This is a genomic window from Streptococcus parasanguinis, assembly GCF_001073155.1.
Classification (GTDB): domain Bacteria; phylum Bacillota; class Bacilli; order Lactobacillales; family Streptococcaceae; genus Streptococcus; species Streptococcus parasanguinis_D.
Genome location: NZ_JVEE01000035.1, coordinates 85,683 through 143,353, shown reverse-complemented (window position 1 = coordinate 143,353; position 57,671 = coordinate 85,683). Strand labels below are relative to the sequence as shown.

Here is a 57,671-nt window from a genome sequence, read left to right as displayed (position 1 = left end):
CATAAGTCGATACAGAAAGCATTTCTTCCAAGGCCCCCTTGGTCACCATGCTAACCACACCATCTTCGTCTTTGACAATGACACTCATGCGACGACGTTCAAAATCAAAGGGCAATTCATCTATCTTATGGAAGGTTTGATCTAGATCGCGAACAATCTCATGTTTCTTGGCTTCTTTATGGGTTCGGTTGATAATCGCCCGGTCCATCAAATTTTTTAGCCCGGTTTGGAAATAGGAATTCAAGTAAGCTCGGCGAAGGACTGATAGATCCAATTCGCCATGGATATCAAGCGGATACTCCAAAACGATTTCATCTTGGGTCAAGGTACCTGTCTTATCAGTACACAAAATATCAATAGCCCCAAGGTCTTGGATGGCATTGAGTTTTTTGATAACAACTTTTTCTTTTGCCATAATGATGGAACCCTTAGCAAGACTCGCTGTAATAATCATCGGCAGCATTTCCGGAGTCAAACCAACCCCAACGCTGAGGGCAAAGACACCCGCTTCTAACCAGTCACCATCTGTGAGGCCATTGATCACAAAGACAACGGGCACCATCACTAACATGAGCCGAATCAAGAGCCAAGAGATGGTATTCATTTCTCTCTCAAATGAGGTTGGTTCGTCATAGGTGTTGATGGTTTGCTCAATAGCGCCCATCATGGTTTCATCCCCCACGACCAAGACCAAGGCTGTCGCCCGTCCGGAGATGACATTGGTCCCCATGAAGGCCAAGCTTTCACTCTCCAAGAGACTATCTAGATTTTGACTGTCAGCTTTTCTAAGACAAACCTTTTCAACAGCATCACTTTCCCCTGTGAGGCCAGATTGTTGGACAAAGAAGTCACGGGAATCAATCAAGACCACATCAGCTGGAATCATATCGCCGGCACTTAGTTTGATCACATCTCCTACGACGATTTCATCGATCGGAATTTCTTGTTCCGATCCATCACGCAGAACGGTCGCTGTATTGACAATCATACGTGATAAGTTGCTAGCTGCTTTGTCGCTCCGCAATTCTTGAATGAAGCGGATACCACCAGAGATCAAGACCAAGGTCACAATAATGATGGAGGTCGTTGGATCCTGTTCACCTGGTTTTGCTAGCCAGACATTGGTGATGAAGGAAACCAGCGCAATGACCAACAGAATCACTGTAAAAGGATTGATGATCGATTCATAGATCTTTTTGATCATAGAATCTTCTTGACCTTTTGTGATGACATTTTCGCCATAAATATCGCGGTTTTCTTCTACTTGATCGTCAACTAAACCAAGGGCACTGGTTTTGTAGTTGGCAAAGGTGCTTTCAAGTGGTTCTTGAAGAGCAGCAATGAGTCTTTCTTTATTTGTTTGCATTGGTATCTCCTTTTTCAATCAGGAGCCAATCACTTTTGGAGTCCCTACGACACAAATCAGCGATTGGCTGGTTCGGTGCGGTTCGGGATGATCGTCAATTTGTATCATAGCTCTCTCCTTTCTCTTTTCTTGGTAAGGCATAAAAAAGAGTCCTACCCTCGATCGGTAGGACTCATGAAACTCGTCATTAATTTTTCAATCAAAACTCTCAAAAAACTGACCGTCCAAGCTTTAGCTCCGCAAGGCAATGAAATGAGCTTAGTCTTGACCTTTGCGATCAGGACTGTTAACCAACGAGTAGTGTCTCCACTGCTTTGCGGTAGTCATCCGTATCCTTGTGGTAGCCTCACCTACCGTATTTCGAGTTTATTGTACTCCTTCACTTACAGAAAGTCAACACTTATTTGTGAAAAGTTTCCACCAAACGTTTGGTAATTTCTTCAATGAGGGTGAAGGGAGCTGCTACATTGAGGCGGGCATGTAAGGTTCCTTCTTTTCCGAAATCTGTTCCACGGTTCAAAATCAATTTGGCTTGGTCATGGATTTTAGCATGCAGCTCATCATCGCTATAAGGATAGGCGGAAAAGTCCAACCAAAGAAGATAGGTTCCTTGGGGTTTCATGACACGGATTTTGGTCTTTTCATGCAATTCATCTACCACATAGTCGATGTGTTTTTCAAAGACTTGCTTGAGTTCCGTCAACCAAGGTTTACCATGGCGATAAGCCGCTTCTGTTGCAATATAGCCCAATCCTGAGATTTCATGTTGGTTATTGGCCAATTGCCGTTGTTTAAAAGCCGTACGAAGCTTTGGATTTTCAATGACCACATAGGAATTTTTTGTTCCTGCAATATTGAAAGTCTTGGTTGCACTAGTTAAGATCAGGCTGAAATCTTTAAAACTTGGATCAACCGTATTAAAGCTGGTATGACGGTGGCCAAACAAGGCCAAATCTTGGTGGATCTCATCTGAAACGAGAAGGACACCATGTTTTTGACAGAGGTGGCCGATTTTTTCCAAGACTTCACGATCCCATACACGGCCTCCAGGATTGTGCGGATTACACAAAACATAGAGTTTCACCTCTTGCTCCACAATGTCTTTTTCCAGCTGATCAAAATCAATTTGGAAAAGACCATCCTTTTCAACTAATGAATTTTCGATCAATTTTCGACGATTGAGCTTGACACTTCTGGCAAATGGAGGATAGACCGGCGTATTGATTAAGACAGCATCCCCTTCCTTAGTAAAGGCTTGAATGGCTGTTGAAATGGCTGGAACAACACCTTCGATAAAGACGACAGCTTCCTTTTCAAAGGAATAGCCATGCTCTTCTTTTTCCCAATCAAGGATAGACTGGTAAAGGCTATCTGATGCATAGGTATAGCCATAGACCATTTGGTCTGCATAGCCGATAACAGCTTCTCGTACTTCTGGAATGACATTAAAATCCATGTCCGCGATCCAAGCTGGAATGATTTCTGGATCTGTCTCAGTTTCTTTCCACTTGTAGGTATGGTGGGTCAAGCGATTCGGTAAAGTCGTGAAATCATATTTGGTCATCTTAAGCCTCCAATGCTTGTTTCAAATCTTCAATCAAATCATCCGCATCTTCGATTCCGATGGACAACCGAAGAAGATCATCTGTCAAACCATATGAATGGCGAACTTCTGCAGGAATGTCCGCATGAGTTTGAGTGGTAGGATAAGTGATCAAACTTTCAACTCCACCAAGACTTTCTGCAAAGGTAAAGACTTGAAGGGAATTCAACAAGTTAGGAATTTTTTTCTCATCTTGAATTTTAAAGGAGACCATTCCACCTTTTCCAGTGTAGAGGACTTCTTTGACCTGAGGGGAGGTTTTCAAAAACTCGACCACCTTGCGAGCATTCTCTGTAGAGCGCTCCATCCGGATAGAGAGCGTCTTGAGACCACGGATCAGCAGATAGCTGTCAAATGGGGAAAGAACAGCACCTGTCGTGTTCAAGTTGTAAAAGAGTTTGTCATACAAGTCCGCATCATTTGTCACGACAACACCAGCCAAGACATCGTTGTGACCAGCTAGGTACTTGGTTGCTGAATGTAGGACAATATCAGCTCCCTCTTCAATTGGGCGTTGATAGATCGGGCTATAGAAGGTATTGTCCACCACGACTTTGGCACCTTTTGCATGGGCCAATTTAGCTAAATGAGCAATATCAAATTCCAACATCAATGGATTTGTTGGTGTTTCAATATAGAGGACATCCACCGGATCATTATCTAGATGGTGGATCAGTTCTTCTTCTGTATTGGCATAGGTGAAAGAGAAACGACCCTCTTGCTCTTGTTGGTTAAACCAACGGAAAGAACCTCCATAAAGGTCACGAACGGCCAAGACTTTTGAACCAACTGGGAAAATGCTAAAAGCAAGCACGATGGCTGACATTCCAGAGCTTGTCGCCAAAGCATAGTCTGCACTTTCGATAGCTGCCAAAGTCTTCTCAGCTGTTGCGCGTGTTGGATTTTTCGTGCGGGTATAGTCAAAACCTGTAGACTGACCAAATTCTGGGTGCTGGTAAGTCGTAGAGAAATGCAAAGGAGTCGTCAAAGCTCCCGTTGCTTGATCCGACTTGATTCCTGCCTGTGCCAAGATAGTATTGATATTGCGTTTTTTACTCATATTGCCCTCCGATAAACATTCAATCTAACTGCTTACTATTTTATCACTATTATGAGGAGAGCGGTTTTCCCATTTTCAAGACCTAGCTATAGTTTCAAACTATAAGAAAAGGCTGGTCTCTAATGTCCAGCCTGAGAGTATAGACAAACAGTTCTTCTTTACAAATCGAATAAATTCTATAAAAAATTATTCGTTAGAATTATTCAATCATCTACTGAAACTTTCCGCTGTGAGAAAAGTGCCTGAAACTGTATTGTTTCAGGCACTCGGGAGTTTTGAGACCTCAGGCTCAAAACTAAGTCATGGAACTTCTTCGAAGTTCGCTGACGTCCGTACTCACTTAAGGAAAGTTTTCAAGATAACTTTGTCCTCAATCAGAGACTGGACATAAATGTCCAACCTCTGATTTATTTGATGCGGAATTTTTGTCTGAAACGTGCAGCTTGACCTCCGATAAAGCGGTCAAAATACCGTAGCCATAATCCTAAGGCTCCATAGATAACAACTCCTAATCCGCCAATGACGATGATATAAATCATGCTCGATACACGGCCATTTGGTGGGAAAATCCAGCCCAAAATCAAGCCTGCGATCAAGACTCCAAGTAGCATCACCACAGTCAGGATAGAACCAAGTAAGGTCCGCTTGAAGATGATGGTTCGATTAAACTGAGTAATGGTTTGGATCTCCCGATACATGAGAACGATTGGGACCATTAACGCAATAGTCGTTGACAAAAGCGGCCCATAAGAACGAAAGACCAAAATAAATGGAATTTGTAGGACCAATTTCACCACTACACCATAAAGGAAGTAGCGAATGGCCTTGCGATTTTGAAAGAGGGCTTGAATCATTGGCGATAAGACCGTGTAAAGACCGAGAATTACGGTCTGCAACATCGCTACGATGAAGAGTCCTAAGGCCAAGCCATCCGGTTGCCCATAGAAAACCGTATAAAGTGGTTTTGCGACTGCTACTGCACCAAAGGTGGCTGGAAGCAAGAAAGCTAGCAACATGGTCAAGTTATCCTGTACGAGCTTCCCAGCTGCTTTTAGGTCCCCCTTCACATAATTCTCTGTCAACAGAGGAATCCCAACTCCCCCAATCGAAGTCGCTACCGCAATCAAGATCATGGTGATTTTGTTTGGATTAGCAGAGAAATAACTAAACATGACCAAGAGCTGCTTTTGACTATAATCTGTGAACCAAGACATGACATTGATAAAGGTCATCTGGTCAACAATTTGGAAGAGCTGAATCGCAGAACCAGTAATGATAAAAGGAATAGCCTCCCGAATCGTATCGATCAAGAGAGCCCGAGTGTCAATTCCTTCACTTCCCTCTTGCTTTCTAAAAATAGAAGAGAGTAAGCCTGTCTTTGCAAGGTAATAAAAGAGCACCAGAAGGCTCGCTCCCATACCAATAAAGGCAGCAAAGGTCGACTGCGTCACAGCCTGCACATAGTCTCCTGAGCCAATCTTCATGATGAAGAAGGTCGTGAGCAACATCCAGATGACCCGGATCACTTGTTCTGCAATCTGGCTAATGGCGTAAGGCTTCATGTTGTTAAAACCTTGGAAAAATCCTCGAATGACACTCATGGAAGGAAAGATCAAGACAGCCCAAGAAAGGCTCTGCATGATCGGAATCAACTCTTTTCCCCCACCTGAAAGACTCGCAAAAACAGGAGACAAAAGATACATGAGAATGGCAAATCCAAGGCCTAGAATTCCCATAAATTTCAAGAAGCCTCGAATCAAAGCAAAACTATGATCGGCTTGGTCCCGGGTATTGTATTTGGCTACTTGCTTGGCAACAGCTACGGGTACTCCGGCTGTCGAAATCAAGAGAAACCAAGCATAGATATTGTAACCCATTGTAAAAAGACCGTTGGCTTGTGGCCCATATTTTCCCATCCAAATATACCAAGGAATAATATAAGCAGCTCCTAGCAAACGGCTGATAAAGTTGCTGGCTGTCATCCAGGCAGTCCCGCGTAGCATCTGGGCTTGCTGGTCATTTTGTTCGTGACTCATTGGTGTCCTCTTTCGTTTCTTCTTCTCTTCATTATAAACTTTTCCATGACACTTGTAAAATAGGGACTTTAGGTTTACAATAGTTTTATGATTACAATTGAACAAACCCTCAACATTTTAAAACATGACCAAAATTTCCGAGAAGTTCTAGTAAATGGTGAATACTACTACCATCTAGAAGGAACAAGTTTTGATGCCATTAGCTATGATAGCCGTAAGGTTTCTGCTAGTACCCTCTTTTTTGTTAAAGGGGCGAGTTTCAAAAAAGAATACCTGGAACAGGCTATTTCTAATGGACTCGGCTTTTATGTCTCTGAAAAAGATTATGAAGTTGGTATTCCTGCCATCCTCGTCAATAATATCAAACAGGCCATGAGCTTAATTGCCATGGAGTTTTATGGGCACCCTGAGAAACAATTAAAACTATTGGCCTTCACAGGGACTAAGGGAAAGACAACCGCGGCCTATTTTGCTTACCATATTTTGGAACAAAGTCACCGACCAGCTATGCTGTCGACTATGAATACGACGCTGGATGGTAAAAACTTCTTTAAATCGACCCTGACAACTCCAGAGAGCTTGGATCTTTTTGCCATGATGGCTGAGGCAGTAGCCAATGATCGGACCCACCTCATTATGGAAGTTTCCAGTCAAGCTTATCTGGTAAAACGAGTTTACGGTCTGACCTTTGACGTTGGTGTTTTTCTCAACATCAGTCCTGACCATATTGGACCGATTGAACACCCAACTTTTGAGGATTATTTCTACCACAAACGTCTCCTCATGAAGAACAGCCAAGCCGTTGTCATCAATAGTGATATGGATCATTTCCAAGTTTTAGCGGACCAAGTCGCGAACCAAGACCACGATTTTTATGGAAGCCAGTCTGAGAATCAAATTGAAAACTCTAAGGCCTTCAGCTTCTCAGCCACTGGTAAATTAGCTGGAAACTATGAAATCCAACTGATTGGACATTTCAACCAAGAAAATGCTGTGGCTGCAGGTCTTGCCTGCCTTCGTCTAGGTGCGAGTCTTGAAGACATCAAAGAGGGAATTGCTAAGACGCGTGTTCCTGGCCGAATGGAAGTCTTGACTCAGAAAAATGGCGCTAAGGTCTTCATCGACTACGCCCATAATGGAGATAGCTTGAAAAAACTGCTCTCAGTTGTCGAAACCCATCAAACAGGGACCATTTCACTGGTACTTGGATCAACTGGTAATAAGGGAGAGAGCCGCCGCAAGGACTTTGGCTTACTCTTAGAAGAGCATCCTGAGATCCAAGTCTTCCTCACAGCTGATGATCCCAACTATGAAGATCCTTTGGCTATCGCTGAAGAGATTAGCAGCTTCATCACGCGCCCTGTTGAGAAAATCGCAGATCGAGAGCAAGCCATTCAACTGGCTATGGCAACAACCAGCAAGCCTGAAGATGCCGTCATTATCGCCGGAAAAGGAGCGGACTGCTACCAAATTGTCAACGGCGTAAAAGAAGAGTATCCAGGTGACGCCGCCATCGCTGAACGTTATCTATAATCAAAAAAACAAGGCTAGGAAGTTTTCCTAGCCTCTTTCTATTGTTTGATAAACATCAGTCTTTCCTTATCCAAGTCCACTGCTAATTCATATTTGCCTTCATCATTTTTGCGGATATAACCTAAGACTTCTAAACTATCGACAAAGATGTCCTTGCGCTTTTGCTGGACTTCTTCTTTCTTGAGGAACTTGAGCAAAAAGCTAGTCATATACTTGAGAGCATACTCGGGATTGACATCGCCTAAAATGACATAGAGCTTCTCTTGCTCCTCTGTCAATGGATATTGGTGTTTCACCTTGTAGAAGTAATTGGAAAGGGTCTGTGCATTTCGCGCAAAGTCCGTCTCCTCTATGAGAATCGCTTCATTGGTAGTATTGCGGAGTTCCGTTTGGAAGACCTTGGCTTTTAATTCTTGATAAACTGCACTGTCCTCTCGGACAAAGACCTCTTGATCCAAGTCAATAAGATCAGCTGACTCTAAGAAAGGCAGGTTGAGGGTGTAGCGTTTATTTTCTCGAAGGATCAAGCCCGCTTTGATATACTCCTCCATCAGCTTATCCACTGGTTGATCTGGAAATTGGGCCTTGATTTGCCGCAGGATCACATCGTCGTGCTGATCCAAATAGTTGATCAAGTCCTTGAAAAATGGCTGACGTGTCAAACGTATGGGATTAATGATTGTAATCATGAATAGGTCTCGTTTACTGTTTTATCGGTTCGTTCTTATTGTAACATAAAAATTAGTTTAAGCGAAATCAATACCAAAGGACAAAATCTTCAATTTATAGATAGGCAGGCAAGAGGGGAAAATAAGGCAATAAAAGAACTTAGTTTTTTCAATCCAAGTTTACTGTAGAAGCCCCATAAGTTATTCCAACTCATTTCATTTCTATTATTTTAAAAGAAATAAAATCAGTCAGTAGTTGCTTAATGCGTTCTGGACATTCTTCATTGTCCCTACTGTAGATACTCACTAGGCCATGTAAAAAAATAAAGATTCCACTACGAATATTTAGCACTTCTGCATCAGATAAGTCTTTCGGTAAAAAGACATCAATAGCTTCTTCCAATAAACGATAACTTTTCATTCTCAATTGCATCAACGGTTGCGAACAATCGCCTGGATCTTCATGCTCTCCACGGTAAAAAATCAATAATTCATAAAAACTTCGTTCTCTAAACCCAAAATCCACATATGTTTGACAGATTTGGAGCAGACGTTCTTTATCAGTCTGCTTGGAATGGCTGATTTCTAAGCAAGTATGATAGAGATGAGTTAACGGTTTTTCCGCTACTGCATATAAAATATCCTCTTTCTTTTTAAAATACTGATAAATAGCTGTATGTGAACATCCTGCAGCTTGAGCAATCTGCCTAATTCCCACCTTCTGGTAAGGTTCTTTTCGGAAAATTTCCTCTGCTACTCTGATAATTCTGGACCTTGTATCCTTTGCCATTACAAACTCCCTTTAAACCCATTCAATGCCTCAAAATCTCGTACTGCATCTTTTACCTCACTACCATGACAAACACTAACAAGTGCCTGCGGATAACTATTGAGAATTCTTTCACCACTAGCTAAAGCTTGTCTCATATCTGCTGTATATCCTTTCATTGGTGGACGCAACTTTCCACCTCTCGTAGCTGTGAAAAGATCTCCAGCGATTAAAACTTGATCCTCTTCATGGTAATAAACAACATGACCAGGGGAATGCCCAGGAGAAAATAGGGGTTTTAGTCCTGCACTACTTATCAAGTCTTGACCTTCTTGACTTTCAACAGTTATAAAAGTAGCCGGATCAAAAATCACTTTTTCCGTCTCTTTTCTATTAGGAAAAGGTTCTTTGCCTGAAATATAGGGGAATTCCTTCTCACTGATTAAAGTCGGGATGTTCCCAAAGTGCTGTCTAAGATAGAGCAAACCTTTGATATGATCTGGATGTCCATGGGTCAGAAAAATTGCTTCAATTTTTTGTGGGAGTAAAAACTGGGCAGCGTACTTCTCCATTCCTCGCATTCCCGTATCAATCACATAAAAGCGACCAGATGATTCAACTAGCCATATGCTGACAACAAAAATGCCCAATTCGAACTCAAACTTATTTATATGTGGACTGATTTGTTTTGTACGTGTTAATAAACGATACAAGAAAGACATATTTACTTCCTCCTTTAATTTCCAGAAAAACTAACCAGTGGTTAGTTTTTGCTGCAGTATATCATATTTTATCTGTCTATACAAGAAACATCCAGAGGATATTAAAATAAAAAATACAACTTTTACAAGTTGTATTCTAAGGTAGAACATATTTTTAAAATCAGGAAATAATATATCGAGACTTTCCGCTGTGAGGAAAGGATTAAAAAATTATTTTTCTTTAGTTTGATGTAACTCTTATAAACTGTATCAAAGTTTCAGATTGTTATTTCATGAATCCAAATCATCCAAATACCTTTCTTTAAAATGTAGCAGTGGAGATTGGGCTAACTGACTCGGGTTGGTCCCGGGCTGATCTAGAGGAACGGCTAGACCGAGCTCCTTGTAGTAATCCAGCCAGAACGGACTAATCTCCTCTTCCTCATCTCCAAACTTCATGGGAATGGTTTCAAAAATAGGAAGTAGTTCAGCAATGAACTGGGAACAGTAATAACCATCTCCATCCTGATAAAAGGACGCATTGTAGGGAGCCCCTAAAAGACTCTCTGCTCGCTTTTTGACCTCTGGACAATCAATCTCCGCACAGCGATAAAGGTCATATACTTTCTCAGCTTCAAAGAAATCTTCAGGGGACTGGGAAAGGACGCCACCTTCTACCGTGGCATGATAAATGAATCCGTCCAAAAAGATGGCCACATGGCTATAGTTGCCAGTTGATGCCTGGATGGCCTGCCCTATATCCGAATCATCTTTCACAAAGATTAAATCACCATTTTCTAGCATATTTCTCTCCTAGAAAAAAAGGAGCCGAAACTCCTTTTTAATAATGGGTTTCCCCATTTATCATTATGCATTAAAGCTTTCAGTCAATTGAGGAACCACTTGTTTCTTACGTGAAACGGCACCTGGAAGGAAAGCATGATTGTTTTCAAGTTTGAAGTTGAAGGCTGCTTCTACCTTGTCCATGTTGGCACCAAGAGCCAAGATTTCTGAGTTTGAGTTGACGATGTCTGTAATCATCAAAACAAAGTCAGAGTAGCCGTTAGTTGCATTGGCAGCTTGGATAGCTGCTTCGATTTCAGCTTGGCGTTCCAAAACTTCCGCAATATCAACTGTGTTCACTTGAGCCACACGAACGTTATTTCCGTTCAATTCAAAAGTCTTAGCATCGATGTCGATCAATTCTTCTGCTGATTTGCTTGCCAAGTTAGTACCAGCCTTGAGCATTGCAAGACCATATTCTTCCAAGTTGACACCAGCCAATTCAGCCAATTCTGGCGCAATCACTTTATCAGATGGGTGTGTTGTTGGAGATTTCAAAAGAAGGGTATCTGAAATCAAACCTGAAAGCATCAAACCTGCCAATTCTTTTGGCACTGCTACACCGTGTTCTTTGAACATGCGGTATACAATAGAAGATGCTGATCCAACTGGTTCCAAACGCATGTAAAGTGGGCTAGCAGTTTCGAAGTTAGCCACACGGTGGTGATCCACTACACCATAAACTTCTACTTCAGCAATATCTGAAACAGATTGTTGGAATTCATTGTGGTCCGTCAAGATGACTTGCTCTGCACCTTCTGCTTTAGCTGATGTGACGACGCGTGGTGCTTCCACACCAAAATAGTCCAATACGAAAGCTGTTTCTTCATTTGGAGTTCCAAGAGCCACTGCTTCTGTATCCAAACCATAAGCTTCTTTTGCAAGATAAGCAAAAGCTACAGATGAGCCGATAGCATCTGAGTCAGGATTTTGGTGACCAAAAACGAGAATTTTTGACATGTTTCTACCTCTTTATTTCATTTATAGATTCACTCTATTTTAGCACGTTTTGCCATTTAAAGAAAGGGAATAGTTGTGCATTTCAATAGAAAAGACAGCTGGAAGGCCCAACTGTCTATACTTTTTATCCTTTGACCCGTTTCAGGTAATCTTGGTAACTTTCTGTTTCCATCAAATCTTTTGCATTTTGGACCCGTTCTTTTGTCGGTGGTTTCACACCCTCCAATTTGTACGGAATTCCCAATTCACGCCATTTGAATTCCCCCATAGTATGGTAAGGAAGGATCTCAAATTTATCGACATTTTTAAGGGTTTTAACAAATTTTCCAAGTTCGATCAAGTCATCATCTCGGTCTGTCAAACCTGGCACCAAAACGTGACGAATCCAGACTGGTTTTCCAATATCAGATAGGTACTTGGCACAAGCTAGAATCGTTTTATTGGTATGGCTGGTCACAATTTTGTGACGTTCATCATTGATTTCCTTGATATCAAGAAGCACCAAGTCTGTCACTGCCATCAAGCGGTCAAATTTTTCCAAATAACGAGGCGTATTCCGGAAAGGAAGAGCACAGGTATCCAAAGTACAATGAATGCCCAACTCTTGAGCCTTGGTAAAAAGTGCAATCAAAAAGTCAATCTGCAAGAGGGCTTCTCCACCACTGACCGTGATTCCCCCTTTTTCGCCCCAAAATCCACGATAACGGAGGGCTTCTTCTAGGACATCATCCACGGTCCGTTCACGGGACTTGTTGGTTTCCATTGCCCAAGTATCTGGATTGTGGCAGTATTGGCACCGCATTTGACACCCTTGAAGAAAGACAATAAAGCGGATCCCAGGCCCGTCTACTGCCCCAAAACTTTCTGTTGAGTGTACCATTCCTGTTACTTTTCCATAGTCAACTGTTTCATTTTCCATTGAGGAACCTCTTCTCTTGAAAACGTTTTATGGTTTTATTATAACACGATTCCATCTATTTTAAAGAGTTTAAGCTTCTTTTTGAAAAGAAACTGTTCTTTTCAGTAGTTTTCATTGTCCTAGTACAGTTTCCAATATGGAACTATCTGTCCTGTATTTTAGGAGAAAAAAAGGAGCCAGCGACTCCTTTTTTAGATCTTTCTTTTGAAAACGTTAGTAAGTCTTTTTCTTCTTGTAGAAGACAAGACTCATCGTAGCTACTGCCACTCCAAAAAGGGCTAGATAGCTTGTTTCTTGTCCAGTAGATGGAAGGATTTTCCGTTTACCTGGTGTCTTGGTTTCTGTTGTAGCCTCTTCCTTGTCGTCTTGCTTCTCATCTTCGTTCTTGCCCTTCTCTTTGCTTTCAGCTGTTGAACTCTTTTGTTCATTGGCTTGAGTCTGATGAGGGACTAGTTGAGATCCTGTATTCGATGAAGAAGGGCTGGTTTGATCCGTTGGTTGTCCTGTATTTCCTTGTTGATCATCCGTCGGCGTTCCTGGAGTTTGTGCTCCACTAAAGTCGATTTGGACCAAGACAGGATCATGGTCTGATGCACGACCGTGTTCCTTCATAAAGGAAGCATTGATATGGACTGGTTCAAACCTTGCTTTTGCTGCCATGTTGTTTGAGATAAAAATGTTATCCAAAACTTGATTGCTTCCACGGTAGAAATAAGAATAGCGATCCCCTGCATCATGTTGGGCCATTAAGTTGGTTAGTTCGTTGCCCGCAAGGATCTGTGCTGTGGTTGAGAAATCGTAGTCATTAAAATCACCCGTCAAAACAAAGGTGGTCTTCGGATTTTGCTTCAAGCCTTCTTGAACGAATTGATGGATGACACTGGCTTGTGCTTCACGCGTTGGCAATGTATGTTCCACTGCTGGTTGGCTTGCCCCATAAATAGCATCATCTCCAATTTTTGATTTCAAGTGATTGGCAATCACCACAACTGGTTGACCTTTGAATTCAAATTCAACAGCCAAAGACTTGCGAGTATGATCAAACGATGGGTCATTAGGGGCAATCCGAGCTGGGTTTTTAACCAGGTGTCCCTTGTCAAATTGCGCCGCTTCCTTGCTAGTTGCTGCCTCTTTTTTGGCTAAGGTTACGCGTTCTGGATTGTAGAGGATTCCCAAACGAATATTGGAACCAGGCTTTCCTCCGTCAGCGCCATCTACTGGAGCAACCTCCGTATACTCATAGCTCTTGCCACCCAATTCCTTGATCCGATTGGCTAGTTTGCGTCCACTTTCAACACCACTGGTCGTTCCGTCATCCACACTACCATTATTGTCCTGCACTTCGATCAAAGTAATGATGTCTGGATTGTAAATTTCATGGATAAAGGAATTGGCAATCAGCGTCACCTTATCCTCTGGGGTTTCATTTTTGGCATTGTTTGCCGAGAAATTTTCAATATTATAGGAAGCAATGGTCAGCTTGTCCTCACTTGGTTGGGTTTGAGCTGCTTGACGCTGCAAGCCACCATCTTGGACCGTCAACTGTTGAGTGGGCTCTAATTTATAGAAGCTATTTCGATACGTTACCACTCCTGTCACATCTTCTGTAAAGTAATCCTTGGCTTTTGCGATAAACTTATTCCCAACATAAACCGGGATTGTCGCTGTATTTTGCTCATGTGGCCGTAGATTCAAACCTCCAATGTTATTTAAAGGAAGGCCTGTAAAATCTTCTCCCAAGACATAGATATCTCCTTTGTACTGGGGACCAAGGACATGCGGTTTCTTCACCACCGTGAGCATTCCTTCCAGGCTTTCCCAATAATCGAGAGCATCAGTTTCTGGAGCATAAGCAGTCGGATTAGGCTTCACCTCCGCTGGCATCCCCGCAGTGATATTCACAGCTTCTGGAAGAGGGGCTGTCCCGTCTTTGGTGATCCAAGCATCGACCAGCATGGTCACCGTTAAACTATTCGTCGGTTCCTTAAAGGTCTTCCCAGCTCCCAAGGTTACCTCTTCCATATAGCCTTCCTTGACGGTACCAGTGATTTTAACCTTGTCGCCGACTTTCACCTTGTATTTGGAAACAACATAAATCCCATCTGAAGTCCGACTATTGCCATCCGATTCAATATCTTGGGCATAAAAACCATAGCGGTCTGTTTTGGTCACCACTGCATTTTTGATAGCTACCTTTTGGCCTTCCAGTGGGGAGCGTTGCGATTCCCCTTGAATTTCCCCGATCTTAACTGTTTTCTCCTCAGTATCGTCTGAGGAACTGCTAGATGTCTCTTCTTTATCCCTCGAAGCTCTCGTCGTAGCGTCTGTAGTTGTTGTTGTAGCGGAAGTCGAACTATTTGTCGAGCTTTCCTCGCTGCTAGTGTTCGTCACAAGCGCTGGCTCTGAAGTCGAAGCTGTGGTCTCGTCTGCAACTACCGTGAGGGCACTGCTAAAGACCCCCAACTGACTAGCCAATAAGGTGGCTACTCCCAGTAGGCGAATCTTTTTACCGTTTTTTCTCATGCTTTTCTCCATCCCTAAAAAGTTTTCCTCTTTTATTATAAGGGAATGACTTTGTATTTTCAAGCGCTTTCAAAAATATTTTTCAAAAAAAACACTTCGACCCAAAAAGATCGAAGTGTCAAGAACTTAAGCTAAAATTGCCAGTGTCTGATACGGTTTAAGAATTACTTTTTCAGCAAGCTCTACATTCTTATAATTGGATAAGAGCACGCGCCCTGCTTGGTAGTCTTTTGGAATCGCCACTTCAGCTTCACTTCCATAGAAATGATTTAGTACCAAGAGTTTTTGACCGTCTAAGTGGCGTTCAAAGGCGTAGACTTCTTGACTATCTTCCAATGCTGGTAGGTAGCTTCCTTCTGAAATAATGGGCATTTCTTTGCGCAAGCGAATCAATTCATTATAGAAGGTAAAAATTGGGCCATCCATTTCCTTTTCAACGTTGAAGTCTTTATAGGACTTCCCAACTTTCAACCATGGCGTCCCTGTTGAAAAACCGGCATTTAGAGAAGCATCCCATTGCATGGGCGTACGTGAATTATCACGTGACTTAGCTTGGATAATCTTGAAGGCTTGCTCAGGTGACTTGCCTTGGTCCAAGAGCATTTGGTAAGCATTGATGGACTCCACATCCACGTAATCTGCCATCGAATCATAGTCTGGATCTATCATGCCGATTTCTTCTCCCATGTAGATATAAGGGGTACCACGTGACAAGTGAAGGCTAGCTGCGAGCATGGTCGCTCCTTCATTGCGGAAGTTCTTGATATCTACAAAGCGATTCAAGGCACGAGGTTGGTCATGGTTATTCCAGAAGAGGGCACTCCAACCATCTCGTTCACTCATTTCCTTGCCCCAAGTATGATAGAGACGCTCAAGCTCTTGCAGGAGGAAGGCTTTATCGAGACTGTTCAAGGGATGGGTTCGCAAGTTTCTAGACAAGCTCACTTTGACTTCCCTGTTTCCCAATTAACCAGTTATCAAGAAATCGTCAAAGCTTTCAGAAACCAATGTCATTCGTTTAGAAAAGATCAGTATCGATGAAAAAGGCGCTAAAAAGACAGGCTTCCCCCTTCACCGATTGGTTTGGAAAGTAACCCGGCAACGGATGGTGGATGGTGTCGCTTCTGTCTTAGATATTGATTACTTAGACAGAGAGCTGATCCCAGGCCTTACTAAGGAAATTGCCCAGCACTCTATCTACCAATATATAGAAGAAGACTTGAAATTGCAGATTGGCTATGCTAAGAAAGAAATCTTGATTTCACCAATCGATAATCGTGACAAAATCTTACTGGATCTTGGAAAAGACAAACACGTAGTAACGGTCCGCTCCCAAGTTCACTTAGCAGACGGACGGCAATTCCAGTTCACCGAAAGCCGGCACAAATTAGACAAGTTTCATTTTGTCGACTATGCAGAGCGGAGGAAATAAAGGAGGCTGGGACAAAAGTCCTAGCCTCTCAATTATTTTTGGATTGTCGAGCAAGACGCAGTGGTTGAGTGGGCTCACTACGCTGATTTCATCAGCTTTTACAGCCCTACTCAACTGTGCGGAGGTGGGACGACGAAATCGAATTCTAACGAATTACCGATTTCTGTCCCACTCTCATTTTATCCTAATACCAATTCATCACTAACCAGGGTTTCACCACTGTTTTGGTGGAAGAGGCGCATCAAATCTTCAACCGTTAGGTTTTTCTTTTCTTCTCCTTTGACGTCGACAACGATCTTGCCTTGGTAGAGCATGATCAAGCGGTTGCCGTATTCAATCGCATGGTTCATATCATGCGTAATCATCAAGGTTGTCAAATCATGGCTTTCCACGATCTTTTGTGTCAATTCCATGACCATTTCACTAGTCTTGGGATCGAGCGCTGCGGTATGTTCATCCAGAAGCAAGAGTTTGGGTTTGACCAAGGCTGCCATGACCAAGGTCAACGCTTGACGTTGCCCACCAGACAAATATTGGGTATCGACTTTGAGACGGTTCTCTAAACCGATATTCAGTTCCTTCAAGGCTTCACGGAATAATTCGCGATCTTTCTCGCGAACTCCCCAGCTCAAACCACGAGATTTCCCCCGTCGTTGGGCAATGGCCATATTTTCTTCAATGGTCAAACGGGAAGCTGTCCCCATTTTAGGATCTTGGAAGACACGCGCAATATCTTTCGCACGCTTACGAACACTCGTATTTTTGATGGAGTTACCTTCTAGCAAGATATCCCCTTCATCCACGACTAGGTTTCCTGCCAAGATGTTCATCAAGGTTGATTTCCCAGCTCCATTTCCACCGATAACCGAAATGAAGTCTCCTTCTTCTACTTGGAGATCCAAGCCTTTTAAGACATGGTTTTCATTGACTGTTCCTGCTTCAAATGTCTTATGAATACCTTCAATTGATAATAATGTTGCCATACTTTTCTCCTATTTATTTCCTAACTTCAGTCCACGAACACGAAGACGTTTTTGCGCCTCAGGAGCGAACAAGACAATCGCGAGCAAGATCGCATTGAAGAGACGAACCATATTTTGATCGAGATTTGGGATCTCGTAAATATTTAAGATAATCAAACGGTACACAATAGCTCCAACCCCGATGGAAAGCAAGCGCCAACCAATGGTCAATTCGTGGATCAAAACTTCAGCGATAATCACAGCACTCAAGCCGACTACGATCGTCCCTGTACCAGAAGTCACATCTGAGAAACCATCATTTTGTGCAAACATGGCTCCACAAAGGGCAATTAAACCATTGGAAATCATATAGCCCAACATCTTCATGTTATCTACATTGACCCCATTGGCCTCACTCATTGGAATGTTATCACCTGTCGAGCGCAAAACCAAGCCAAGCTGCGTCTTCATTAAGAGAGTTAACAAGATACAGACGATGATCAAGCAAGAAATACTAATCAAAAAGACAGCTTCTTCATTGGACAAGCCCAATTTCATGACACTTTTGAAAATGGTACTGGCATCGCCAATAGAGAGGTTGGGAACTCCCCCCATGATTTTAATATTGATAGAGTAGAGACCCGTCAAAGTGACAATCCCTGTCAAGAGGGCTGGAATTTTCATTTTTGTATGGAGAATTCCAGAAACCAATCCTGCGATCATCCCCGCCAGGAAGCCTAACAAGGTTGCAAGCCAAGGGTTTCTTCCTGCTTGAATTTGGGAGGCTACAACTGCTGCCCCAAGTGGAAAGGCTCCTTCTGCCGTCATATCGGCAATATCTAAAATTCGAAATGTTAAGTAAACACCAATCGCCATGATCGACCACAATAAACCTTCTGATAAACTTGATAAAACGAAATTCATCTCAAACCTCCTATTTTTCTACCTTCAACGAGCTAATATCAATTCCAAGCTCTTTCGCCATCTCTTTATTGGTATGCAATTCTAATTTTTCAGGTGTTTCAACTGCGATTTTGACAGGTTTCTCACCCTTCATAATGCGAATGGCCATCCGAGCAGCTTGTCTTCCCAATTCCTCATAATCAGTACCAAAGTTGTACAAGCCACCAGTAGCTACCATTTCAGCAGATCCACCAAAAACTGGCACCTTATGGCTGATAGAGACCTGTTTCACAGTGTCCATTGTAGAAGAAATGATGTTATCCGTCGGAACAAAGACGATATCTGCTTCTGACATGATACTGTCTGCTGCAGCCTTCACATTGTTACTATCGAGGATGGTTTTTTCAACCACTTGATAACCTTTAGCTTCAAGGATCTTCTTCGCATTGTCTTTTTGGACGACGGAGTTAGGCTCACTTTGCGTATAGAGGATCCCAACTGTTTTCGCCGTTGGAAGGACTTGCTTAATCATATCTACCTGTGTAGAGATCGCATCTTCTGACTGGTCACTTGTCCCCGTGATATTGCCGCCAGGCTCTTTCAAGTTTTTCACCAATTTCGCTGCCAATGGATCGGTCACAGCTGAGAAGACAACCGGCGTTGTTTTCGTCGTATTAGCCAAACTTTGTGCAGAAGGGGTTGCAATCGCAAAGACTAGATCACTTTCTTCCGCCAATTGTTTGGAAATGTTTTTCAGATTTCGTTGCTCCCCTTGAGCATTTTGGAAATCAATCTGGATATTTTTCCCATCCACATAGCCCTCTTTCTTCAACTCATCGATAAAGCCTTTTCGTGTCGCGTCGAGCGACTTATGGGTGATGTACTGGGAAATCCCAATCCGAAATACATTGTCTTTTTTAGCATCCTTCAGATGGTGTAAGGTCACCAATGAGGTTAACAGCAGTCCTACAACCAGGACAGGTGCTAGTAATTTCTTCACTACTTTCATTTTTTGACTCCTTTTCTGCAAATAAACAAAAAATCCGCTTAGATCATTCTCTAAACGGATGCTTGAAATTCTCCAACAAGTTACAAAACCTCGGTCCATTTAGATACTAGCTCTATGGACCATCATCAAAAATCTTAGCCACATAGATACAAACAAATTGCTTGGGTTGTTTGCATCCATGAGATCATGTCTACAAACACTATCTAAAGTAGCTAAAGTAAAATTTTTGAGTTGAAATGGCTTGTTGCTTCATGTTTATTTTCTGCTTTCTTTATTTATGGGTAATATCTTACCTTAATTTTTTTTAGCTGTCAAGACTATTTCAGAAATTTTTAAAATTTTTTGAAAATTCAACTAGCCCTGTCAAGAAAAAAATAGAGGCTGGAACACGTCCAGGCCTCTATTTTCTAATCTTCTTTTGATTTGGTTTCTTCATCATCTTCGACGATTTCAGAAATTTCAACTTTTACCTTGGTCACACGACCATTTTTCACCTTGTCATTTGTCAGAATCAAGTGTTTCTTTTGACTATCGACTTCACAGCTGAGTCGCTCTTTCAAGGTCGGAATTCGCCCAACCTCTGTCAGGTAATAGCCTGCAATGGTATCCACATCATCGCTTTCCAACTCAACATCAAAATATTCGTTAAAGTCATTTAGAGACATGGCTCCTTGTACGACATAGGTATTGTCCGCAATTTCAAAGACATCAATTTCCGCTTTGTCAGTCTCATCGTCAATTTCACCAACGATTTCTTCCAAGAGGTCTTCAAGAGTAACCAAACCAGACATCCCACCATATTCATCGAGTAGAATGGCCATTTGATTTTGCGTATTGCGCAATTCCTTCAAAAGATCATCCACAAAAATGGTTTCTGGAACAAACAAAGGTTCTTGCAAAATCTTTCTTAAGACAATATTATCAAAGCCATTGATAAATCCTTCGTTCAAGAGACGTTTGGTATGGATGAGACCGATGACATTGTCCTTGTCATCATCATAGACAGGAATCCGTGAAAAGTTTTGCTTAAGGATACTTTCAATAATTTCTTTGGTATCATCATTGATATCGACCATGAAGGCATCTGTCCGTGGGACCATGACTTCACGCGCTACCATTTCATCTAATGAAAAGATCCCTTGGAGCATCTCAATCTCGTCCGCATCTAGTGTTGCTTCACTATTGGTCAGCATATACTCGATTTCATCCCGCGTCATCTTTTCATCCGGATCATCGAATTCCATTGGCGTGATACGGCTCAAAAGGTTGGTCGATGCTGAAAGCAACCAAACAAAGGGGCTGACAATTTTTCCTAATAGAATCACAATCGGAGCTGTTCGAACAGCCAACTCATCTTTTAGGTTCATAGCGATTCGTTTCGGATAGAGTTCGCCAAACACGATCGAAATATAAGTCAAAAATGCTAGAGATAAAAAGCTTCCAGCTGCAAGAGCCGTTTTAGTATTGCCCATCCATCCAGCAATGACATGACCGAGACTTTCTGCAAGACTCGCCCCAGATAAGATGGTAATCAAGGTGATCCCCACCTGAATAGTGGATAAGAAATGGTTGGGCTGTTCCAAAACGCTAAGAAGACGGATGTATCTTTTATCTCCTTCTTCAGCCTTTTGCTCTACACGAGAGCGATTTAACGATACCATTGACATTTCAGTCGCCGAAAAAAAGGCGTTCAATAATGTCAAAACAATCAATAAAATAAATTCCAGTAAAATTTCCTGACTGCCAGGGTCTTCCATGGATAGTTTCCTCCAGTATATAATATTGTATATTATACCACAAAATAGGAGAGCCTGCATTCTTCTATAAAATTTTCTTTTTTTACCATCAAAAAATCAGGACCAGGTCCTGATTTTAGTGTTCTGCACTGGTAAAATCATAAAAGAAGGCATTGAGTTTTTCAACCAGCTCAAGCGATGAGAGACTACTTGTACAGATAAAAGGTTTTTTCTTTAATTCGGGCATCATAAAGTTGGCTACCACCACATCTGCATCCGAAGCTTCGATATCATCCACTGTCAGATTGTACTTGATCATCTGTGTAAATTCAAAGTTATCCGTACAGTAGAAATCAAGGAAATCAATCATGGATTTGGCATGGTGATCGTCAAAACGACTGATAATCAAGACCTTAATAGACTTCCGTCGGCGCAACAACTGCGGTAAGAGACGTTCCCAGTGAGTATAGACCGTGTAGATCATGTGCTTGATGATCTCTTCGTTCAGATCATGCTTCATGGTCTTCATATAAGTGATGATATGCTCCTTCAAATCATCATAGAAGGCTGGGAAGATGCTCATGAAATCTTCGTTGGTATTGGTCTTCGTATCAATTAAGAGGAACTCGGAGAATAATTCCTTCCGACCTAAGTGAGCCGTATTGTGAACGTGCATCAACATCTCATCAAGATTTTCAATGTCTAAATCATAGGTATAGCATAGATCCTTGAACATATCTTTGATGAGTCTGGTCGATTCTTTGGCATACGGATCAGTTTCTGCAGCTTCGACCAAGCTTTCTGGGCTGAAATAGAAATTCTCTTGAATGAAGATGATGAAGAATTGCTCCAGCACTCTTTCATTCAACTCGACACCCAACTGCAAACTAAAGTAGCGCAACATCCCCTCGACATTGGTCACCCCTTGATACTGGTCTTTATACACATCATAGTTCGTTGGCATGTCAATAAAATAGCCCTGCTTAATACGTGATAAGTAGACTGTCAAGAGAACTTTATAAGACCTGAGTAAAGAGAAGGTCAATGGATAGCCATAGAGTTTGAAGAAGAAGGTGATCAAATCGGTCACCGCCTCTTCCTTAAATTCTGGGAAAGGCCACTCCATATAGTAATAACGTTCCGCAAAATACTGGGCATAGAAGAAACGAACATCTACTTCATCCCCGACAAGATTCAAGGGTTTCAAATCAATCTTTACATTGTATTTGGTTTGAAGTTTCTGATTGATCGTCCGAATCAAGCGGTAGAAAGATTGGTAACTCAGATCAAACTTTCTGCAAATATATTCATTAGAAACATCCTTGTTGAAGAAGAGATATTCAATCAATTCGAAGGCTTGTGATTCTTTAAAAAAGTGATGATAAATCACCTCAAGCCCAACCGAATCCTCATAACTGATTTTGATCCCATTGGTAGAGGATTCAATTAAAAAGTCATCAAATGTACTACGAAGATTAGACAAATCCTCTTTTAACGAACGTTCTGTACAATCCAAACGCTTGGCCAACTCTTTCAAGTGGAACCATCTTTTTTCCTTAATCAAGATTTCCAATAATTGCAATTGGCGTCTCTGTTTTTTGGATAAGAGCAGTCTCATCTTTTCCTACCTTTTCATATTTTCTTTCAAAATCACTTATATTTTAACACATTTCATAGCACTTGTTGACTTTTTTCCAGCATTTTTTCAAAAAAATGTACAAAAAAGACTCCAAGGCCCATATAGGCGCTAGAGTCTAGGATTTATTAATGATTCCAAATTCTTCTTTTTTCTTCTGCTCCTTAGCAGCACGGTGGTTATCATAAAGATTTACCAAGAATTTTACAATTTCTTTTCCAATCGAATAGACTGGAATCGCAACGACCATCCCGATAATACCGTAGATATTACTTGAGAGTAACAAGAGGACCATAATGGTAATCGGGTGAACCTTCATCACGCCTCCAACGATACGCGGATAAAGAATATTTCCATCGATCTGCTGGATAATCAACATGTAAATGACTGCTTTGATCATCATATCCATATCGGTAAAAGCATAAGTGATGACCATCGGAATCAAGCCGATGGTTGGTCCTACATAGGGAATGAGGTTGGCCAATCCAGAAAAGATGGCAAAGACCAAAGCGTACTTCAATCCAATAAAACTATAGCCAATATAGGCTAGGGTTCCAATGATCAAGGCATCGATCGAAATCCCACTAATATAGCGAGAGACTGTTTCATTCAGACTAACCAAGAGGCTTGAAATGTGGAGTTTGTCATTGCGTAGAATGGTTCGCTCCAACATCGGCAATAACTTCTTCCCATCGACCAAGAAATAAACCAAGAAGACGGGGGTCATGATCAAGATAAAGACCGTATTGACAATGGTGTTAACCACACTTCCTAAACTGTTGGTCACACTATTCAAGAGATTTTGTAGGATATCCATATAAGAGAGATTCAACTGCTGAATCGTCGACTGGATATTCACATTCTGGAACAAAGGATTGGTCGAAAGTTTTCGAACCAAACTTTGGACTTCCCAGTAAAGTCCTTGAGTTGAATTGATCAAGCTGGTTAACTGATTGATCAAGATGGGGAGCAGATAAAAAATCCCTAAGCCAATGATCCCAAACAAGAGGACCAAGGTGATCAAAATCCCAAACACACGCTTGATTTTTAAATGTTTTTCCAACAATTCAACAATCGGATTGGTAATGTAATATAAAAAACCTGCAATTAAAAATGGTAAGAGGATGGTATTCAGAACAGATACAAATGGAGAAATTAAAGTTCCCATTGATTTCCAAATATAGAAAATCACCGTCAATAATAAGATCTCACATGTCCAGAATAACAATTTACTATTTCGAAACATTCCTTACCTCCTGTTTTCTATTCTACCATATTTTATGATAGAATAAAGGAGATTTTAATCAAAAGGATGAAGTTATGAAGAATTTGATTGAACTACAAGACGTCAATTTGATCCGTAATGGAAAAGCTCTTTTGAAAGAGATTAACTGGCAAGTGAAAGAAAATGAATGCTGGGCCATTTTAGGCCTCAATGGGGCAGGAAAATCGACCCTCCTCAAACTGCTCATGTCTGAATATTGGGCTAGTTCCGGCCAAGTAACGGTCCTTGGAACCCGCTTTGGAGAAGGGGGCATCCCTGAGTTGCGGAAGCGTATTGGGATCGTTAGCTCCTTTATTTCAGAAAGACTGCCAGAGCATTTTTTGACAGAACAAATTGTCCTAACTGGTCAATACAAGAGTAGTATTTTATATGCTGCATACGGGGAGGAAGAACTAAACTGGGCACGGGATATGCTAACTTCGATTGGAGCTAGCGCTTTGATCGGTCGCAAATACCGTGAGCTCTCCCAGGGAGAAAAGCAGACCGTTCTCATTGCACGAAGCCTCATGGACCAGCCAGATCTGATCATTTTTGACGAAGCTTCTAGTGGATTGGATCTCTTTGCCAGAGAAAAGCTCCTCCGCCAGATCCATCATATCAAACAACTGGATCACGCGCCAACCATGATCTACGTCACCCACCATGCCGAGGAAATTACAAAAGACATGACCCATGTCCTCTTACTCAAACATGGCCAAGTGGTTGAGCAAGGACCAAAAGATCAAATTCTAACACCAGGTGTTCTCAGCCATTTTTACGAAGCTCCTGTATCCCTTATTGATCTTGGTGACGAGCGACTCTTTGTCAAACCAGAAATCGCACACTGAAAAGAAAGTGAATAAAGCAATAAGAGAGTGGGACAGAAATCGGTAATTCGTTAGAATTCGATTTCGTCGTCCCACCTCCGCACAGTTGAGTAGGGCTGTAAAAGCTGATGAAATCAGCGTAGTAGATCCCACTCAACCACTGCATCTTGATCGACAATCCAAAAATAATTGAGAGGCTAGGACTTTTGTCCCAGCCTCTTTTACTCTTATCTCAACGATTTCGTGCATACTCGATCAAATCGTATGGAAGCGTATTGGCACTTTCTCTTAGGGAATAGCTTTCTAATTCATTGACATTTTGTCGCATACGGCGCGCTTGCTTGGCGGTAATCAGGTGTTGCGCTTCATATTCAAAAATAATCTTACGCTCCAAATAATAGCCTCTCAACATTTCATCGATATTATTTGGTTTCACGCGATTAATAACCCGCTCCACAAAGGCCCCACTGGTAATAATAGCTGTCTCTCTCAGACGAGATTCTTGTAGGAAAGAGATCAAACTGCTCCGATAAACCCCCTTGAGGTCTTCCAAACTTTCGATAATGATTTCCGTATTGGCCAGATAAAGGGCCGCAATCTGGTCATAATCAATGGCCTCTAACTTACTGTCTTCTCGGGTCCACCAGTTTCGCAAGCCAGATCCAAAAGTTAAGATCTCATGAACTAATAAACGCAAAAGTCGGAAAGACACCAAGAGGTAATAGGTTAAGCGAGACGAAAGATTGCGATTGACACGTTGCTCCATATTGCGAAGATAGCGTTGGTAGACACGGTAGCCCCGCTCTCGAATCTTTCCTTCTTCATAGGCCTGTTCCAAGCCGTCACTTTCAATACTCAAAATCAGGAGCTTCAACTGTTCCCAGTCCTTTTGAATGAGCCTGTTTTCTTGGCCTAGAATCAAGTTTTCTATGCGGCCATGGTAGTTATCAATCGCCGCATACAAGGGACCCTTGTGCTTGCTATTCTTTAGGTCTGCTTCTAATTCCATGACGACATCATTTAAAATCGCGATCTGCATCAGGTAGTCATTGGTTTCTTCCTTTTCTTCTGATAATTTTGGAAGTACCACTAAGCCTGCAATAAAGCTGACAAGGGTAACTCCTGCCACTAAAAAGAGTAGGATAGGGTATTCTTTTTCGATCTTGGTTGGAATCAAAAGAATCGTCGCAATCGAAACCGTTCCCTTCACACCCGAAAAGGTCAGCAATAAGGCATCTTTTAGATAATTTCTTAACGATTTTTTTAGTCGAACCGTTCGGAACCAATAAAAGAGGTAAACCATGACAAAACGAATCAAAAAGAGCAAGGCTGTCAACAGAAAGACAGAAAGAACTAAAAGAAGATTATTGTAAATGGGACTACTTAAGATGGGCTTGGAGATCATTTCCAATTCCATTCCTAAGATGACAAAGACCGACCCATTTAAGATAAAGTTGACCGTATTCCAGACAGTATGACTCACAGTATCTACCCGCGCTTCAAGGAGGGTAATGTGCTTAAAGCGACTGGCTTTTAGGATCCCTGACACAACTACTGCAATGATACCAGAGACATGGAGTTCTTCTGCTAGGAAGAAGGTCAACAGTGGGAGACTCAGTTCTAATAACAATTCACTGGCAATATCACTGGCGCGAACACTCAAGAGCAAGGTTTGCAACCACCGGTTCACAAAGGCCGTCAAGATCCCCACCGCAAATCCTCCAATAATGGAGATTCCTAAGGAAACCCCTGCCTCTCCAAGGGAGAAACTTCCGGTCGCAAGGGCTGCCAAGGCCACTCGAAAGGCAACTAGACCTGAGGCATCATTTAGTAATCCTTCGCCTTTTAAGATATTCGAAACCCGCTTTGGAAAGCTAAAGCGCTCAGACAGAGAAGCAAAGGCTACTAAGTCGGTAGGCCCAAGGGCTGCCCCTACTGCCATACAGGCTGCTAAAGGAAGGCTCAGCCACAAGGAGTGAGCTGCCCAGCCCAAACTAATGGTGGAGATAAAAATCACTGGGAAAATCAAATAGAGGATGACCCGCCAGTGCTTTAAGACGGAAGTAATATCTGCTTCTTCTGCTTCTCGAAATAAGAGAGGGCCAATGACCAAGGCCAGAAAGAGCTCGGTATCCAGATGAAAATTTTCTTCGGGCACAAAGAGAGCCCAACCAATCCCTAGTAAAATTTGAATCAAGGGCAGAGGAAGGCTCGGCACAAGTTTATTCGTGGCATTTGAGACGATCAAAATCATCGAAAAGATCACTGCATAAAGGAGTAGTTCCATATCACTCCCTCCTTAGCGTTCTTGGCAGCAGGTCTCAAATTGCTGTTTTAACTCCGCAATCTTTTGGTCTGTCTTGGTTACATCCTTGTGCTCAATCTTCTTTTGGCACCGTTCCATCTCAAGCGAAACCAATTTCTTTTTTATTTTGAGCATCTTTTTGGTCATATGGGCTTCATCATAAAAACCTATTGCACGCTCGTGGATGGTTGATTCGACAAAATCATGTCTCAATCCTTCGATTTTATTCTTTAAATATTCTTTATCCATGACGGTAGCTTTCTAATTTTTCGATCATGACCAAAAACGGTGGCTGATTCACTTGATTCAGTGTCCGGTAGATGGTCACTGTATAGTCTTTTTGAGGGAGCTGACTGACAAAGTCTAACACTGCATCACGCTCGATGTCTCCTCCCTCATGACCATAATAGATCATAATAGCAATTCGCCCACCTTTTTCTAGGCGAGCACAGATTTTTTCCATCGCTTCAATCGTAGTAGCCGGAAGAGTAATGACCGATTTATCCGCAGATGGCAGATAACCCAGATTAAAAATAGCTGCTTTGAGGGTCTCCACATATTGGTCCACATGCTGGTGACCATCCAAAATCAACCGGACATGTTGAAGACCCAACTTTTTCAATCTTTCTTGGGTATTTACAAGTGCTTGCTCTTGAATATCAAAGGCATAGACCTGGCCTGCTCGTTGGGCTAAAAAAGCTGTATCATGTCCATTTCCCATGGTCGCATCCACCACCACATCTTCTTTGGTGATGACTTCTGCTAAAAATTGATGGGCCATTTCAAGTGGTCGAAGCATCGGCAGTCTCCTTTTCTTCTAGCTTACATCCTTGGGTACTTCCACGCCGACGCATTTCAGTTTCAATAGCGTTTAGGACTTCCCATTTGTTGAGGCTCCACATAGGGCCAATCAACATATCCCGTGGGGCGTCTCCCGTAATCCGGTGGATGACAATGTGTTTGGGGATGATTTCCAACTGGTCACAGATGACCTTGACATACTCCTCCTGGCTCATGAGTTGAAGTCGTCCTTCATGATAGTCCCGTTGCATCCGTGTATTGGTCATCAAATGCAAGAGGTGCAACTTGATGCCATCAATCTCATTATCAGTCACACAACGGCGAACATTTTCCACCATCATCTCATGCGTCTCCCCAGGTAGACCATTAATCAGATGAGAGACGATCTCAGCCTTAGGCACCTGTTTGCGAATACGCTTGACTGTTCCAACATAAAGATCATAACTATGGGCACGATTGATCAATTCAGAAGTCGCTTCATAAGTCGTCTGAAGACCCAACTCAATCGTCACATGCATGCGCTCTGTCAGCTCTGCTAGGTAGGCCAAGGTCTCAGCTGGTAAACAGTCCGGACGCGTACCAATGTTGATTCCTACCACTCCTGGTTCATTGATGGCCTGTTCATACCGCTCTCGAATGACTTCCACTTTATCGTGGGTATTGGTGAAATTTTGAAAATAGACTAAGTACTTCTTCACATCTGGCCATTTCCGATGCATAAAGTCAATCTCTTTGTAAAATTGTTCTCGAATCGGAGCTTCTGGGGCCACAATGGCATCTCCTGAACCCGAGACCGTACAAAAAGTACAGCCACCATGGGCGACTGTTCCGTCTCGATTGGGACAATCAAAGCCTGCATCAATAGGGACTTTAAAGGTCTTTTCTCCAAATAAGGTTCGATAATAATCATTCAAAGTATTGTAGGATTTCATACCCTTCATTATAGCAAAAAAAGAGTCGAACTCAAAACGCGAGTTCAACTCCTAGTTGTTAGATGCTTATTTTTGCTTGCCTGTAAAGCGCCATTGAAATCGCAAGCGATCATACAAGGGATACTCAAACTGTAAGACAGCAAGGCCCAAAATCATACTGCCAAGAACGTCTGATGGATAGTGGACCCCGACATAAACGCGGGAAACCACAATGGTCACGATTCCCAGAACCAGCAAGCCTTGAAGGCAATAGCAGGCTGTTTTATTTTTTACATGTTGGCCGATTATAATGATCAAACTTCCCAAAACAAGGGTAGACGCCAGTGAATGACCACTCGGGAAAGAAAAGCCTTTTTCCTCTACTAGATGAAGAATACTTGGTCTCGGTCTCTGGTAGATATTCTTTAGAAGAAGAACTAAAAGACCCGTCAATACCAGATTGCTCCCTAGAAAAAGAGCTTCACTGTACCATTTCTTATAGGCAAAGACCGCCAGCAAAAGACCTACCCAGATGACAATGATCTTGGTATCCATGACGTGGGTCACCTTGGTGAAGAAGGCCGTCAGTGTTGCAGGCAGTTCGCCTCGAATAGCAGATTGAATCGTGCTATCAAAGCCTGTTAATTGTTGCGGGTAAAAGCGAATCACATACCCAAGAATGACAAAAATGAGAAGGGCGAAGCTTGCCTTCGCCCAATGTTGTTGTTTATTTTTCATATTTTTTCAAAATCGGTTGCAATAAGGTATAGATCAACCCAAATGCGATGGCCCAAATCACCCCTTCGATCAGGTTAAACGGTGCAACCATTGCTGCTAAATAGTGGATAAGCCCTAGTGTTTTCGAAATATCATAGTTCATAAAACGAGCATACAAAGGGATTGCATAGACATAGTTTACCAATACCATCGTGATACTCAAGCTGATCGTTCCAACAATCGTTGCCAGGACAAATCGACCATGGGTGCGTTCTTTGTTCCAAATCCATGCAAAAGCAAGAACAAAAACAAGAACTCCAATGATATTGATTGGTAATCCGATCAAGGTTTCAAGCCCCTTATTATTAAGGGCTAACTTAAGAACAGATCGGATCAAGGTTACCCAAACGGCACTTTTAAAATCCAACAGGACCAAGGCCAACATAATGGCGATAATACTCAAATCAATTTTGAAGAAATCTATCAAAAAAGAAAATTGATAGAACATCAAAATAAAAGATAAAGCGGATAAAACAGCCACTAGGGTCAGTTTACGTGTATTTGTCATAACAGGTTCCTCCAATTTTTTAAAAATTAGAGAAGCTGGAAAGACGTCTACCCCATCATTCTACTCTAAACTATTTAAACAAAGCTTAAACTAGAAAATATTCTAGTTACTTTAGCTGGTCTCCATCGAAACATGCCGTTAGTCAGTCTTAGTCCCTAACGTTCCATTTCCATGCATCAGCTCTAAACAGATCAGAATAGCTGTCAGTCTATTCGTCTCTCGTCTTCTCCCATCCAGACTATACTGTCGGTTGTGGAGTCACACCACATCAGCTTGCGCTCGCGGACTTCTTTAAGAGTATGGAAAAGAACATTTCCTAGTAAAAGTCACCGCCGGTCGGGAATTACACCCTGCCCTGAAGACTTCTTAATCATAACAAAAAAAACTTGCTAAGGCAAGTTTTGTAACTTTATAGATTACATCGTTCGGTTTTTTAGTTTTCATCGGCTATTTGAGCTTGTCGTGTTCATAACGATGGCTCAACTCCAGCCCCTTAAAACCTTGCTGGCGGAGAGCCTCATAGACAATCATGCAGACGGTATTGGAGACATTTAAACTACGGACATGCTCATCATTCATCGGAATGCGAATGGCCTTCTCTTCGTGCTGGCGCATAAAATCTTCCGGCAATCCTTTATCCTCGCGTCCAAACAAGAAATAATGGGACTTCCCATCCTGATAAGAAACGTCCGAATAGGTCTGATTTGCAAACTTGGACACTAGGTGCACCTGACCGTCGCGCGCCGCTTCCATAAACTCTTCCAAGCTATCATAAAAACGGACATCCAGCTTGTCCCAATAATCGAGTCCTGCTCGCTTCATTTTGCGATCATCGATCGGAAAAGCCATAGGGCGAATGATATGCAAGGGGGAATTGGTCGCCGCACAAGTCCGTGCAATATTTCCCGTATTTTGTGGAATCTGAGGTTGGAACAAGACGATGTGGTTTTGAGCAGCTGACTCTTGGTAGTCCAGTTCTTCAATATTCATACTCGATCTCTTTCTGATAAAAAAATAGCCACACTGCCCGGAGTCAAGCTCAGCAAACAGCGTGGTTACAGCTTCATTAACTTAACTCACAACAGGTTTGAGGTAAATCAACGAAGGTACTTTCTAAGTATAACACTTTTGAAGCTCCTGTCAATAGTTTTTTTAGATTTTTTTAAGAAACTTTATCAAAGTTTTCAATCCCTCCTCGTTCTACTCTTTTGACGATTCTTCCTACTTGTACTTAGCTTCTCAAAATTCCACCAGAAAATCCTTAAAAAAGATGAATTTTTCTTGAAAATAGAGTATGATAGAAGCATACTCTGGAGGTATTCTATGAAAATTATTGTTGTTGGTGGAGGAAAGGTCGGAACGGCCCTTTGTCGTTCTCTCGTTGCTGAAAACCACGATGTTATTTTGATCGAAAAAGACGAATCCGTTCTTAACCATATTACCAAACGGTTTGATATCATTGGAATTTTAGGAAATGGGGCAAATTTCAAGATCTTGGAGCAGGCGGATGTTGAAGACTGCGACATCTTCATTTCCATGACCGAGTACGACGAGGTTAATATGGTCTCTGCAGTTTTGGCTAAAAAAATGGGAGCCAAAGAGACCATCGTTCGGGTGCGGAATCCGGAATATTCCAATTCCTACTTCAAGGAAAAAAATATCTTGGGCTTCTCCCTGGTTGTCAATCCGGAATTGCTGACAGCACGTTATATTGCCAATATTATCGATTTCCCAAATGCGCTTTCTGTGGAGCATTTTGCCAATGGTCGGGTAGCCTTGATGGAATTTAAGATCAAGCCAGATAGCAATCTCTGCAATATGAGCCTCTCCCAATTCCGGAAGAAATACGGAAATGTCATTGTTTGCGCAATCGAGCGTGGCAACGAACTCACCATTCCAAACGGAGATTTTGTCTTGCAACCTCAAGACAAGATTTTCGTAACAGGTAACCGGATCGAGGTCGTTCTCTTCCACAACAATGTTCGCCCTCAGGTCATTAAAAGCATGATGATCATTGGTGCTGGGAAAATTGCCTATTACCTACTCAATATTCTTCAAGATGTACGCCGCAAGATCGATCTCAAGGTTTTAGAAGTCAATCGTGAACGAGCGGAATTCTTTAGCCAGGAATTTCCTGATCTCTATGTCGTCCATGGAGACGGAACTGCCAAAGACATTCTTTTAGAAGAGAGTGCCAATAACTTCGATGCTGTGGCTACTTTGACAGGGGTCGATGAAGAAAACATCATCACCTCCATGTTCTTGGATTCTGTCGGCGTCAAAAAGAACATTACCAAGGTCAATCGAACCAGTCTGTTGGAGATCATTGGCGATCAGGATATGACCAGTATCGTTACGCCAAAACGCATTGCCGTAGACACTATTATGCACTTTATTCGCGGACGTTACAATGCACAGTTCTCAAACCTAGAAGCCCTGCACCATGTCGCAAACGGTCGGATTGAAACCTTGCAGTTCCAAATTAAGGAAGACAATAAACTAACCCAATATCCCCTCTCTGAATTGAAATTGAAAAAAGGCGTCTTAATCGCTGCCATTATTCGAGATGGTAAGGCGATTTTCCCTAATGGAGATGACCGTTTGATGGTAGGAGATCGGATTATCGTAACCACCTTGATTCAAAATGTCACTAAAATCTACGATCTACTTGAGAGGTAAGCCTGATGAATAGAAGCATGATTCGTTACCTCTTGTCCAAGCTCCTCTTAATCGAGGCAGCTCTCCTGATCGTTCCCTTAGTCGTCGCTACGATCTATCAGGAACCTGCCAAGGTCTTTGTCTCTATTGGGGCAACCATGGCCATCTTACTTGGGCTGGGGCTACTTGGTAGTTTTCACAAACCAAAGGACTTTCACATTTATGCTAAAGAAGGAGTCCTGATTGTAGCACTCTGTTGGATTCTCTGGTCCTTCTTTGGTGCCCTTCCCTTTGTCTTTTCGGGACAAATCCCCAACATTATCGATGCCTTCTTTGAAGTCAGCTCCGGCTTTACAACAACAGGGGCAACGATTTTAGATGATGTGGGTGTCCTCAGCCACTCCCTCCTCTTTTGGCGCAGTTTCACCCACTTGATCGGTGGGATGGGAGTATTGGTCTTCGCCCTTGCCATTATGGACAATAACAAGAACAGCCACCTCGAAGTCATGAAGGCGGAAGTTCCTGGTCCAGTTTTTGGAAAGGTCGTTTCCAAATTAAAAAACACAGCTCAAATCCTCTACTTCTTGTACTTGGGCTTGTTCTTCCTCTTTGTGGTTCTTTATTTCCTTGCCGGCATGCCCCTTTATGATAGTTTTGTCATCGCCATGGGGACGGCTGGGACTGGGGGCTTTACCGTTTTTAACGATGGGATCGCCCACTACAATAGTAGTTTGATCACCTATTTAGTCAGTATCGGGGTTTTAGTCTTCGGGGTTAACTTTAACCTCTACTACTTCCTCATGATCCGAAAATTCAAGGCCTTCTTTAAAGACGAGGAATTGCGGACCTATATCACCATCGTCCTCGTGTCCAGTGTCTTGATCGCTTACAATGTCCTTCATCTCTATGCCAATGTCGCTAAGAGTTTTGAGATTTCCTTCTTCCAAGTTTCCAATATCATCACCACTACCGGTTTTGGTTATGGAACGACGGAAAAATGGCCTCTCTTTTCTCAGTTTATCCTCTTAATGCTGATGGTCATCGGTGGTTCTGCTGGATCGACCGCTGGGGGGCTTAAAGTCATTCGGTGCTTGACCTTATGGCGAATCGCAAAAAATCAGGTTCTTTCGACCTTGTCTCCGAATCGCGTTCTGACCTTGCATGTCAATGATACGGTATTGGATAAGGATACACAGCATCAGATCCTCAAGTACTTTACAATATACAGTTTTATCACGATCGGTCTGCTCTTTGTAGTCAGTCTAGACAATAATAACTTCATGACGGTTGTCAGCGCTGTCTTTAGTTGTTTCAACAACATTGGACCTATGATTGGAACAGGTCAAACCTTCTCCATCTTTAGTCCGATTTCAAAACTGTTGCTTTCCTTAGCCATGATTTCCGGACGGCTTGAAATCTATCCAATGATTCTTCTCTTCCTCCCTAAAACATGGTCTAAACGCTGATAGACAACTCTTGTACAAAATCAACACCCTTAGAAAAATAATTTCTAAGGGTGTTTCTGTTTATTTGCGATCATCCTATTTTGATTCTTCATTTCGCTTCAGACTAAAGTGGTCTGGCAAGGGATCTGGCCCCGCCTGGCTTCCAGGATGGCATCGTAAGATCCTTGCAATCCCCATCAAGACACCTTTCACACCAAAACGTTCAATCGCTTGGATCATATAATTGGAACAGGTCGGTTGAAAGCGACAAGAAGGCGGAAATAGGGGAGAGATCCATTTTTGATAGCCTCTGACCAGCGCAATCAGGATTGTTTTCATGCTTTTTTAGATTTAGTCACTGCTAGATTGTGCAACTGGCTGATTTCTTTTTTGTTCAAGCGACGGTATTCACCCGGACGTAGCCCTGAGACGTCCAAATTTCCAAACTGGGTCCGGGAGAGTTTATCCACTAAAAGTCCCACAGCTTCAAACATCTTTTTAACCTGGTGGTTACGCCCTTCATGAATGGTCAACTGAACCACTGAACGGTTCTTTTCGACATCCACTTTTAAGATCTCATAAGTCGCTGGCTTGGTTTTCTTTCCATCAATGGTCACCCCTCGCGTCAAGGGACGCAAGTTTTCCTTATTGGCAATCCCTTTGACACGCGCCACATAGACCTTATCAATTTCATTGCGCGGGTGAATCATCTCATCTGTAAAATCACCATCATTGGTCAAAATCAAGACACCAGATGTATCCCAGTCCAAACGTCCCACTGGGTAGATACGCTCTGGCACTTGAGATAAAAGGTCAACGACTGTTGTCCGTCCTTTATCATCCGATACACTAGAGATGACGCCACGTGGCTTGTTTAATAGATAGTAGACCTTTTCTTCGTTATAGATTGGAGTCCCTTCTACTTCAACCTGATCACCGGTTTTAATGATGGTCGCTAATTCACGCACAACTTGGCCATTGACCGTCACCAGGCCTTGCTTGATCAGTTCTTCGGCCTTGCGACGACTAGCCACGCCTGCATGGGCAATATATTTGTTAATTCTCATCTAGTTCCTCTGTTCTCTCTGAAAATAATTGACCCTCTTCTGGATCGATGTCCACTTCCTCAACCTTTGGCAATTCCTCCAAATGATTGATCCCCATATAATCCAAAAAATACTCCGTCGTGACATACAAATTAGGACGCCCGAGGACTTCTTTTTTCCCATCTTCGCGGATCAGATCAAATGATAGTAGTTTGGTAATGGCACCACTGGAATTGACGCCTCGAATATCATCAACTTCCACGCGGGTGATCGGTTGCTTATAAGCAATGATTGACAAGGTTTCAAGGGCAGCCCGAGACAAACTTTGGTTCATAGGCGTTCTAGAATAGTCTCGTAAAACCGAAGCATAGTCTGCCTTTGTCACCAATTTATAACGGGAAGCTGTCTCCATTAAACACAGACTCGTATCTGTATCCTCCTGGTATTTTTGGGCCAATTTTTCTAAACTTTGCACCACACCTGTTGGGGGTAAAGAGAGAAGATCTGCGATTTGTCTGGCAGTAATTCCTTCTTCACCCGCTACAAATAAGAGTGCTTCAATTTCAGCTAATTTGCTCATGTTCAATCCTATTTAAGTAAATTTCTCCAAAAGCCCTATCCTGTACCACTGTGACCTCTTGAATCTTGATCAATTCAAGGGTTGCAAGAAATAGGGTAATGACCTCTTGGAGATCCGCTGCTTCTAGAAACAAGTCCTGCAAGAGAACTTGTGAACGATCGTGGAATCGGTGACGCAGCTGGTCCATCAGATCCTCAATCTTGTATTCATCCTTTACAATGGTTGTATGGTTCTGGCGGAATTCTTCTTTTTTCTTGGTCAATAGTTTTGAGAAAGCCAAGAAGAGATCCACCGTGGTGCGATCATGAAGTAATTCGGTATCGTCATAGACCAATTCCATCTTCGGTTTCGAATAATAGAGGGCGCGCTCCTCGTGCTGCGAGGCCATCAACTCTCCTAATTGCTTGTAAGTACGGTACTCTTCCAATTGAGAAAGGAGGTCCTGCTCTAGATCCTCTGCTTCATCCATCTCCTCTGCGACCTTAGGAAGAAGTCTTCGACTCTTGATCAGGGTTAGTTGACTAGCCATCAGCATGTATTCCCCTGCCACCTCTAGTTTCATAGCCTGGAGAGTCGCCAAATAAGCCAGATACTGTTCGATCACCTCAATCAAGGGGACCTCATAGATATCCATCTGGTATTTAGAGACCAAGTGGAGCAAGAGGTCCAAAGGTCCTTCAAAATCTTTAATTTTAATATCCATTATTTATATTTTTCTAATGTCACCATGGTTTTTAGGCCCAATTCACGCGCAATACTAAAGAGATCCACACCGAGTTCCCGTTGTTTCAAAATATACTGCTCACGAATTGATTGCGCCGAAAGGTCTTGGTTGCCTTTTTCGATCAAGAAGGCTTCTAATTGTCGGAATCCCCACTGACGGGAGTAAGATTTTCCTTTATTATCAAAGAGATAGACACCATCGAGGAAGAGTTGCAACTCTTCCAGTAAAGGATCTGGAACTTTTAAAACCCGTTTTTGGCCATCTTTGCCCACTCGAATGACATGAAAGTCCAGCTGAATATCTTCGACCTTGACTTGGAGGATCTCACTTGGCAATAAGCCCATCTCCAGAATCAATAAGGCCATCAAGCGTCCCTGTGGGTTAGTTGATTCTTCCCAAAAATGGGTCAGATTCAATAATTCACGATCATGGGTTTTGGCCGGTTGAATTTTAGGCAAGACCAAACGATGGTATTCAGAAATAAAGCGTTCTTGATACAAATAATATAAAAATTGGTTAACAGCGGATAATTTCCGTTTTTGAACCGCCGGTTTAAAATCTTTAATCGAAGCTTGGTAAATTCTCAAATTTGTCGGTGTCACTTTTCCATGAATTGATTCAATAAATTGGTCCAAATCATAGAAATAGGCTGACTGAGAATTTTCACTTAGTTCTTTTTGATCAATAAAACTTGCAATAAATTCTTTCATTTTGGAATCATCTCGTATTCATTTGAAAAATTATGCATGAGCGAATTGATGGCTTTGAGGATCGATTTCCGCGTAATAATCCCTTGGAAATAACCTTCTTCATCCACCACCGATAAGAAGGAGTCATCTACCAACTTGTGAAGGACTTCTGTCAAATTGAAGTCTAAGCCGATGACCCCAACCTCCTTCTTTGCAACGTCTACGATATCCATCGAAGCAAAAGTCTCCTCAGGAATCTCGTGTTTCAATTGATAAGATAGAATATCCGTTAGGGAGATCGTCCCCACAAACTTGCGTTCATCCGTCACTACCGGGATGCGACTATAGCTAATCTGGCTCAACAGCAAAACCGCATGGTCTACATTGTGGGTATCAATCAAGACCGCTAAATTTTTGGCAGGAGTTAAGAACGTCTCTTCCTGCGCCAACAAGAAACGTTCAAATTCCTTTGCTATCATCTGCTAAACTCCTTTGTCAATTCAGGGTACAATTCATGATCTCGCGTATAATACTCTACCTTGAAGTTCGAATCGGTAATCTCTATCTTGGCATACAAACACTCGCGAATCAGACCACGAGGTTGGCTAATGGATCCAGGATTCACAAAGAGGGTTCTTCCTTCCTTCCAAGCATCTGGGATATGAAGATGGCCGTATAGACAGATATCTGCTTCCTCCTCTTGGGCCCACAGATCCAATTTTTGAAAACTAAAATTGATCTGGAAGAGATGTCCGTGGGTCTGGATGATCCGTGTTGGCCCTAGTTGGGTCACCAAGCGTTCCGGAAAGCCATCATAAAAATCCATATTCCCTTGGACAACGTGGATCCCTTCCCAGACAGGATCGTCACTTTTCAATTCAGAATCCCCATTGTGAAAGATCCCATCGACCTGACCTAGGTATTTTTCTTTAATAGCTTCAACAATGGAGCGGTCTCCATGCGAGTCACTCATAACGATGATTGTTTGCTTTGCCATGATGGAAATACCTCCAATAACTTTTTAACAGCTAAAGCACGATGTGATTGTGTATTTTTTTCTTCTAGCGTTAATTCAGCAGCAGCACGGCCCGTTTCCCCAACTAAGAAGAGAGGGTCATAGCCAAAGCCGTATTCCCCTTTGGGCTCAAAATTAATATACCCTGGCCAATCTGCTTCCACCACTAGGCTTTCCTTGCCCGGTCTTGCAACTACCAAGGTCGTATGGAACTGGGCTGAACGATCTTTCAAGTCAAAAACCATAGCCAATTCGTGCAACAATTTCGCATTGTTTTCTGCATCTGTCGCACCAACTCCCGCAAAGCGAGCTGACCAAACTCCTGGTAAGCCTCCCAAGATATCTACCTTCAAACCTGAATCATCTGCTAAGACTGTTTTCCCAGTTAGCTCTGCAATGGTTTCAGCTTTTAGGCGGGCATTCTCTTCAAAGGTCATCCCTGTCTCTTCGACTTCTGGAAGCTCTGGGTATTGATTGAGATTTTCCACTTCAAAGCCCAGCTTTTCAAACATATTACGGAATTCTTTGGTTTTTCCCTCATTTCGAGTCGCAATGAGAATCGTATCTTTGACCTTGTCTTGACCCAAGAAGGCTTCCAAATCCACTCCATCACTTGGCAAATGCAAGTAAAGCAATTTCCCTTTTTCAACCAAGAGCAAGGCACCTTGACGCTGGACAATTTCAAAATTTCTTCCCTTGACCTCGTTTAAGATTTCGGTCAAAAAGGTCAGAAAACGGAAGGCTGAACCATAGCGCATCACCGATAGATTGAGAGGGAATCCTTCAGGATCCTTTGCAAAGAGAAGTTCCAGCTGGTCTAACAGAGTGGAAGCTTCCGCAGGAACTTGACTAAATTGGTTGTAGTCTGCATCTTCTCCCCATTGGGCAATATACCAATCTTGGGGATCTTTGTATTCAAATAGTTTGTCACTCATAAATTTATGTGCTCCACATTCACTGAACGTTCTAGCCATTTTTCGGCAATCGCTGCAAAGCTATTGGCATTTGCAGTGGTATAAAAGCGGTGGGTCTGCTCTAAGAGTTCGCGACTCTTATTGAGCTCAAAATAGTTTAATAAAACGGAAATATCCCGAACACACTCTGCCCCACTATCAATCAATTTGACATCCGGTCCCATCACATTTTGAATGATCGGTTTTAAAAGGGGATAATGGGTGCATCCCAAGACTAAGGTATCAACCTTTCCAACTAGTGGTTTTAGGGTTTCGTAAACCACCTTTTTGGTCACACTGGATGCCAACTCGTTTGATTCCACTAAAGGAACAAACTTGGGACAAGCTAAACTGCTGACTTCCATGTCTGGTGACAGACTTTGAATCTTCTCTTTATAAATTCCAGAAGAAACCGTCATCGGTGTCCCAATGACCCCAATTTTTTGATGGGTCGTCGATTTAATGGCTGCCGAAGCTCCGGGCAAAATCACTCCTAAAACGGGAATATCAAGTTTCTCTTTGACTTCTTCCCAAACAACTGCCGTCGCTGTATTACAGGCTAAGACAATCATCTTGACATTTTTGGTCAGAAGGAAGTTCACCATCTGCCAAGTATACTCGCGAATTTGGTCTGCTGGTCTAGGACCATAAGGTGCACGCGCTGAATCTCCAATATAGACGACATCTTCGTGAGGAAGCTGACGGAGCAATTCGCGGACAACAGTTAGGCCCCCTACTCCAGAATCTAAAAAACCAATCGGTCGGTTATCCATATCTCTTCCTTCCAAAAGGAGGGACTAAGAAATTCCTCCAAGCCCCTCTCATTTATTATCGTGAGATTGCCCCACTCTTATTTTTTCTTGTTTTTCGCCATTGCTGATTTTTGTTGGTTCACAATTTGGCGATAGACTTGTTGAACTTTTGCTTCGCTTGGACGTTGGCCGCTGGCACCTAAAAGCGTACGGACTGCTTCAACATTCAAACGTGGGTTTGATGCAAATTCTTTTTCAAATTGACGACGAAGCAAGAACATTCCTGCAACCATCCCACCAAAGAAAGCTAAAATAATCAACAAAATTCCTAAAAAGAGATTCATAAAATTTTCTCCGATCCATTATTTTTACATAACTATCATTATATCAGACAATCGCTTATTTTTCAATGTCAAAGCCGTAGAGTGTCGCAAGATAATCTTCTGGTTTTTCTGCTCGACGAATCAAACGGGCTTGCCCATCTTCTTGAAGCAAAACTTCTGCCGAACGCAACTTGGCATTGTACTGATAGCCCATTGAAAATCCATGGGCTCCAGTGTCATGAATCACGAGCAAATCTCCAATCTCCGTCACGGGTAGTTCTCGTTGTTTGGCAAATTTATCGTTATTTTCACAGAGACTTCCCACGACATCGACCACTTCAGTCGGTCCCTCTGGACGATCCATATTGGTGATATGGTGATAAGCACCGTACATAGCCGGTCTAAGAAGATTCACAGCTGAAGCATCGACACCCACATAGGTCCGGTAGGTTTTCTTTTTATGAGTGACTCTGGTTACCAGGAGGCCGTGTGAAGCCAGCATAAAGCGACCAAGCTCGGTATAGATTTTCACATGACCAAGTCCTGCCGGTTTGAGAATCGCATCAAAAATACGATGCACACCCTCCCCAATAATGGCAATATCATTTGGTTCTTGCTCTGGCTTGTAATTGATCCCAACTCCACCAGAGAGGTTGATGAAGCCCAAGTGGACACCTGTTTTCTCGACGACTTCTACTGCTAATTCAAAAAGTTGACGCGCTAACTCTGGATAGTAGTCGTTGGATACAGTATTAGAAGCTAATAAAGCGTGAATGCCAAACTCTTCCACACCCAGTTCTTTCAACTCGATAAAGGCTTGGATCAATTGCTCCTTGGTCATGCCAAACTTAGCTTCTTCCGGATTGTCCATAATATCGGTTCCCAGTTCAAAAACTCCACCAGGATTATAGCGGCAAGAAATGACCTTAGGGATGCTAGTCACAGACTTCAAGAAAGCAATGTCTTCATAGGCGTCCAGATTGATCGTTGCCCCTAATTCTCTCGCATAGACAAATTCATCAGCTGGCGTATTGTTAGAAGAAAACATGATCTCTTTTCCACTAAAGCCCAGTTTATCCGCCATTAACAATTCCACGTAGCTGGCAGTGTCGACACCACAGCCCTCTTCTTGCAAAATTTTTAGGATCGATGGGTTAGGAGTCGCCTTGATGGCAAAGTATTCCTTAAAGCCTTCATTCCAAGCAAAAGCTTGATGGAGGGCACGAGCCGTTTCACGAATTCCTGCTTCATCATAGAGATGGAAAGGGGTAGGAAATTCTTGGGTCAGACTTTCTAATTGTTCACGGGTTACAAAAGGTGTTTTCATAAGCGCTCATTTCTATTCTTTAGTCACTATTAGTATAGCACAAGTCGGAAGACAAAAAAAGCCGAGGCAACTGCCCCAGCTCAATCTCTCTTTGATTAGTCGTTTCTTCCGAAGATACGAAGAAGGCTGATAAAGAGGTTGATAAAATCAAGATAAAGTTCCAAAGCCATCGCTACTGCCCAGCCTGTAGCAGGTTGACCATTTGTTTGATCATAGACATAGCGAATCTTTTGGTTATCCCAAGCTGTCAATCCTGCAAAGAGGAAGACAGAGATAATACTCAAGATATAGTCCATTCCAGAACTTCTCAAGAACATGTTCACAACAGAGGCGATGATCACACCGATCAAGACTCCCATCAAGGCACGTCCCATTCCAGACAAGTCTTTTTTCACGACGCGTCCGATAGCTCCCATGACAATAAACATCAAGGCACTGACCAAGAAAGCCTTATAGACCGTCGCTTGCATGTAGCGAGCAATGATAAAGCTCAAGGTAAAGCCATTCAAAGCTGAGTAGATCAAGAAGATCGGAAGAGCAGACGGGCTATTTTTAACAGCCTTCCCACTTGCAACAAAGACCAAGATCAATTCTACAACCACTGCTGCATAGTAAACCATTGGTGCTGTTGTCAAGATTTGAACGAAGAAATCTTGAAAGACTGTCATCATAAGACCAGATACAAGGGCTGAAATCCCTACACCGATCCCAACTAATGAGTAGATTTTGTTATAAAAAGCATTCAATCCACTTTGTTCTTGGATTACTGAATCATTATACATATAAACAAGTTCCTTTCAAATTTGTTTACTACGATTTTAACATTTTTCGATGAAAAAATCTCTTTTTGGCCATCTTTTTACGCCAAGGTTCTGAAGCTTCCTTAACAGCCCAGTATTTATCCACCATCGTCACTACGAAGGATTCTTTGTAGCGAGGCGGAGCAAGGGTAGCTCCCCACATGTGTTTAATAATGATGTCTTCTTCCTTGGCATTGAGATCTGTGATCTTTCGCGCATTTCTCACGGCAATGCGGGGATGGATCCAGGCATGACTCTTGGTAAACTTGGTCTCGCGCCAATCATAATAAAAGAGGTCGTGCAAGAGGCCACCCCGAGCCGTACTTTTGGCATCCCAACCAAATTTTTTAGCCAGTTTATAACTGGTATAGCTAACATGAATGGAATGCTCCAAGCGATTGGAATGAATATGGTGGGGAATGTCGGCTAATTTTTGAACCTTCGGATGCTGGATCAGATGGCCTACATAGGTCATGTATTCTTTGTCACGATGATATTGCATAAGATAACCACCTTTCCTTGATAAGCTCTCCCAATAAGATCTCCATCAACTTCTTCTTACAGGTTAAGTATACTTCTTTTTCTCAAAATTCCCTTAAAGAAAACATCAAAATTCCTGCTGCTACTGCAACATTCAAACTCTCTGCCCGACCTGGCATGGGAATATGAACCAGCTGGTCTGCTTGTGCCGCCATTTCTTGGCTGATGCCATTTCCTTCATTCCCCATCACCAGGATAAACTGATCGATCTGAGGAAGCTGACGGTAGTCAATGGAAACTTCTGAAAGCGTCGTTGCGAGAACTGCTAGATGAGAGTGCGCAGCTCGTTCCAATAGTTCTTCTCGATCCAGTTTCCAGATAGGAATATGGAAATGACTGCCCTGCATGGATCGAAGGGTCTTGAGACTGTATAGATCTGCGGAGGCTTTCGATAGCATAACGCCATCAAAGCCTGCTGCATCTGCTGTTCGAATCATCGTCCCTACATTACCAGGATCCTGTACATCCTCCAAATAGAGGAAGCGCCCTTGTAGCTGATCCGGAAGTTCTGGCTGCTCTAGAGCGATCACTGCGACAATCCCTTGCGGAGTCTTCGAATCTGCCAAGAGACTTAAGATCTCCGGAGTCACGACGGTGACTTTTTGGATGTTCTCTACCCGATCTAAATAGGCTTCTAAAACAAAGACCTGCCGAATCTTCGCATGATTTTCTACTGCCTCTTCAAACAGATGCCAGCCTTCAATGAGATAAGAATCTGTCCGGTATTTTTTTTGATGTAATTTTTTAGCATTTTTGATTACATTATTGGATTTAGACGTTATAATATTCATAGAACTATTATAGCACAAAGAAAAAGAAGAAATCATGCCTCAGATAGATTTCTTCGAGTCAAGGAGGTCGCACATGCAAAAGGTAAAAATGATTGCCCAAGGACGGGTTCAAGGGGTTGGCTTTCGCTGGGGAGTCTACAGTCTTGCTTTAGAGATCGGTGGGATTACTGGCCGTGTCTGGAATAATGACGACGGAACGGTTGGCATTCTGGCCCAGGCAGAGTCTAGTAGCCAAATGGCCAAATTCATTCAAGAAATTCGCAAAGGTCCTACGCCTTTTGCACATGTAACTTATTTAGATGTTACGCTCGCAAACTTTGAAAACTATTCAGACTTCAAAATTGCAAATTAAGACTAGAGAACTATTGTGTATTTTCAAAAAAAACAGTAGAATAGAAAGGTAACATTAAAAAAAAGAAGGAACTATTTGTGAAAAAAAATAAACTTGCATTACTTGCATCGATGGGACTAGCTTCGCTTGTCTTCTTATCAGGATGCGTGAGTGTCGATCGGAAAACTGGAAATCCGACTGGATTGATCTGGAATCTTCTTGGTCGTCCGATGGGCGAAGCCATCAAATTCTTTGCCAACAACCTTGGCTTGGGCTTTGGGATCGGGATTATTATCGTCACCTTGATCGTGCGGTTAATCATCTTGCCACTTGGTTTGTACCAATCATGGAAGGCAACCTACCAATCTGAAAAGATGAACTACTTAAAACCTATTCTTGGGCCAATCCAAGAGCGCATGAAGAACGCTAGTACACAAGAAGAAAAGTTATTGGCACAACAGGAATTAATGGCTGCTCAACGTGAAAATGGGGTTAGCATGTTTGGTGGAGTTGGGTGTTTGCCGCTCTTGATCCAAATGCCATTCTTCTCTGCTCTCTTCTTTGCAGCTCAACACACCAAAGGGGTAGCAGATAGTAGCTTCCTTGGCATTGCTCTTGGCAAACCAAGCTTGCTCTTGACGGCTATCGTAGCAGTTCTCTACTATATCCAAAGTATGCTCTCTCTTCATGGAATTGAAGATGAAACCCAAAAGGAAAGCATGCGTAAAGCATCACTGATGAGCCCGATTATGATCGGTGTCTTCTCATTGATCTCTTCAGCCGGAGTGACTCTTTACTGGGTAGTCGGTGGGGTCATCCAGATTATCCAACAATTTGTCATCAACTACTTGATTCGTCCAAATCTTCGCAAACGGGTCGCTGAGGAATACAAAAACAATCCTCCAAAAGCGACTAGTCACCGCGTGAAAAAAGATGTCACACCAACTGCGACGACTCAAATCCAACACAAACCAAAAAACAACCGCAATGCAGGGAAACAACGCAATAGAAAGTAGTACAAACTACTAAATTCTAGCGAAAATAGAGCAGCACTTGAACCTTTTAGTTCAAGTGCTTTTTTGATATTGTTCAGTCAGTCAAGGAAGAATTTTCACTCTCGCAAGAGGAGTAAGAGCACAAAAAAACAGGACCTCTAGGAGAGCCTGCTTTAACCTAAGTAATGTTAAAAAATAAAATGATATAAACTATTAGGTTCATACAGCAGATACTGAAACTTTCCGCCGTGAGAAAAGTGCCTGAAACATAATTGTTTCAGGCACTAGGGGAGTTTTGAAACCTTAGGTTCAAAACTAAGTCATGGAACTTCGTGGAAGTTCGCTGACGTCCATACTCACTTAAGGAAAGTTTCTTTGTCTTTAATCTGAAACAAGCCCTCTTGGAGTGCTTGCATTTTATATTTACGCTGTTTTTTCTACCTTCAAAATTTTCACTTGGTAGCTTCCAGCTGGTGTCTCAACAGTGACAACGTCACCTGTCTTCTTACCAATCAAAGCGTGACCGATTGGGCTTTCGTTAGAGATCTTTCCTGCAAAGGCATCTGCCCCTGCTGAACCAACGATGCTGTATACTTCTTCATCTGTTTCGCCAACTTCTTGAACTGTAACGGTTTTTCCGATCGCTACTTCGTCTACTGCAACAGCATCACTATCAACGATTTCTGCATAACGGATTTTTGTTTCCAAGCTAGAGATTTGACCTTCAACAAAAGCTTGTTCATCTTTTGCTGCTTCATACTCAGAGTTTTCTGAGAGGTCACCATATGATCGAGCGATCTTAATCCGTTCTACCACTTCAGGTCGACGGACCAATTTCAATTCTTCTAATTCTTGTTCCAATTTTTCTTTTTCTGCTAGGGTCATTGGGTATGTTTTTTCTGCCATTATTCTTCTCTTTCTATTATTTGAATGAAAAAGCTGTGGACGCGCCACATGCTTTTTCTAGTTTGAACTTGCTTGTGTCAATTTACTATTGACATGTTCTTCAACATTTTTATTGTGTTCTTCGTATGTCTTAGCGAAGAAAACTTCACCATTTTCGACATTTGCGACAAAATACAAGTAATCGGTCTTACTTGGGTTCACCGCCGCTTCGATCGCTGATACTCCAGGGTTATCCACTGGACCAGGCATCAAACCGGTATTCTTATAAATATTATAAGGTGAATCCAGCTCTGTATCGATCGTTGCATCTTCTTTTAAGGTCGTCTTTTGACCAAGTTTCCCTTCTGCATAAAGAATTGCAATATTACTTTGCAAAGGCATATCTTGGTTCAAGCGGTTATAGAAGACACTCGCGATATCTTTTCGGTCCTGATCCGTCGCCCCTTCTTTTTCCACCAAGGAAGCAAGAGTCAATACTTCGTTTACATTGATGTTCTTGCTCTCAAGTGTTTCATAGTATGGGCTTAAGTTTTGATCCATTGCCGCCAGCATCTGATCGATCATCTCTTTCACTGTGGTATCTTTCCCATAGTTATAAGTAGCTGGGAAGAGATAACCTTCTAAACGGTAGCGAACACCAGAATCCTTACTTGGCAGATTCGCCAAGAGCTTAGGATATTTGGCCACCATCTTCTCAATAAAGGCATCGTCTTGCACAGCCTTCAAGAAATCTTCTTTCTTGAATGGAGTCTTGCCTGCCTTCTTAGTGGAGACATCGGCGGTGATAGCCGTCGCAATCTGATCGATCGTATAGCCTTCTGGAATCGTGACCTTTCCAAGAACTGGAGCCTGAGGAGTTTTGGTTCCCTCTTCTTGCAGTTTTTGGATGATGGTTTCTAGATCCATGCTCTTTTGCAGGTTGAAATAACCGGATTTGAAATTGCTATAGTTCTTGAACTTGGTATAGTAGTTAAAGAACTGGCCATTTTTCACGAGTCCTTTTTTCTCAAGGATCGCGCCAATCTCACGATTACTTGAACCTGCTGGAATCTCAACCGTAACGAATTCTGTTGCATTTTTATCCATCGGCTTGACAGCTGAATGGATATAGGTCACAGCAAAGATCCCTGTAGCCACGATCACAATCAGCAAAAGGCTAACCACTGTCCGCACAATTCGTTTAGCGATTTTATTTTGTTTCTTTTGTTTTTGTTGGCGCTGGTTACGAGAAGAGCGCGATAAGCTTTCCTCTACCGGTTCCTGACTTGGTTCTTTTGGAGCAGGCTTTGTAAGCTCACTCTTTTCTTCCACAGCAGGAGTCGCCTTTACCGGCTCCGCTGGTTCTTCTTTGGGAGCCGACGCAGATTCTTCTACTTTTGGAGGTGGTGTTGCTTCTTCCTCCTCTTTCAGTGAAGAAGGGGTTTCAATGCTTCGATCAGGTAGATCATACTCTTTTTCGATCTTTAGAAGTTGCTCATTGGCCTCTTCTAAGTCTCTGAGGATCTGCTCTTTGAAGCTTAATAACTTCTCACTGTCTTGTGATTTATCAGTCAAATAATTGACCTCCCTCATCATAATCCTTAATATTATATCTTAAAAGATTTAGAAAAGCAATACAAATCGCCCTTCTTCTTCAAAATACCTATTTAATCAAGGTTTTCGTTTTCCCAGACTAGATTGTACCAAACTTCACCCGCATATTGGGATTCTGACCGGCCTTCATTGGTAAATCCTTGCTTTTCGTAATAAGGAATCAAATAATCATGACAGGTCAAATTGATCCCTTGACGATTATCTTTCACCGCAATCTCTTTCATTGCCTCAAGCAAGAGGGTTCCAACCCCTAGCCCTTGGGCTTCTTTAGCAATAGATAGACTCGTAATAGAAATAAAGCCCTGTTCTAGATGGCTTAGATCTTCAACCTCTGAAAAAGAGGAATCGATCAAATAGCGCTCCGGTCTAACAGGTCCTTCTAAATACCCTAAAATCTGACCTTGGCACTCTGCTACAAGAAATGTCGTTTGAATCTTTTCGATGTGATCTTTTAAAATCTCACGCGCAATCGCTTCTTCTTCTGAGAAATTCTCAAGCTCAATACGCTCGATGGCATCCAAATCCTGCAGCTCTGCCTGTCTAATGTGAATCTTTTCTTTCATCATTTACTCCTTCTATCGTTCCCAAACCATATGGACTCCTCGATCAGACTCAGCTTCATCCCGAAATCCTTGCTGGGGAAAATAAGATAGTAAGTCTTCTGGGCAATCGATCCAAATGGCTTTCTTTTCCTGTTGAACAGCTAGATCCTTTAAAGCAGCGATCAAAATAGAACCATAGCCTTGACCTTGAAAGGCTGGTCTCACTGCTAGTCGCAATACGATTAGGTTTCCTTTTAAAGGCTGGTCTTCTGTCGCCAACAAGTAAGCCACAGCATTCCCCGCCTGCTCTGCAAGCAAAGAAATGGCTTCCTTCGAACCTAGAGCTTCCTCAAGAGTGGCCTTGTGCTTCTTTCCTTCATTGTCATGAAGTTCTTCTTCTAGCAAGCCCAGCTGTTCTTGATCAGCTGGGGTGATTGATCGAATCATCATCCTGCTTTCCTCATCTCATACTCCTTCAGTGGACAGATAAATTTGAGTCTGGAACCAAAAGATTCCAGACTCAATCATCTCTTATTGTACACTATGTGTCAAACTAGATAATAAACGCTCAAATGAGTATTCATAGGTTTGAATATCTCCTGCTCCCATAAAGACATAGACTGCATTATCATGGTCAAGAAGAGGAGAAACATTCTCAGCTGTAATAATCGCTGAGCGTTTGACAATTTTTGCTTCCAAATCTTCAACTTTCACATCGCCGTGATCGACTTCACGCGCAGAGCCATAGATCTGTGCCAAGTAAACAGCATCTGCTTGATTCAAGGCTTCTGCAAATTCATCTAACAAGGCAATGGTCCGTGTAAAGGTATGTGGTTGGAAAATGGCCACAATCTCTTTACTTGGGTATTTTTGACGGGCCGCATCCAAGGTTGCAATAATTTCCGTTGGATGGTGCGCAAAGTCATCGATTATCACTGTTCCATTGACTACTTTTTCAGTGAAGCGACGTTTCACTCCAGCAAAGGTCTTCAAATGCTCGCGGACTAAATCTAAATCAAATCCTGCAATGTAAAGCAAACCAATGACTGCTGTAGCATTCATGATGTTGTGACGACCAAATGTTGGGATATGGAATTGCCCCAAATCTTCTCCACGGAAATGAACGTTGAAGGTTGAACCTGTCGTTGAGCGAAGCAAGTTGCTTGCTACAAAATCGTTCGTCTCCTTATCAAAACCATAGTAATAAATTGGTGCTGATGAGGTAATCCGACGCAATTCTTTGTCTTCTCCGTAGATGAAGAGGCCTTTGCTGATTTGTTTGGCATAATCGTTAAAGGCATTGAAGACATCTTCTAAGCTCGTAAAATAGTCTGGATGGTCGAAGTCAATATTGGTGATGATGCTGTATTCAGGATGGTAAGGCATAAAGTGGCGTTCATACTCATCTGATTCAAATACAAAGTATTTGGCTGCTGCAGAGCCACGACCTGTCCCGTCACCAATCAAATAACTGGTATCAGTGATATTTGATAAGACGTGCGAAAGCATCCCTGTTGTTGAGGTTTTCCCGTGTGCTCCGGCAACTCCCATGCTGACGAAGTCACGCATAAATTCACCAAGGAATTCATGGTAGCGTTTATAAGTTAGGCCATGCTCATCTGCATAAGCGATTTCCACATTGTTATCTGGACGGAAAGCATTCCCGGCAATGAGGATCTTGTCGCCTTCCAAATTTTTCACATCAAATGGATAAATTTGAATTCCTGCTTGTTCCAAGCCACGTTGCGTAAAGTAATACTTCTCAACATCTGACCCTTGAACCGTATGTCCCATTTGGTGAAGCATGAGGGCTAAAGCACTCATCCCTGCTCCTTTAATTCCAATAAAATGGTATGTATTAGACATGTTTTCTCCTTATTCTTGATCTAGATGGGTTAAATCCAATTCTTGTTTGATTGGCTGTGGTTTCAACTTGTGCTGATCTTTATTGTATATTTGGCTAGTCTTTAAGAAATCATAATTGTTTTTCTTTTCAGTCGGTTCTGCCACTTCTGGTTCTCCTGCAGATTCGAACTCTGCAAGGATCAACTGATCTTGTCGCAATCGTTTGCTATATTTCAATAATTCACCCGGATTTTCCTTTTGGAAGGGAGCCGTTGGCTGACCAGGTTTTCGTTCAGAAATAAATGGTTTTTTCCGTTTACTTGTAGTAGCTGCTGGATCCGTTGTCAGATAGGGAGCTGTGCGTTTCTTTTTCAGATCTTCACGAGCGCGCTCTCTCGCTTCCTCTGCATAACGATTGGCTGGGCTTTTTTTATCAATCGGCTCTTTAAAATCAGGTTTTCTTACTGGCCGTCTTTTCGGTAGGGGCTCTTCTAATGGTTGGTGGTAAGGATGCTTAGGTTTGGTATTTTCAGCAATCGGTTGCCATTCCAAATAATTTTTATCCACATAGTCGCCTGTAATGTTACTAATCAAGTCTGTTTCATCATACAGGTTCATGTGGGGCATCTCTGTTAACATCAACTCATTATCCCCTACTTGAGGAAAATATTTTTCTGTCATGCTTTCTTCCTTTCGACACTCCATTAATTATAAACTATTCACAGAATTTTTCAAGCTATTCTGACTGAATTCCAAGAATCTCACGAATTTCCTCAACCGATAAACTAGATCGTGTTTCCGTTCCGTCTAAAATCGTTGAGACCAAGTGTCTTTTGGAAGCTTGTAGTTCTTGGATTTTTTCTTCGATCGTACCACGAGTAATCATGCGGTAAACTTCAACATTTTGTTCCTGTCCCATTCGATGGGCACGTCCAATAGCCTGGTCTTCCACTGCAGGATTCCACCACAAATCGACTAAGATGACCGTATCGGCACCAGTGAGGTTCAATCCAACCCCTCCAGCCTTCAGAGAAATGAGAAAAGCATGGCGCTCACCTGCATTAAAAGCATTGGTCATTTCTTGTCGATCTTTAGCGGGAGTAGAACCTGTGATTTTAAAGGAGGTCATGCCAAGCTGGTCAATCTCCTGCTCTAGGATATCCAGCATGCCTCTAAATTGAGAGAAGATCAAAACCCGGTGTTCGCCATCCTTGATTTGACCCAAAAGATCTCGAAGGCTCTCCAATTTCCCACTATCTCCCTGATAGTCTTCCATAAAGAGGGCGGGGGTATCACAGATTTGGCGAAGGCGCATGAGACCCGAGAGAATTTCCACCTTACTCCGATTTAGTTCTTCCTCGCTAGAGCTTCGAACCCGATCTTGAATTTGTTTTAATTGAGCCAAATAGATCGTTTTTTGGCTTTCATCCAACTCATTGTGGTAGGTTGTTTCAATCAAGTCCGGTAATTCTTGGAGCACTTCATCTTTTTTCCGTCTCATGACAAAAGGTTTGACAAATCGTGCAATGGTCTCAGGACTCAATTTTTGAAATTCTCTTTTAGCTGGGAAGAGCCCTGGAAGGACAATTTGGAAAATGGACCAGAGTTCACCCACATGATTTTCAATCGGTGTCCCAGATAGGGCAAACACATGCGGAACCTCAAAGCCACGTAAGTGTTGGGCAATCTTGGTTTGGGCATTTTTCATGACCTGGGCTTCATCTAGAATCAAGTACTCATACTGATTCTTCTGGTATTCCTCCACATCTTGACGAAAAGACGCGTAACTAGTGATAACTACCTGTGGATTGGTTGCGATGAGTTCATCTCGGTGCTGCTTGAGACCATAGACGACTGCCACTTCCATCTGAGGAGCGAATTTTGAAAATTCTTGTTTCCAATTGTAGATGAGACTAGATGGAGCTAGAATCAAGATTTTAGTTTCTTTTTTTGCGACACTGGTCAAGAAGGAAATAGTCTGCAGGGTTTTCCCAAGCCCCATATCATCCGCTAAAATACCACCAAAACCATAATGATTTAACATGGAGAACCATTTAACCCCTGTTTCTTGGTAATCCCTTAGGGTCGCTTGGATTGTCATCTGAGGGAGTTGGAAGTCTTCTGGATGAGTCAAATCATGAGCTAAATTTCGAAAGTCTTCTGAAAAATGAACATTGTCTTGATCTGCCAACAAATCAGATAGCTGATAAGCGGCAATCCGGCGGGCTTGTAGTTTCCCACCCTTGCTCATTTTCGCCCGCAGATCTGCTAAGGCTCGACTGATCTTCTTGGTTTCTTCATCAAAGACAAGAACTTTCCCTGTATGGCTGACAAAATAGTCTTTTTGCCCTACTAGAGCTTTGAGGACCTGGTCCACTTCGGCTGGATCCACACTTTCAAAGTCAAAACCGATCTCCAGTAGACTGCCATTGGTTTTAACATCAATTTTTGTACGCTCCACTTGATAAAGATCTAAAAGGCTATCAGAGAGGGTAACCTCTCCTAAGGCTTCAAAAGTCGGGATCTGTTGGTGAAAGAATGGATAGATTTGCTCACTTGATAAAGGACTTCTTTGGGAAGAAAAATCATCCGTAAAACCTGCTGCTAGCATGGTTGAAAAAACTTCTTGCTCCTTATCGAAATCACTGGAATAAGGAAGATTGAGAAGTTCCTCACGCGTGGTCACCACACGATCCTGGTATTGAAAGACAACATCCAGTAATACAGTCTGATCCTGTGCTAGATCAAAATGAAATTCCGGAGTGAAATCGTGGATTAAAAAGCTGGTCGGGGCTGTTATTTGTCCCAGTTTTTTGAACTCTTTTAAACTATAGGAAAGTTTGGTCTGATCCGTTGGATCAAAATGCAGGCGTTTTTTTCGATCTTGATCCATTGGTAAGTCTTGAATCGCCTTCCATAAGGTCCGCTGTTGGGGCGTCAGGTGATAGAAGACACCATTTCGAAACAGGTAAACAGCAGACTCGACAACCTTCACTTGTGGCTCAGTAATGATCAATTCGTAAAAATCACCATGGTCTTCCACCTGAAAATGAAAGAGATCTTCCTCCCCATGGACATCCTGAAAATAGACTTCAGAAAAATCATACAAGCTGTATTGCAAGAGGAAGGAATCCAAATTCATTAGTAATTCTACAGCTTCTTCAAAGAGAGTCGGTGGAAAATAAAGATGGCGCCCAGCATTGGGAAAGAAATCTTGCTCTTTCGAGCCACTATCTGTGACCAAGCCTTGTAGGAAATTGATCACATCCTGACTAGGCCCATCAAATTCTAAGTAAGAAATGGGTTCATAGTAACTTTTGCCAATTGCAAAGTGGCCTTCTTTCTGAAGGGTCTGCAAAAAAGCTAGCACATCTCTGATCACATAAGAACGCTCGTCTGGCAAGCGACGAATGCGAAGGGTCCACAAGAATTGACCAGAGTATTCATCCTCCTGCCCGACTGCTGATAAGACATAGCGAGTTTCTTTCTTTTCGATTTTTGGAAGGACCTGGTCTAAAAACAAACTTCCAAAAGAGACCTTCTCCTGCGTTTCTTCAGTCGCCGTGGCATCTTCTTCAAGGCTTGTAAGAGCTGCTTTCCCACTGTCATCATTCTTCAAAAAAGCTTCCACAGCTGCTAGATGTGTACAGAATTTTTTCTTTTGAAAGAAAGCACAGCTACAAAAAACAGCATCGTCGTCCAAACTGTACCGCAAGCTTTCTTCTTCCACCCGAAAATATAGGTATTTTTCTTTTACTTCCTGAAGGGAAACCTTCCCAGCTTCATAGAGAAGGCTCCCTTGTGAACGAACCTTCCCAGGAATTAATTTTGCCATGTTTACCACCTTAGATTAATCCCTTTATTATACCATATTTAAGCAAAAATTAGAAAAAATAGTCATCATCTTGAAAGGATTTTAGCCCGTTTTTTACCTGATTTCGTAACGCTCTCAGTTCAAACAGCTATCCCTAATATCTATCTGTTAACTGTTTGATCGAATAGCTAAACAACGGGAATAGCAAAATCCCGATTGCTCATAGAGAAAAGAAAAAACACGACCTTATTTTTTAATAAAATCCCCAGCAATAGGATCAAGAGCTCCAAGCTTACGATCGAACCGAGAAACAGGAGATACAGATAGATTTTAAATAATAAGTACACAAACCTAAAGCTCTCATGATGTTCATGAGTTTACTCTACTCATCCTTAAAAAAAGCATAAGGAATAAAGAATATCCGGACCATGATACTACGCATCTGACTATCCTCCACTTCATTTTACCAGCTTATTAAAAAAAGCAACGCTTATGCGCTACTTTTAGTTATTTTCATAGTTGGAAGAATGAGCGTTTTATCATTTGAAATATCCTTCTCCACTTTGATCCATTTGTCTCTTATTCCCTACTTCCGTTTTCGAGCAATCAAATGGATTGGAGTTCCTTCAAAAACAAAGGCCTTGCGAATTTGGTTCTCCAAGAAACGGAGGTATGAGAAGTGCATCAGTTCTTCTTCGTTAACAAAGACCACAAAAGTTGGCGGCTTGGTTGCCACTTGTGTCGCATAGAAGATCTTGAGGCGTTTCCCTTTGTCGGTCGGCGTTGGATTAATGGCAATGGCATCCATAATCACATCGTTCAAGACAGCTGAAGGAATCCGTGTATTTTGACTCTCACTGATCTGTTTGATCATCTCTGGCAACTTGTGCAAGCGTTGTTTGGTTAAGGCAGAGACAAAAACAATCGGCGCATAAGAAAGGTATTGGAATTGATCGCGAATGTCATCTTCCCACTGCTTCATGGTATGGTTGTCTTTTTCAATAGTATCCCATTTATTGACAACAATGATCATCCCTTTTCCAGCTTCATGAGCAAAGCCAGCGATCCGCTTGTCATACTCCCGAATCCCTTCTTCGGCATTGATAACCATCAAAACCACATCTGAGCGATCGATGGCACGCATGGCACGCATGACAGAATATTTCTCAGTGTTTTCATAGATTTTACCAGATTTGCGCATACCAGCTGTATCGATCATGGTAAATTCTTGGCCATCTGCATCGGTAAAATGGGTATCGATAGCATCCCGTGTGGTTCCAGCAACAGGGCTTGCGATGACCCGGTCTTCTCCAAGGATCGCATTGATCAAGCTTGATTTCCCAACATTTGGACGACCAATCAAGCTAAATTTGATGATATCTGGATTTTCTTCTTCTGTGTCATTCGGAAGATTTTCGATGATGGCATCGAGAACATCCCCAGTTCCGATCCCGTGGACAGAGGATACCGGTAGTGGCTCGCCCAGTCCTAAGGCATAAAAGTCATAGATATCATTGCGCATCTCTGGGTTATCCACCTTGTTGACTGCAAGAATAACCGGTTTATGGGTCTTATACAAGATACGTGTGACATATTCATCCGCATCCGTGATCCCTTCTTTTCCAGAAACAACAAAGACGATCACATCTGCTTCGTCCATGGCAATTTCTGCCTGATGCTTGATTTGCTCCATAAATGGGGCATCTACGTCATCAATTCCCCCCGTATCGATGATACTAAATTTTCGATTCAACCACTCAGCTGTTGCATAAATGCGGTCACGAGTGACTCCTTCTACATCCTCAACGATGGAAATCCGCTCACCGGCAATCCGGTTAAAGAGTGTAGATTTTCCGACATTGGGACGGCCTACAATCGCAATAGTTGGTAGGGCCATGATTTCCTCTTTTCTAATGAAAGGCGAGACCTCGGTTCAAGAACGCCTCTCTTCATTTCATAATAGTTTGTGTTTTTCTAGTAGTTTTTTGGTCTCTTCTTGTTCAGGTTGACCAAATTGAGCTGCAAGGCGCTCGCTCCAGCTGTCGGTTGCACGCGCTCCAGCATAATCTGCCTGAACCTTGTCATAGGCAGTCACAACTGATAGGTCTTGTTCTTGGTATTCTTCTTCAAAAGCAACCTGCTCCAATGGCAAACGTGGTTTCACCGCATGTTGCTGGTTGGGTACTCCGAGGGCAATCCCAAAAACCGGATAGGTATAGTCTGGCAGACGGAAGAGTTCTGCGACTTCTTCTGAACAGTAGCGCAACATGCCGATAATCACTCCACCATAGCCGAGACTTTCAGCTGCCAATAGTGTATTTTGAGCTGCTAGAGCCGCATCCACTGAGGTGATCAGTAAGTTGTCCACCCCTTCAGGATGGAAATCCTGCTCATGAAGTTTGACAGCTTTTCCAGCACGGTTTAAATCCCCAACAAAGAGGAGAAAGACGGCTGATTGGCGAATCGCTTCTTGAGGAAGCAAGTCGTAGAGGGCTTCTTTCTTTTCCTTGCTTTTGACCACAATCACAGAATAAGACTGAAAATTTTTCCAACTTGATGCCATCTGCCCAGCTGATAAAATTTCCTTGAGGTCAGCTTCTTTGATGGCTTCTTCCTTAAAACGGCGAACAGAAAAATGAGATTTCATTAAACGGATGGTTTCATTCATCGGCGATTGACTCCTTCCAAATGGATTTCCTTGGCTAAAAATTTCACGCGCTCCATGACCCGTTTGGCCTGCCAGGTTTCATCTCCATTACGCGAAGCTGCAAAATGACGTTCCAACTCTTCAAAATTAAAGTTAGAAGTAAAGAAGGTTGGGAGATTTTCCTGCATTCGGTGCTGCAAAATCACTTGTAAGATTTCATCTCGCACCCAGGCTGACATCTGTTCCGCACCGATATCATCGAGAATTAAAATTTCGGCTTTTTTCACCTGATCGACGGTTTCTTTGACCAAGCCTGAACTGATGGCATTTTTAACATCGATCGCAAAACTTGGAAAATGAAGTAGGGTAGTAGAGGCCTGGCGTTTTTCGGATAAATCATGAGCCAAGGCTGCCATCATGTAGCTCTTTCCTACTCCGAAATCACCATAGAGGTAGATCCCCTTTTGATATTCAGGATAGTTGGCCACAAAATTAGCTAATTCTTCAAAGGCCTCAAATCGCCCCTTATCATCGAGTTCTACCTTGGCTAGACTCGCTTCTTTCAAGGTTGAAGGGAGATTGATCAAGTTGAGACGTTGGTTGATCGCAGCTCGTTTTTGGGCTTCGATTAACTCTGGCGTTTCCTCATAAGCGACATCCGCATAGCCTTCATTCATGGTGAGGATGGGCTTATAACCTTTGGCAATATAATCCGGATCTCCCAATAAGAAACGGTTGCGTTCACTAATGTATTGATTAAATTTTGAAATACTCCGTCGAATTTCTTGTTCAGACAAAGACTGGTCCTTGATAAAGGCAGCAACTTCTTGGTCTGCCAAGATCTGTGCGACCAAATCCTCATAGTTAAATTGACGCGCACGGTTCATGTGAGACATGGTTTGACCTACACTTTCCATCTACTCACCTCCTTGATTCAGTTTTTCTAATAGGCGTTGTTTCTCTTTAGCAAGATCCACCTTTTCTGCTTGACTGGTTTGATTTTGATAGTTTGGTTGGCTCCACTTGGGAACATTGCTGTTCTTGCCCTTAGCTGATGTAGGACTCGTCCCCTTGTTTCCTTGAGCTTTAGCTTGTTCCTGGCGTTCTCGAACTTTTAAAATCGCTAGTTCTGCACTGTTGACCCCTTGATAAGAAAAATCATTTCCCACCTTCAAAGCATACTTTTCATTGAGATTAGCAGACTGGGTCTTATTAAAGGTCAACAATAAGATGATATTGATCACCTCATCTAATAAGCCTAGATCAGCTAACTTGGATAAAGTCTTGCGTTCGCTCTGCGTAA

The 57,671-nt window shown here is 42.4% G+C and carries 55 protein-coding genes, 2 pseudogenes and 2 riboswitches (2 of these 59 cut by a window edge); of the genes and pseudogenes, 7 read left to right on the top strand and 50 right to left on the bottom strand.

The window, feature by feature from the left end; translation table 11 throughout:
* The 4 genes from mgtA to ADH92_RS06295 form a co-directional block, all read right to left on the bottom strand.
* Nucleotides 1-1,366 carry the 5' portion of a magnesium-translocating P-type ATPase gene (mgtA, locus tag ADH92_RS06310; protein WP_049497820.1) on the bottom strand. Its footprint begins 1,295 nt before the window's first position, so only the first 1,366 of its 2,661 coding nucleotides appear in the window; it begins with the start codon at nt 1,364-1,366; its stop codon lies off the left edge, out of view.
* A 207-nt stretch (nt 1,367-1,573) separates the two neighbouring features.
* Nucleotides 1,574-1,731: riboswitch (M-box (ykoK) riboswitch) on the bottom strand.
* Between the two features lie 35 nt (nt 1,732-1,766).
* Nucleotides 1,767-2,930, bottom strand: a complete 1,164-nt coding sequence (locus ADH92_RS06305; RefSeq protein WP_049497819.1) for a MalY/PatB family protein — start codon at nt 2,928-2,930, stop codon at nt 1,767-1,769.
* Between the two features lies 1 nt (nt 2,931).
* Nucleotides 2,932-4,029, bottom strand: a complete 1,098-nt coding sequence (locus tag ADH92_RS06300) for a cystathionine gamma-synthase (RefSeq protein WP_049497818.1) — start codon at nt 4,027-4,029, stop codon at nt 2,932-2,934.
* Nucleotides 4,030-4,436: 407 nt separating this feature from the next.
* The gene (locus ADH92_RS06295) at nt 4,437-6,065 is read right to left on the bottom strand and encodes a putative polysaccharide biosynthesis protein (protein ID WP_049497817.1); all 1,629 of its coding nucleotides are present in this window, start codon (nt 6,063-6,065) and stop codon (nt 4,437-4,439) included.
* 87 nt (nt 6,066-6,152) lie between these two features.
* On the opposite strand from ADH92_RS06295, the gene ADH92_RS06290 reads away from it, so the two are divergent.
* A complete protein-coding gene (locus ADH92_RS06290; RefSeq protein ID WP_049472487.1) occupies nt 6,153-7,598 on the top strand; it encodes a UDP-N-acetylmuramoyl-L-alanyl-D-glutamate--L-lysine ligase in 1,446 nt (481 codons plus the stop codon).
* Between the two features lie 38 nt (nt 7,599-7,636).
* Here ADH92_RS06290 and ADH92_RS06285 read toward each other — a convergent pair whose 3' ends face one another.
* The 8 genes and pseudogenes from ADH92_RS06285 to ADH92_RS06250 form a co-directional block, all read right to left on the bottom strand.
* Nucleotides 7,637-8,287 carry a DUF1803 domain-containing protein gene (locus tag ADH92_RS06285; RefSeq protein ID WP_049497816.1) on the bottom strand — a complete coding sequence of 217 codons (651 nt, stop codon included), beginning with the start codon at nt 8,285-8,287 and terminating at the stop codon, nt 7,637-7,639.
* A gap of 190 nt (nt 8,288-8,477) precedes the next feature.
* Entirely contained in the window at nt 8,478-9,056 is a 579-nt protein-coding gene (locus ADH92_RS06280) for a TetR/AcrR family transcriptional regulator (RefSeq protein ID WP_049472485.1), read from the bottom strand.
* Nucleotides 9,056-9,757, bottom strand: a complete 702-nt coding sequence (locus ADH92_RS06275; RefSeq protein ID WP_049472484.1) for an MBL fold metallo-hydrolase — start codon at nt 9,755-9,757, stop codon at nt 9,056-9,058. The genes ADH92_RS06280 and ADH92_RS06275 overlap by 1 nt, the downstream gene beginning before the upstream one ends.
* Nucleotides 9,758-10,027: 270 nt before the next feature.
* Entirely contained in the window at nt 10,028-10,540 is a 513-nt protein-coding gene (locus tag ADH92_RS06270) for a YiiX/YebB-like N1pC/P60 family cysteine hydrolase (RefSeq protein ID WP_049472483.1), read from the bottom strand.
* 63 nt (nt 10,541-10,603) lie between these two features.
* A complete protein-coding gene (locus ADH92_RS06265) occupies nt 10,604-11,539 on the bottom strand; it encodes a manganese-dependent inorganic pyrophosphatase (protein ID WP_049497815.1) in 936 nt (311 codons plus the stop codon).
* Nucleotides 11,540-11,663: 124 nt separating this feature from the next.
* Nucleotides 11,664-12,458, bottom strand: coding sequence for a pyruvate formate-lyase-activating protein (gene pflA, locus ADH92_RS06260; RefSeq protein ID WP_003005017.1), 795 nt, complete (start codon nt 12,456-12,458; stop codon nt 11,664-11,666).
* A 213-nt stretch (nt 12,459-12,671) separates the two neighbouring features.
* The gene (locus ADH92_RS06255; protein WP_049497814.1) at nt 12,672-14,981 is read right to left on the bottom strand and encodes an endonuclease/exonuclease/phosphatase family protein; all 2,310 of its coding nucleotides are present in this window, start codon (nt 14,979-14,981) and stop codon (nt 12,672-12,674) included.
* Between the two features lie 126 nt (nt 14,982-15,107).
* A pseudogene (locus tag ADH92_RS06250) lies at nt 15,108-15,860 on the bottom strand (alpha-amylase family glycosyl hydrolase); the annotation flags it as partial.
* On the opposite strand from ADH92_RS06250, the pseudogene treR reads away from it, so the two are divergent.
* Nucleotides 15,780-16,413: pseudogene (treR, locus tag ADH92_RS06245) on the top strand (trehalose operon repressor). The pseudogenes ADH92_RS06250 and treR overlap by 81 nt on opposite strands.
* 179 nt (nt 16,414-16,592) lie before the next feature.
* On the opposite strand, the gene ADH92_RS06240 reads toward treR, so the two are convergent.
* The 6 genes from ADH92_RS06240 to ADH92_RS06215 all read right to left on the bottom strand — a co-directional run bounded on the left by ADH92_RS06240 (nt 16,593) and on the right by ADH92_RS06215 (nt 23,905).
* Nucleotides 16,593-17,396, bottom strand: a complete 804-nt coding sequence (locus ADH92_RS06240; RefSeq protein WP_049497813.1) for an ABC transporter ATP-binding protein — start codon at nt 17,394-17,396, stop codon at nt 16,593-16,595.
* Nucleotides 17,397-17,405: 9 nt separating this feature from the next.
* Nucleotides 17,406-18,299, bottom strand: coding sequence for an ABC transporter permease (locus tag ADH92_RS06235; protein ID WP_003005682.1), 894 nt, complete (start codon nt 18,297-18,299; stop codon nt 17,406-17,408).
* A gap of 10 nt (nt 18,300-18,309) precedes the next feature.
* A complete protein-coding gene (locus ADH92_RS06230; protein WP_049497812.1) occupies nt 18,310-19,287 on the bottom strand; it encodes an ABC transporter substrate-binding protein in 978 nt (325 codons plus the stop codon).
* A 407-nt stretch (nt 19,288-19,694) separates the two neighbouring features.
* A complete protein-coding gene (locus ADH92_RS06225; protein WP_049497811.1) occupies nt 19,695-21,044 on the bottom strand; it encodes a hemolysin family protein in 1,350 nt (449 codons plus the stop codon).
* 115 nt (nt 21,045-21,159) lie between these two features.
* Nucleotides 21,160-22,641, bottom strand: a complete 1,482-nt coding sequence (locus ADH92_RS06220) for an AcpB/EbpR/MafR family transcriptional regulator (RefSeq protein ID WP_049497810.1) — start codon at nt 22,639-22,641, stop codon at nt 21,160-21,162.
* 136 nt (nt 22,642-22,777) lie between these two features.
* Nucleotides 22,778-23,905 carry an AI-2E family transporter gene (locus ADH92_RS06215; RefSeq protein WP_049497809.1) on the bottom strand — a complete coding sequence of 376 codons (1,128 nt, stop codon included), beginning with the start codon at nt 23,903-23,905 and terminating at the stop codon, nt 22,778-22,780.
* A 74-nt stretch (nt 23,906-23,979) separates the two neighbouring features.
* On the opposite strand from ADH92_RS06215, the gene ADH92_RS06210 reads away from it, so the two are divergent.
* Complete coding sequence (locus ADH92_RS06210) at nt 23,980-24,771, top strand: ABC transporter ATP-binding protein (RefSeq protein WP_049497808.1); 792 nt, start codon at nt 23,980-23,982, stop codon at nt 24,769-24,771.
* A gap of 211 nt (nt 24,772-24,982) precedes the next feature.
* On the opposite strand, the gene ADH92_RS06205 is transcribed toward ADH92_RS06210, so the two are convergent.
* The 7 genes from ADH92_RS06205 to trmL form a co-directional block, all read right to left on the bottom strand.
* Nucleotides 24,983-27,037 carry a cation:proton antiporter gene (locus ADH92_RS06205; protein WP_049497807.1) on the bottom strand — a complete coding sequence of 685 codons (2,055 nt, stop codon included), beginning with the start codon at nt 27,035-27,037 and terminating at the stop codon, nt 24,983-24,985.
* A 12-nt stretch (nt 27,038-27,049) separates the two neighbouring features.
* Nucleotides 27,050-27,304: a hypothetical protein gene (locus ADH92_RS06200; RefSeq protein WP_049497806.1), complete on the bottom strand. Its 255-nt coding sequence runs from the start codon at nt 27,302-27,304 to the stop codon at nt 27,050-27,052.
* Nucleotides 27,297-27,854 carry a tRNA 5-(aminomethyl)-2-thiouridylate-methyltransferase MnmM gene (gene mnmM / locus ADH92_RS06195; RefSeq protein WP_049497805.1) on the bottom strand — a complete coding sequence of 186 codons (558 nt, stop codon included), beginning with the start codon at nt 27,852-27,854 and terminating at the stop codon, nt 27,297-27,299. Before mnmM ends, ADH92_RS06200 begins: the two co-directional genes overlap by 8 nt.
* A complete protein-coding gene (mnmL, locus tag ADH92_RS06190; RefSeq protein ID WP_080978975.1) occupies nt 27,838-28,797 on the bottom strand; it encodes a tRNA modification radical SAM protein MnmL/YtqA in 960 nt (319 codons plus the stop codon). The genes mnmM and mnmL overlap by 17 nt, the downstream gene beginning before the upstream one ends.
* 57 nt (nt 28,798-28,854) lie before the next feature.
* A complete protein-coding gene (locus tag ADH92_RS06185; protein WP_049497803.1) occupies nt 28,855-29,505 on the bottom strand; it encodes a phosphatase PAP2 family protein in 651 nt (216 codons plus the stop codon).
* On the bottom strand, nt 29,495-30,067 hold the full coding sequence (locus ADH92_RS06180; protein WP_338322204.1) for an ECF transporter S component: 573 nt from the start codon (nt 30,065-30,067) through the stop codon (nt 29,495-29,497). Before ADH92_RS06180 ends, ADH92_RS06185 begins: the two co-directional genes overlap by 11 nt.
* Before the next feature lie 202 nt (nt 30,068-30,269).
* Nucleotides 30,270-30,419, bottom strand: a riboswitch (FMN riboswitch).
* Between the two features lie 80 nt (nt 30,420-30,499).
* Nucleotides 30,500-31,042, bottom strand: coding sequence for a tRNA (uridine(34)/cytosine(34)/5-carboxymethylaminomethyluridine(34)-2'-O)-methyltransferase TrmL (trmL, locus tag ADH92_RS06175; protein WP_003008338.1), 543 nt, complete (start codon nt 31,040-31,042; stop codon nt 30,500-30,502).
* A gap of 333 nt (nt 31,043-31,375) precedes the next feature.
* Between trmL and trkA the strand changes: the two genes are divergently transcribed.
* Nucleotides 31,376-32,731, top strand: coding sequence for a Trk system potassium transporter TrkA (trkA, locus tag ADH92_RS06170; protein ID WP_049497801.1), 1,356 nt, complete (start codon nt 31,376-31,378; stop codon nt 32,729-32,731).
* Nucleotides 32,732-32,736: 5 nt separating this feature from the next.
* Nucleotides 32,737-34,176, top strand: a complete 1,440-nt coding sequence (locus ADH92_RS06165) for a TrkH family potassium uptake protein (RefSeq protein WP_049497800.1) — start codon at nt 32,737-32,739, stop codon at nt 34,174-34,176.
* 75 nt (nt 34,177-34,251) lie between these two features.
* On the opposite strand, the gene yidD is transcribed toward ADH92_RS06165, so the two are convergent.
* The 14 genes from yidD to ADH92_RS06095 all read right to left on the bottom strand — a co-directional run bounded on the left by yidD (nt 34,252) and on the right by ADH92_RS06095 (nt 43,695).
* Nucleotides 34,252-34,494 carry a membrane protein insertion efficiency factor YidD gene (gene yidD / locus ADH92_RS06160; RefSeq protein WP_024056192.1) on the bottom strand — a complete coding sequence of 81 codons (243 nt, stop codon included), beginning with the start codon at nt 34,492-34,494 and terminating at the stop codon, nt 34,252-34,254.
* Nucleotides 34,491-35,222 (bottom strand): pseudouridine synthase, encoded by a 732-nt coding sequence (locus ADH92_RS06155; RefSeq protein ID WP_003005375.1) that lies wholly within the window; start codon nt 35,220-35,222, stop codon nt 34,491-34,493. Before ADH92_RS06155 ends, yidD begins: the two co-directional genes overlap by 4 nt.
* Entirely contained in the window at nt 35,212-35,781 is a 570-nt protein-coding gene (gene scpB / locus ADH92_RS06150) for an SMC-Scp complex subunit ScpB (protein WP_003017403.1), read from the bottom strand. Before scpB ends, ADH92_RS06155 begins: the two co-directional genes overlap by 11 nt.
* Entirely contained in the window at nt 35,765-36,484 is a 720-nt protein-coding gene (locus tag ADH92_RS06145) for a segregation/condensation protein A (protein WP_024055478.1), read from the bottom strand. Before ADH92_RS06145 ends, scpB begins: the two co-directional genes overlap by 17 nt.
* A complete protein-coding gene (gene xerD, locus ADH92_RS06140) occupies nt 36,484-37,215 on the bottom strand; it encodes a site-specific tyrosine recombinase XerD (protein ID WP_049497799.1) in 732 nt (243 codons plus the stop codon). Before xerD ends, ADH92_RS06145 begins: the two co-directional genes overlap by 1 nt.
* On the bottom strand, nt 37,212-37,673 hold the full coding sequence (gene cbpB, locus ADH92_RS06135) for a cyclic-di-AMP-binding protein CbpB (protein WP_003008353.1): 462 nt from the start codon (nt 37,671-37,673) through the stop codon (nt 37,212-37,214). Before cbpB ends, xerD begins: the two co-directional genes overlap by 4 nt.
* Complete coding sequence (locus tag ADH92_RS06130; RefSeq protein ID WP_049497798.1) at nt 37,670-38,191, bottom strand: metallophosphoesterase; 522 nt, start codon at nt 38,189-38,191, stop codon at nt 37,670-37,672. Before ADH92_RS06130 ends, cbpB begins: the two co-directional genes overlap by 4 nt.
* A complete protein-coding gene (locus tag ADH92_RS06125; protein WP_049497797.1) occupies nt 38,164-39,144 on the bottom strand; it encodes a nucleoside-triphosphate diphosphatase in 981 nt (326 codons plus the stop codon). The genes ADH92_RS06130 and ADH92_RS06125 overlap by 28 nt, the downstream gene beginning before the upstream one ends.
* Nucleotides 39,141-39,935, bottom strand: coding sequence for a glutamate racemase (racE, locus tag ADH92_RS06120; RefSeq protein WP_049497796.1), 795 nt, complete (start codon nt 39,933-39,935; stop codon nt 39,141-39,143). The genes ADH92_RS06125 and racE overlap by 4 nt, the downstream gene beginning before the upstream one ends.
* Before the next feature lie 77 nt (nt 39,936-40,012).
* Nucleotides 40,013-40,258 carry a YneF family protein gene (locus ADH92_RS06115; RefSeq protein WP_003005109.1) on the bottom strand — a complete coding sequence of 82 codons (246 nt, stop codon included), beginning with the start codon at nt 40,256-40,258 and terminating at the stop codon, nt 40,013-40,015.
* A 55-nt stretch (nt 40,259-40,313) separates the two neighbouring features.
* Nucleotides 40,314-41,564 (bottom strand): diaminopimelate decarboxylase, encoded by a 1,251-nt coding sequence (locus ADH92_RS06110; RefSeq protein ID WP_049497795.1) that lies wholly within the window; start codon nt 41,562-41,564, stop codon nt 40,314-40,316.
* A gap of 95 nt (nt 41,565-41,659) precedes the next feature.
* Nucleotides 41,660-42,346 carry a Bax inhibitor-1/YccA family protein gene (locus ADH92_RS06105; RefSeq protein WP_003008369.1) on the bottom strand — a complete coding sequence of 229 codons (687 nt, stop codon included), beginning with the start codon at nt 42,344-42,346 and terminating at the stop codon, nt 41,660-41,662.
* A gap of 28 nt (nt 42,347-42,374) precedes the next feature.
* Complete coding sequence (locus tag ADH92_RS06100) at nt 42,375-42,866, bottom strand: HDIG domain-containing metalloprotein (protein ID WP_049482905.1); 492 nt, start codon at nt 42,864-42,866, stop codon at nt 42,375-42,377.
* Between the two features lie 82 nt (nt 42,867-42,948).
* Nucleotides 42,949-43,695: a TrmH family RNA methyltransferase gene (locus ADH92_RS06095; RefSeq protein WP_049497833.1), complete on the bottom strand. Its 747-nt coding sequence runs from the start codon at nt 43,693-43,695 to the stop codon at nt 42,949-42,951.
* A 73-nt stretch (nt 43,696-43,768) separates the two neighbouring features.
* On the opposite strand from ADH92_RS06095, the gene ADH92_RS06090 reads away from it, so the two are divergent.
* Both ADH92_RS06090 and yidC read left to right on the top strand, forming a co-directional pair.
* A complete protein-coding gene (locus tag ADH92_RS06090) occupies nt 43,769-44,047 on the top strand; it encodes an acylphosphatase (protein ID WP_049497794.1) in 279 nt (92 codons plus the stop codon).
* Between the two features lie 77 nt (nt 44,048-44,124).
* Nucleotides 44,125-45,042 carry a membrane protein insertase YidC gene (gene yidC / locus ADH92_RS06085; protein WP_003008377.1) on the top strand — a complete coding sequence of 306 codons (918 nt, stop codon included), beginning with the start codon at nt 44,125-44,127 and terminating at the stop codon, nt 45,040-45,042.
* A gap of 402 nt (nt 45,043-45,444) precedes the next feature.
* Here yidC and greA read toward each other — a convergent pair whose 3' ends face one another.
* The 11 genes from greA to ADH92_RS06030 form a co-directional block, all read right to left on the bottom strand.
* Complete coding sequence (gene greA, locus ADH92_RS06080; RefSeq protein WP_049497793.1) at nt 45,445-45,927, bottom strand: transcription elongation factor GreA; 483 nt, start codon at nt 45,925-45,927, stop codon at nt 45,445-45,447.
* A gap of 57 nt (nt 45,928-45,984) precedes the next feature.
* Nucleotides 45,985-47,514 carry an endolytic transglycosylase MltG gene (mltG, locus tag ADH92_RS06075; RefSeq protein WP_444465320.1) on the bottom strand — a complete coding sequence of 510 codons (1,530 nt, stop codon included), beginning with the start codon at nt 47,512-47,514 and terminating at the stop codon, nt 45,985-45,987.
* A gap of 59 nt (nt 47,515-47,573) precedes the next feature.
* Complete coding sequence (locus tag ADH92_RS06070) at nt 47,574-48,083, bottom strand: GNAT family N-acetyltransferase (protein ID WP_173018709.1); 510 nt, start codon at nt 48,081-48,083, stop codon at nt 47,574-47,576.
* Between the two features lie 12 nt (nt 48,084-48,095).
* A complete protein-coding gene (locus tag ADH92_RS06065; RefSeq protein ID WP_049497791.1) occupies nt 48,096-48,512 on the bottom strand; it encodes a GNAT family N-acetyltransferase in 417 nt (138 codons plus the stop codon).
* Between the two features lie 81 nt (nt 48,513-48,593).
* Nucleotides 48,594-49,928 (bottom strand): UDP-N-acetylmuramate--L-alanine ligase, encoded by a 1,335-nt coding sequence (gene murC / locus ADH92_RS06060; RefSeq protein WP_003005130.1) that lies wholly within the window; start codon nt 49,926-49,928, stop codon nt 48,594-48,596.
* Between the two features lie 9 nt (nt 49,929-49,937).
* Nucleotides 49,938-50,588: a divisome accessory protein ZapJ gene (gene zapJ, locus ADH92_RS06055; protein WP_003017389.1), complete on the bottom strand. Its 651-nt coding sequence runs from the start codon at nt 50,586-50,588 to the stop codon at nt 49,938-49,940.
* Nucleotides 50,589-50,643: 55 nt separating this feature from the next.
* Nucleotides 50,644-53,742 carry a pilus expression-regulating Snf2 family helicase gene (locus tag ADH92_RS06050; RefSeq protein ID WP_049497790.1) on the bottom strand — a complete coding sequence of 1,033 codons (3,099 nt, stop codon included), beginning with the start codon at nt 53,740-53,742 and terminating at the stop codon, nt 50,644-50,646.
* A gap of 565 nt (nt 53,743-54,307) precedes the next feature.
* Entirely contained in the window at nt 54,308-55,618 is a 1,311-nt protein-coding gene (gene der / locus ADH92_RS06045; protein ID WP_031575509.1) for a ribosome biogenesis GTPase Der, read from the bottom strand.
* Nucleotides 55,619-55,675: 57 nt separating this feature from the next.
* Nucleotides 55,676-56,389, bottom strand: a complete 714-nt coding sequence (locus ADH92_RS06040; RefSeq protein WP_049497789.1) for a nitroreductase family protein — start codon at nt 56,387-56,389, stop codon at nt 55,676-55,678.
* Nucleotides 56,386-57,285 carry a primosomal protein DnaI gene (gene dnaI, locus ADH92_RS06035; RefSeq protein WP_003008404.1) on the bottom strand — a complete coding sequence of 300 codons (900 nt, stop codon included), beginning with the start codon at nt 57,283-57,285 and terminating at the stop codon, nt 56,386-56,388. Before dnaI ends, ADH92_RS06040 begins: the two co-directional genes overlap by 4 nt.
* On the bottom strand, nt 57,286-57,671 hold the 3' portion of the coding sequence (locus ADH92_RS06030) for a replication initiation and membrane attachment family protein (RefSeq protein ID WP_049497788.1). Its footprint extends 793 nt past the window's final position; the window shows 386 of its 1,179 coding nt (coding positions 794-1,179); the start codon falls outside the window, past its right edge; the stop codon is at nt 57,286-57,288.

Excerpts from the sequence above, each read along its gene's own strand:
- trkA (WP_049497801.1), top strand. The coding sequence starts at position 31,376 with ATGAAAATTATTGTTGTTGGTGGAGGAAAGGTCGGAACGGCCCTTTGT.
- greA (WP_049497793.1), bottom strand. The coding sequence starts at position 45,927 with ATGGCAGAAAAAACATACCCAATGACCCTAGCAGAAAAAGAAAAATTG.
- ADH92_RS06105 (WP_003008369.1), bottom strand. The coding sequence starts at position 42,346 with ATGTATAATGATTCAGTAATCCAAGAACAAAGTGGATTGAATGCTTTT.
- ADH92_RS06215 (WP_049497809.1), bottom strand. The coding sequence starts at position 23,905 with ATGTTTCGAAATAGTAAATTGTTATTCTGGACATGTGAGATCTTATTA.
- ADH92_RS06205 (WP_049497807.1), bottom strand. The coding sequence starts at position 27,037 with ATGGAACTACTCCTTTATGCAGTGATCTTTTCGATGATTTTGATCGTC.
- ADH92_RS06230 (WP_049497812.1), bottom strand. The coding sequence starts at position 19,287 with ATGAAAGTAGTGAAGAAATTACTAGCACCTGTCCTGGTTGTAGGACTG.
- ADH92_RS06090 (WP_049497794.1), top strand. The coding sequence starts at position 43,769 with ATGCAAAAGGTAAAAATGATTGCCCAAGGACGGGTTCAAGGGGTTGGC.
- ADH92_RS06200 (WP_049497806.1), bottom strand. The coding sequence starts at position 27,304 with ATGGATAAAGAATATTTAAAGAATAAAATCGAAGGATTGAGACATGAT.
- dnaI (WP_003008404.1), bottom strand. The coding sequence starts at position 57,285 with ATGGAAAGTGTAGGTCAAACCATGTCTCACATGAACCGTGCGCGTCAA.
- trmL (WP_003008338.1), bottom strand. The coding sequence starts at position 31,042 with ATGAATATTGAAGAACTGGACTACCAAGAGTCAGCTGCTCAAAACCAC.
- cbpB (WP_003008353.1), bottom strand. The coding sequence starts at position 37,673 with ATGATAGCAAAGGAATTTGAACGTTTCTTGTTGGCGCAGGAAGAGACG.
- ADH92_RS06110 (WP_049497795.1), bottom strand. The coding sequence starts at position 41,564 with ATGAAAACACCTTTTGTAACCCGTGAACAATTAGAAAGTCTGACCCAA.
- ADH92_RS06290 (WP_049472487.1), top strand. The coding sequence starts at position 6,153 with ATGATTACAATTGAACAAACCCTCAACATTTTAAAACATGACCAAAAT.
- ADH92_RS06095 (WP_049497833.1), bottom strand. The coding sequence starts at position 43,695 with ATGAATATTATAACGTCTAAATCCAATAATGTAATCAAAAATGCTAAA.
- ADH92_RS06300 (WP_049497818.1), bottom strand. The coding sequence starts at position 4,029 with ATGAGTAAAAAACGCAATATCAATACTATCTTGGCACAGGCAGGAATC.
- ADH92_RS06255 (WP_049497814.1), bottom strand. The coding sequence starts at position 14,981 with ATGAGAAAAAACGGTAAAAAGATTCGCCTACTGGGAGTAGCCACCTTA.
- ADH92_RS06065 (WP_049497791.1), bottom strand. The coding sequence starts at position 48,512 with ATGATGATTCGATCAATCACCCCAGCTGATCAAGAACAGCTGGGCTTG.
- ADH92_RS06220 (WP_049497810.1), bottom strand. The coding sequence starts at position 22,641 with ATGAGACTGCTCTTATCCAAAAAACAGAGACGCCAATTGCAATTATTG.
- ADH92_RS06285 (WP_049497816.1), bottom strand. The coding sequence starts at position 8,287 with ATGATTACAATCATTAATCCCATACGTTTGACACGTCAGCCATTTTTC.
- pflA (WP_003005017.1), bottom strand. The coding sequence starts at position 12,458 with ATGGAAAATGAAACAGTTGACTATGGAAAAGTAACAGGAATGGTACAC.
- ADH92_RS06225 (WP_049497811.1), bottom strand. The coding sequence starts at position 21,044 with ATGGAAGACCCTGGCAGTCAGGAAATTTTACTGGAATTTATTTTATTG.
- zapJ (WP_003017389.1), bottom strand. The coding sequence starts at position 50,588 with ATGACAGAAAAATATTTTCCTCAAGTAGGGGATAATGAGTTGATGTTA.
- murC (WP_003005130.1), bottom strand. The coding sequence starts at position 49,928 with ATGTCTAATACATACCATTTTATTGGAATTAAAGGAGCAGGGATGAGT.
- mnmL (WP_080978975.1), bottom strand. The coding sequence starts at position 28,797 with ATGAAGGGTATGAAATCCTACAATACTTTGAATGATTATTATCGAACC.
- ADH92_RS06155 (WP_003005375.1), bottom strand. The coding sequence starts at position 35,222 with ATGAGAATTAACAAATATATTGCCCATGCAGGCGTGGCTAGTCGTCGC.
- ADH92_RS06240 (WP_049497813.1), bottom strand. The coding sequence starts at position 17,396 with ATGGCAACATTATTATCAATTGAAGGTATTCATAAGACATTTGAAGCA.
- ADH92_RS06265 (WP_049497815.1), bottom strand. The coding sequence starts at position 11,539 with ATGTCAAAAATTCTCGTTTTTGGTCACCAAAATCCTGACTCAGATGCT.
- ADH92_RS06270 (WP_049472483.1), bottom strand. The coding sequence starts at position 10,540 with ATGCTAGAAAATGGTGATTTAATCTTTGTGAAAGATGATTCGGATATA.
- ADH92_RS06305 (WP_049497819.1), bottom strand. The coding sequence starts at position 2,930 with ATGACCAAATATGATTTCACGACTTTACCGAATCGCTTGACCCACCAT.
- ADH92_RS06185 (WP_049497803.1), bottom strand. The coding sequence starts at position 29,505 with ATGAAAAATAAACAACAACATTGGGCGAAGGCAAGCTTCGCCCTTCTC.
- ADH92_RS06280 (WP_049472485.1), bottom strand. The coding sequence starts at position 9,056 with ATGGCAAAGGATACAAGGTCCAGAATTATCAGAGTAGCAGAGGAAATT.
- der (WP_031575509.1), bottom strand. The coding sequence starts at position 55,618 with ATGGCCCTACCAACTATTGCGATTGTAGGCCGTCCCAATGTCGGAAAA.
- ADH92_RS06050 (WP_049497790.1), bottom strand. The coding sequence starts at position 53,742 with ATGGCAAAATTAATTCCTGGGAAGGTTCGTTCACAAGGGAGCCTTCTC.
- xerD (WP_049497799.1), bottom strand. The coding sequence starts at position 37,215 with ATGAAAGAATTTATTGCAAGTTTTATTGATCAAAAAGAACTAAGTGAA.
- scpB (WP_003017403.1), bottom strand. The coding sequence starts at position 35,781 with ATGAGCAAATTAGCTGAAATTGAAGCACTCTTATTTGTAGCGGGTGAA.
- racE (WP_049497796.1), bottom strand. The coding sequence starts at position 39,935 with ATGGATAACCGACCGATTGGTTTTTTAGATTCTGGAGTAGGGGGCCTA.
- ADH92_RS06210 (WP_049497808.1), top strand. The coding sequence starts at position 23,980 with ATGAAGAATTTGATTGAACTACAAGACGTCAATTTGATCCGTAATGGA.
- yidD (WP_024056192.1), bottom strand. The coding sequence starts at position 34,494 with ATGAAAACAATCCTGATTGCGCTGGTCAGAGGCTATCAAAAATGGATC.
- ADH92_RS06235 (WP_003005682.1), bottom strand. The coding sequence starts at position 18,299 with ATGAATTTCGTTTTATCAAGTTTATCAGAAGGTTTATTGTGGTCGATC.
- ADH92_RS06125 (WP_049497797.1), bottom strand. The coding sequence starts at position 39,144 with ATGAGTGACAAACTATTTGAATACAAAGATCCCCAAGATTGGTATATT.
- ADH92_RS06100 (WP_049482905.1), bottom strand. The coding sequence starts at position 42,866 with ATGCAATATCATCGTGACAAAGAATACATGACCTATGTAGGCCATCTG.
- ADH92_RS06165 (WP_049497800.1), top strand. The coding sequence starts at position 32,737 with ATGAATAGAAGCATGATTCGTTACCTCTTGTCCAAGCTCCTCTTAATC.
- ADH92_RS06130 (WP_049497798.1), bottom strand. The coding sequence starts at position 38,191 with ATGGCAAAGCAAACAATCATCGTTATGAGTGACTCGCATGGAGACCGC.
- ADH92_RS06145 (WP_024055478.1), bottom strand. The coding sequence starts at position 36,484 with ATGGATATTAAAATTAAAGATTTTGAAGGACCTTTGGACCTCTTGCTC.
- ADH92_RS06275 (WP_049472484.1), bottom strand. The coding sequence starts at position 9,757 with ATGTCTTTCTTGTATCGTTTATTAACACGTACAAAACAAATCAGTCCA.
- ADH92_RS06070 (WP_173018709.1), bottom strand. The coding sequence starts at position 48,083 with ATGAAAGAAAAGATTCACATTAGACAGGCAGAGCTGCAGGATTTGGAT.
- ADH92_RS06115 (WP_003005109.1), bottom strand. The coding sequence starts at position 40,258 with ATGAATCTCTTTTTAGGAATTTTGTTGATTATTTTAGCTTTCTTTGGT.
- ADH92_RS06040 (WP_049497789.1), bottom strand. The coding sequence starts at position 56,389 with ATGAATGAAACCATCCGTTTAATGAAATCTCATTTTTCTGTTCGCCGT.
- ADH92_RS06295 (WP_049497817.1), bottom strand. The coding sequence starts at position 6,065 with ATGAGTCACGAACAAAATGACCAGCAAGCCCAGATGCTACGCGGGACT.
- mnmM (WP_049497805.1), bottom strand. The coding sequence starts at position 27,854 with ATGCTTCGACCACTTGAAATGGCCCATCAATTTTTAGCAGAAGTCATC.